General features: G+C 59.7%; 35 protein-coding genes and 2 tRNA genes. 26 read left to right on the top strand and 11 right to left on the bottom strand.

Going from position 1 to position 43,257, the window contains the following annotated elements; translation table 11 throughout:
• Positions 1-149: 149 nt before the first annotated feature.
• Positions 150-1,682: an AhpA/YtjB family protein gene (locus VD17_RS29000; protein ID WP_046056840.1), complete on the bottom strand. Its 1,533-nt coding sequence runs from the start codon at positions 1,680-1,682 to the stop codon at positions 150-152.
• Between the two features lie 135 nt (positions 1,683-1,817).
• Between VD17_RS29000 and serB the strand changes: the two genes are divergently transcribed.
• Entirely contained in the window at positions 1,818-3,032 is a 1,215-nt protein-coding gene (serB, locus tag VD17_RS29005; RefSeq protein WP_008153333.1) for a phosphoserine phosphatase SerB, read from the top strand.
• 141 nt (positions 3,033-3,173) lie between these two features.
• Here the strand turns inward: serB and VD17_RS29010 are convergent, their stop codons facing one another.
• On the bottom strand, positions 3,174-4,952 hold the full coding sequence (locus VD17_RS29010) for a molecular chaperone (RefSeq protein WP_046056841.1): 1,779 nt from the start codon (positions 4,950-4,952) through the stop codon (positions 3,174-3,176).
• Between the two features lie 177 nt (positions 4,953-5,129).
• On the opposite strand from VD17_RS29010, the gene VD17_RS29015 reads away from it, so the two are divergent.
• The gene (locus VD17_RS29015) at positions 5,130-5,531 is read left to right on the top strand and encodes a lectin OAA family protein (protein WP_046056863.1); all 402 of its coding nucleotides are present in this window, start codon (positions 5,130-5,132) and stop codon (positions 5,529-5,531) included.
• A gap of 55 nt (positions 5,532-5,586) precedes the next feature.
• On the opposite strand, the gene asd is transcribed toward VD17_RS29015, so the two are convergent.
• Genes asd through VD17_RS29030 form a run of 3 tightly spaced genes read right to left on the bottom strand, consistent with a single transcriptional unit; the run spans position 5,587 to position 8,862 of the window.
• Positions 5,587-6,447 (bottom strand): archaetidylserine decarboxylase, encoded by an 861-nt coding sequence (gene asd / locus VD17_RS29020; protein ID WP_046056842.1) that lies wholly within the window; start codon positions 6,445-6,447, stop codon positions 5,587-5,589.
• 18 nt (positions 6,448-6,465) lie between these two features.
• Entirely contained in the window at positions 6,466-7,281 is an 816-nt protein-coding gene (gene rhdA, locus VD17_RS29025) for a thiosulfate sulfurtransferase (RefSeq protein ID WP_046056843.1), read from the bottom strand.
• A gap of 42 nt (positions 7,282-7,323) precedes the next feature.
• Positions 7,324-8,862, bottom strand: coding sequence for an HDOD domain-containing protein (locus VD17_RS29030; RefSeq protein ID WP_046056844.1), 1,539 nt, complete (start codon positions 8,860-8,862; stop codon positions 7,324-7,326).
• 166 nt (positions 8,863-9,028) lie between these two features.
• Between VD17_RS29030 and motA the strand changes: the two genes are divergently transcribed.
• Positions 9,029-9,880, top strand: a complete 852-nt coding sequence (gene motA / locus VD17_RS29035) for a flagellar motor stator protein MotA (RefSeq protein ID WP_046056845.1) — start codon at positions 9,029-9,031, stop codon at positions 9,878-9,880.
• A gap of 162 nt (positions 9,881-10,042) precedes the next feature.
• Positions 10,043-11,086: a flagellar motor protein MotB gene (gene motB / locus VD17_RS29040; RefSeq protein ID WP_046056846.1), complete on the top strand. Its 1,044-nt coding sequence runs from the start codon at positions 10,043-10,045 to the stop codon at positions 11,084-11,086.
• Between the two features lie 54 nt (positions 11,087-11,140).
• On the opposite strand, the gene rsgA is transcribed toward motB, so the two are convergent.
• Positions 11,141-12,172 carry a small ribosomal subunit biogenesis GTPase RsgA gene (gene rsgA / locus VD17_RS29045; RefSeq protein ID WP_046056847.1) on the bottom strand — a complete coding sequence of 344 codons (1,032 nt, stop codon included), beginning with the start codon at positions 12,170-12,172 and terminating at the stop codon, positions 11,141-11,143.
• Positions 12,173-12,279: 107 nt separating this feature from the next.
• On the opposite strand from rsgA, the gene orn reads away from it, so the two are divergent.
• Together orn and VD17_RS29055 are read left to right on the top strand one after the other, a co-directional pair.
• Complete coding sequence (gene orn, locus VD17_RS29050; RefSeq protein ID WP_046056848.1) at positions 12,280-12,822, top strand: oligoribonuclease; 543 nt, start codon at positions 12,280-12,282, stop codon at positions 12,820-12,822.
• Between the two features lie 207 nt (positions 12,823-13,029).
• The gene (locus VD17_RS29055; protein WP_008153267.1) at positions 13,030-13,641 is read left to right on the top strand and encodes a trimeric intracellular cation channel family protein; all 612 of its coding nucleotides are present in this window, start codon (positions 13,030-13,032) and stop codon (positions 13,639-13,641) included.
• Between the two features lie 88 nt (positions 13,642-13,729).
• Here the strand turns inward: VD17_RS29055 and queG are convergent, their stop codons facing one another.
• A complete protein-coding gene (gene queG, locus VD17_RS29060; RefSeq protein ID WP_046056849.1) occupies positions 13,730-14,794 on the bottom strand; it encodes a tRNA epoxyqueuosine(34) reductase QueG in 1,065 nt (354 codons plus the stop codon).
• 63 nt (positions 14,795-14,857) lie between these two features.
• Here queG and VD17_RS29065 point away from each other — a divergent pair, with 63 nt between their 5' ends.
• From VD17_RS29065 to VD17_RS29120, 12 genes are all read left to right on the top strand, one after another.
• On the top strand, positions 14,858-16,357 hold the full coding sequence (locus tag VD17_RS29065) for a bifunctional ADP-dependent NAD(P)H-hydrate dehydratase/NAD(P)H-hydrate epimerase (RefSeq protein ID WP_046056850.1): 1,500 nt from the start codon (positions 14,858-14,860) through the stop codon (positions 16,355-16,357).
• Positions 16,345-16,815 carry a tRNA (adenosine(37)-N6)-threonylcarbamoyltransferase complex ATPase subunit type 1 TsaE gene (tsaE, locus tag VD17_RS29070; protein WP_046045717.1) on the top strand — a complete coding sequence of 157 codons (471 nt, stop codon included), beginning with the start codon at positions 16,345-16,347 and terminating at the stop codon, positions 16,813-16,815. The genes VD17_RS29065 and tsaE overlap by 13 nt, the downstream gene beginning before the upstream one ends.
• Positions 16,816-18,243 (top strand): N-acetylmuramoyl-L-alanine amidase, encoded by a 1,428-nt coding sequence (locus VD17_RS29075; RefSeq protein WP_046056851.1) that lies wholly within the window; start codon positions 16,816-16,818, stop codon positions 18,241-18,243.
• Positions 18,240-20,150: a DNA mismatch repair endonuclease MutL gene (mutL, locus tag VD17_RS29080; protein ID WP_046056852.1), complete on the top strand. Its 1,911-nt coding sequence runs from the start codon at positions 18,240-18,242 to the stop codon at positions 20,148-20,150. Before VD17_RS29075 ends, mutL begins: the two co-directional genes overlap by 4 nt.
• Positions 20,150-21,121 (top strand): tRNA (adenosine(37)-N6)-dimethylallyltransferase MiaA, encoded by a 972-nt coding sequence (miaA, locus tag VD17_RS29085; RefSeq protein ID WP_046056853.1) that lies wholly within the window; start codon positions 20,150-20,152, stop codon positions 21,119-21,121. Before mutL ends, miaA begins: the two co-directional genes overlap by 1 nt.
• Before the next feature lie 94 nt (positions 21,122-21,215).
• A complete protein-coding gene (gene hfq, locus VD17_RS29090) occupies positions 21,216-21,476 on the top strand; it encodes an RNA chaperone Hfq (protein ID WP_007902656.1) in 261 nt (86 codons plus the stop codon).
• Positions 21,477-21,488: 12 nt separating this feature from the next.
• Positions 21,489-22,790 carry a ribosome rescue GTPase HflX gene (hflX, locus tag VD17_RS29095; protein ID WP_046056854.1) on the top strand — a complete coding sequence of 434 codons (1,302 nt, stop codon included), beginning with the start codon at positions 21,489-21,491 and terminating at the stop codon, positions 22,788-22,790.
• Between the two features lie 96 nt (positions 22,791-22,886).
• Positions 22,887-24,056 (top strand): FtsH protease activity modulator HflK, encoded by a 1,170-nt coding sequence (gene hflK, locus VD17_RS29100; protein WP_046056855.1) that lies wholly within the window; start codon positions 22,887-22,889, stop codon positions 24,054-24,056.
• On the top strand, positions 24,056-24,925 hold the full coding sequence (hflC, locus tag VD17_RS29105; RefSeq protein WP_008156983.1) for a protease modulator HflC: 870 nt from the start codon (positions 24,056-24,058) through the stop codon (positions 24,923-24,925). Before hflK ends, hflC begins: the two co-directional genes overlap by 1 nt.
• Before the next feature lie 318 nt (positions 24,926-25,243).
• Positions 25,244-26,431, top strand: coding sequence for an ATP phosphoribosyltransferase regulatory subunit (locus VD17_RS29110; protein WP_007939588.1), 1,188 nt, complete (start codon positions 25,244-25,246; stop codon positions 26,429-26,431).
• A gap of 54 nt (positions 26,432-26,485) precedes the next feature.
• Positions 26,486-27,775, top strand: a complete 1,290-nt coding sequence (locus tag VD17_RS29115) for an adenylosuccinate synthase (RefSeq protein WP_046056856.1) — start codon at positions 26,486-26,488, stop codon at positions 27,773-27,775.
• Positions 27,776-27,925: 150 nt separating this feature from the next.
• Positions 27,926-29,860 carry a methyl-accepting chemotaxis protein gene (locus VD17_RS29120; RefSeq protein WP_046056857.1) on the top strand — a complete coding sequence of 645 codons (1,935 nt, stop codon included), beginning with the start codon at positions 27,926-27,928 and terminating at the stop codon, positions 29,858-29,860.
• Positions 29,861-29,979: 119 nt separating this feature from the next.
• Here VD17_RS29120 and VD17_RS29125 read toward each other — a convergent pair whose 3' ends face one another.
• From VD17_RS29125 to VD17_RS29140, 4 genes are all read right to left on the bottom strand, one after another.
• Positions 29,980-31,545: an ABC transporter permease gene (locus VD17_RS29125; RefSeq protein ID WP_046056858.1), complete on the bottom strand. Its 1,566-nt coding sequence runs from the start codon at positions 31,543-31,545 to the stop codon at positions 29,980-29,982.
• Positions 31,545-32,555, bottom strand: a complete 1,011-nt coding sequence (locus tag VD17_RS29130) for an iron ABC transporter substrate-binding protein (RefSeq protein WP_046056859.1) — start codon at positions 32,553-32,555, stop codon at positions 31,545-31,547. Before VD17_RS29130 ends, VD17_RS29125 begins: the two co-directional genes overlap by 1 nt.
• 283 nt (positions 32,556-32,838) lie before the next feature.
• Positions 32,839-32,925, bottom strand: a tRNA-Leu gene (locus tag VD17_RS29135).
• A 166-nt stretch (positions 32,926-33,091) separates the two neighbouring features.
• Positions 33,092-33,178 (bottom strand) — tRNA-Leu (locus tag VD17_RS29140).
• Positions 33,179-33,404: 226 nt separating this feature from the next.
• Here VD17_RS29140 and rnr point away from each other — a divergent pair.
• The 8 genes from rnr to VD17_RS29180 all read left to right on the top strand — a co-directional run bounded on the left by rnr (position 33,405) and on the right by VD17_RS29180 (position 43,203).
• Positions 33,405-36,035, top strand: a complete 2,631-nt coding sequence (gene rnr / locus VD17_RS29145; RefSeq protein WP_046056860.1) for a ribonuclease R — start codon at positions 33,405-33,407, stop codon at positions 36,033-36,035.
• Positions 36,032-36,799: a 23S rRNA (guanosine(2251)-2'-O)-methyltransferase RlmB gene (gene rlmB, locus VD17_RS29150; protein WP_027921975.1), complete on the top strand. Its 768-nt coding sequence runs from the start codon at positions 36,032-36,034 to the stop codon at positions 36,797-36,799. Before rnr ends, rlmB begins: the two co-directional genes overlap by 4 nt.
• A 314-nt stretch (positions 36,800-37,113) precedes the next feature.
• Positions 37,114-37,536 carry a 30S ribosomal protein S6 gene (rpsF, locus tag VD17_RS29155; RefSeq protein ID WP_003217491.1) on the top strand — a complete coding sequence of 141 codons (423 nt, stop codon included), beginning with the start codon at positions 37,114-37,116 and terminating at the stop codon, positions 37,534-37,536.
• 28 nt (positions 37,537-37,564) lie between these two features.
• A complete protein-coding gene (gene rpsR, locus VD17_RS29160; RefSeq protein ID WP_002551829.1) occupies positions 37,565-37,795 on the top strand; it encodes a 30S ribosomal protein S18 in 231 nt (76 codons plus the stop codon).
• A gap of 36 nt (positions 37,796-37,831) precedes the next feature.
• Positions 37,832-38,725, top strand: coding sequence for a hypothetical protein (locus VD17_RS29165; RefSeq protein WP_046056861.1), 894 nt, complete (start codon positions 37,832-37,834; stop codon positions 38,723-38,725).
• Between the two features lie 19 nt (positions 38,726-38,744).
• Positions 38,745-39,191, top strand: coding sequence for a 50S ribosomal protein L9 (gene rplI, locus VD17_RS29170; protein WP_033055552.1), 447 nt, complete (start codon positions 38,745-38,747; stop codon positions 39,189-39,191).
• 120 nt (positions 39,192-39,311) lie between these two features.
• Positions 39,312-40,706, top strand: coding sequence for a replicative DNA helicase (dnaB, locus tag VD17_RS29175; protein WP_046056862.1), 1,395 nt, complete (start codon positions 39,312-39,314; stop codon positions 40,704-40,706).
• 193 nt (positions 40,707-40,899) lie between these two features.
• Positions 40,900-43,203, top strand: coding sequence for a YgiQ family radical SAM protein (locus VD17_RS29180; RefSeq protein ID WP_033055554.1), 2,304 nt, complete (start codon positions 40,900-40,902; stop codon positions 43,201-43,203).
• Positions 43,204-43,257: the final 54 nt, after the last annotated feature.

Raw genomic sequence — 43,257 nt, forward strand, 5'->3', positions numbered from 1 at the left:
GGCCGTCCCCTATGCCGATTTCTGCAGTTCAGAGATCTCTGCTGTCTGTCCTGGCCTCATCGCGAGCTTGCTCGCGATGAGGCCAGAGCAGGCAACAAAAAGCCCGCAGACGAGTGATCATCTGCGGGCTCGGTTGTAGCTTCTAAGATTTACGCCCGGCGCTCATGCATCCGCGCCAGTTGCCGCTCGAGCATCGACGGATAAGGCTCCATCAGTCGCTCTACGCAACAAGCGCCTTCCGGGCTTGCGATCGGTCGGATTCGCGCACGCTGGCGGATCAACGCGTCGTCACCGATCTTGCGCTCCACCAGCAACAGGTTGCGGCTGTGTTGCGACAGGGCCAGCGCATCCTGAGCGGTTTCGGTCAGCAGCAGATCAATCTGGCTGAGGCCGAACAGCTCGTCACCCAGTGTCAGGCCCAACTGCAATTGCAGGGTGATGCCGCTGTCAGCGACTTCGATCTGCAACTGATGGCCCAGAGCTCGCAACAATTCACCGCAGCAGATGGCGTTGGTCAGGTAGTCGTCGCCGCTGTCTTCGGTGTGGAACAGCATCAGCGTGCTGCCATCGTTCAGGGTGTGCAGCTCGCTCTGGTAGAGCGAGGCGGCCTGATCGAGGCAGTCGCGATAGCGTTTGAGCAGTTCTTCCAGACGTGTGCGGGGCAGACGACGCAGTTGATCCTGAGCGCCCAGTTGCACGGCCAGCACCGCGCTGTGCTGCGGCACGTTCGATGGTTGCGGTTTGGCTACCGGTTTCGGCGCGGTCGACGCTGATTCATCAATCAGGTCGGCAAATGCATCGTCGTCATCATCGTCTTCAACGGTGCTGACACTGCGCCGTGGCGCAGGTTTGAGGCCAGCCACAGGCTTGGATTCATCGAAACTCGGGTCACGCAAATTGCGCACTTCGAAGGTTGGCTCGTTATCGTCCGCGTCTTCGTAGTCGCTTTCGTCGTATTCAGGCTCGGGAGCGGGTTCCGGCTCGGCGGGCTCCGGCGCGAAGTCGGCGTGCAGCTGGCGAGCCAGGTCGCCGATCTCATCCTGACGCTCGGTGGCCGGGGTGTACTCGTCGATATGGCGCAGCCACACCCGCAATTGCAGCAACGGCGTGGAGATGTGCCGACCCAGGCGCAGGCTCAAGGCCAGGGACAGCGCCAGCAGAATCGCGCTCAAAATGCCCATGCTTTGCAGGCTGATGGTCATCGGCTGCTGGAACTGATCCATGTCCAGGCTGATGCGCAGTTGCCCGGCAGTCACATCCTGGAAAGTGATCTTGCTCTGGTACATGCCTTGGGCTTCGCCGAGCAGGCTATGCTTGGGGCGCTGACCGGCTTCGGCGAGGATGCGATTATCCACGCTGTAGATGGCAGCGTGAGCCACCAGCTTGTTTTTGGTCAGGTTGTTGAGCAGCACGTTGAGGCTGAGGATGTCGTTGGACACCAACAGCTCCGTGGCGGACGTGGCAGTCTGGGTGGTCAGGCTTTCGCCCAGGGCATCCGCCTGCTCGTGCATGGCCTGCTTGAACTGCAAACCCATCACACAGGCATAGATCACCAGGGCCAGAGCGACCAGGATCACGTTATGGCTGGCGATGCGCAATGCAATCGGTACACGGCGGTGGCGCAGTGCACGGAAGATCAGCAGAAAGAAGTTATCGGTTTTTACTGGCGTGGGCCGGTTCACTTGAGCTCGGCTCTTTTGTCCGTGAAGTTGACGCGCAGTATAGCGACAGGCCCTAGACCGTCAAAGCGCTCACGGTGCCCGATGGTCACTGAAAGTGGGTAGAATGCGGTTTTTTTCCACCTGCGGGGGTGCGCCTTGCGCGAAATCGTCCTGATAAACATCACGGGAGTCGACCGTCCGGGTCTGACTGCGGCCATTACCGGCGTTCTGGCCCAGGGTGGTGTGAACATTCTTGACATTGGTCAGGCGGTGATCCACGACACCTTGTCGTTCGGCATCCTGGTTGAAATTCCTGACACCGAGCAAGGCAAGTCGGTGCTCAAGGACATCCTGTTCACGGCGTACAAGCTCGATCAGCAGGTGCGTTTCACGCCGGTGTCCGAAGAGGATTACCAGCAGTGGGTTGGCAATCAGGGCAAGAAACGCCACATCGTGACCCTGCTGACCCGCAAAGTGACCGCCGGGCAATTGCAGGCCGTGAGTTCGATCACCGCCAAGTATGGCTTGAACATCGACCACATCGATCGTCTGTCCGGGCGCATGCCGCTGGACACCCCGGCCGATCAGGGCAAGGGCTGCATCGAGTTTTCCGTTCGTGGTGAAGCGGCTGATCCGCAAGCGCTACGGGCCGAATTCCTCAGCGTCGCGCAGGAACTGAACGTCGACATCGCCTTCCAGGAAGATTCTCTGTTCCGTCGTAACCGTCGTCTGGCGGTGTTCGACATGGACTCGACGCTGATCGAAGCCGAAGTGATCGACGAACTGGCCAAGGCTGCCGGTGTGGGCGATCAGGTGTCTGCGATCACCGAGCGGGCGATGGCCGGCGAATTGGACTTCCGCGCCAGCTTCAAGGAGCGCCTGGCCTTGTTGAAAGGGCTGGATGTCAGCGTACTGGATTCCATCGGCGCCTCCCTGCGCCTGACCGAAGGTGCCGAAACCCTGTTCGCCGAACTCAAGCGTCTGGGCTACAAAACCGCGATCCTGTCGGGCGGCTTTACCTACTTCGCCAAGCAATTGCAGGCCAAGTTAGGTATCGACTATGTGTTTGCCAATGAACTGGAAGTGGTCGACGGCAAGGTCACCGGCGTGGCGGTCGAGCCGATTGTTGATGCGCAACGCAAGGCGGACTTGCTGAAGGAGCTGGCGCACAAGGAAGGTTTGCGTCTGGAGCAGACCATTGCGGTCGGCGACGGCGCCAACGATTTGCCAATGCTGGCGATTGCCGGGTTGGGCGTGGCGTTCCGTGCCAAGCCGCTGGTGAAGCAGTCGGCGAAGCAGGCGATTTCCACCCTTGGGCTGGATGGCGTGCTGTATCTGCTGGGCTTCCGGGATCGCGACGGGCAGCTCTGAGTTCTTTATTGCCTGATCTGGCGCCATCGCGAGCAAGCTCGCTCCCACATTGGATCTCTGGTGTTCACAAATGGTGTGTTCACAGCAGATCAAGTGTGGGAGCGAGCTTGCTCGCGATGGGCGCGCTGCGGTTTCACAGACTCACAACGACTTCCACAACAAATTAAAATCCTCCTCAACGCCGCTCACCGCGGCGTTGTCGTTTCTGGCGGTCTCCAGTGGACGGTAGGCGAACTGATTAAAGCTGTTGGTGCTCGCCACCCGCCGCTCCAGCCCGACCCGGCGTTCCTCGCCGTGGGTATTGATCATGACTTTGTTGCCCTCGTGAAAGGGCAGGCGCGGTGCGATTAGAGTGGCCGGCACGTCGATGGCGCTGATTTGCGGCAGCAACAGACCGCGAAGGTATTGGCTGTGGTCATCACGGGTGCGTACCAATTGCAGGCCGCAAGGTTCGGCGAAGGGTGCAACCTGTTCGACGCCCATTTGCGTGCCACCGCCGCGCACCTGGCGGATCCAGCGCACCACCGCGATGCTCCAACCCTGACCGGCAGAGTCCTCGATACCGATCATCTCACCCGCCTGTAATTCGGCAGGCACTGCGCCAGGCCAGGCCAGGCAGTAACCGCCGGGGCTGTGATTGACCACTGACAGGACATGGGTCGGAAAGTGCTGATTGCGGTCGGATGCTTCGTGGCTGTCGTCATTCTGAAGGTGCGGGTATTCGATCTCTTCGTAGGGCAATAGAGCGTCTGGATTGCCTTGGGGGGCGGCGTCGAAGGCCTGGTGCCATTGGTCCTTTTCCCGGCCGGTCACTGACGTTACCGAAAATTGTGCAGGCTGGGCGCCGTGGTTTTTCAGGATGTCGCTGAATGAGCGTTGCCCACCCAGATAAAAGTGCAGCGCGCTCATGCCTATGCACAGGGTCAACGTGCCTTGGCCGACGGTGCGCTGGAAACCGCGCTCGGCCGTCTGGCCCCAGGCGGCATGAAGGTGTTGCAACGTATCCAGGTTTAACCCTGCCGGCACGGGCAGTGGCGATGAACTGTCGGTTTTTTGCAAATGAGCTTCAATTGCCTCGACCAACCCCTGCGGATCAATCCCCAATAAGCTCTCTTGCTGCTCGGCCCGGAACTTGGTGCGGTAACGCGGTCCAGTGTCGAGGTCTGGCGAGACGGCAAACAGCCCGGAGGCTGGTTTGCCGGGTTGCAGCTTGATCCAGTGGCTCCAGGGCTCCAGCACCTCGGCCACCCGGGCAATCTGGTTCTGGCGCAGTTGGTTGCAGCGTGAGGCGCCCAACAGCAGGGCGACCACGTAAGTCTGTTCGATGCTCAGGTTTTGCCTCTGGTTGGCCAGCTCATCGCGCAGGCTCGTGTGCTGGAGCCGGTGCGCGCAGGCGATCCGGTAGAGCTGATGCAGCTCCAGCCACAGGCCTTCCGGCACCGGACAATACAGTTCGGTAGAGCGAATCAGCGGCCCGTTCAGGCAATGGATCGCCCGTTGCAGTGCCTGGGCCAGCAGTGGCGCACGGTCTTTGCTGAAGCGTGGCGTGATGCGCACGACAATCTGTTTATAGCCAATGGCCAAATGACTCTGCAGCGCCTGACAGAGGTTGGCGATCTTGCGCGAACGCTCGTCGAGGACAATCGACTGATGAAGGAAGTGCCGCTCAAGGTGTTTGCAGACGTAATACACCTCGGGGCGCAGCAGTTCGAGCAATTGCAGGCGATTGTCGCTGGGCGTGAGCAGCTGGTTGAGTTCGCTCAAGCCTTGATAGAGCTGGCGAGCGGTTTCGCCGATATTGGCTTTGGGCAGGTTGGCGATCCAGCGCTTGAGATCACGCGGGGTGGGGTCACAGAACGACAGGCGCAACAGCGTCGGGATCGGGGCGCGAAGCAACAGGTGGGGACTGGTCTCATTCATGCCGTGGAAAAACTCCAACCGGGAAATGGGCAGTGAATGACCTCACTGTAACAGCTATGGGTTTCTACCGTTTGTCTGTCAGTCGAGTGCCCTCCGGGCGTACTACTAATCTGACAGTCGTACGGCCTGCTGCCTACGCAGGGCAGGTCTCTTTGTAACTTCAAGGAGATGAAGTTTATGTCTAGATATGTAGTGGCAAATCAATGGGGCGGTAGTTCGGCACCCTGGCATCCGGGCGGAGACTGGACGCTAGGCGCGCGGGACAACCAGAAAGTTGTCGCGATCGATATCAAATCGGGCGATGGCGGGAAGAGTTTCACCGGCACCATGACGTATGCGGGTGAAGGTCCCATTGGCTTCAAGGCTCAGCGCACGGGCCAGAACCAGTACAACGTTGAAAATCAGTGGGGCGGCAACGATGCCCCCTGGCATCCGGGTGGCAAATGGGTCATCGGAGGTCGGGATAATCAGAACGTTGTGGCGTTGAGCGTGACCTCCAGTGATGGAGGGAAAAACCTCAGTGGCACCAATACCTACGCCAACGAAGGGCCGATCGGCTTTCGTGGACAGATAGAGTAACGGCACCACCGAAATGTCCGACCCCGCGAAGACGTTCGCGGGTTCGGATCAGTGATCAGGCTTTTGCCAGGCCCATGCCCTGGCCCATCTGCACCGGCGAACCGGCCGCCAGCTCTTCAGCCCACTTCACTTGATCAGGCCCGAACAGCACGACAGCGGTCGAACCCAGCTTGAAGCGACCCAGTTCTGCACCTTTCTCCAAATGGATCGGCGCACGGGCAGCTTCGTCGTAGCGGAAGGTTTTCAGCTCGCGTTTCGGCGGCGTGACCAACCCGGCCCAGACGGTTTCGATCGACGCAACGATCATCGCGCCCACCAACACCACGGCCATCGGCCCGCGCTCGGTGTCGAAAATGCACGCCACACGCTCGTTGCGGGCGAACAATTCAGGAACGTTTTCGGCGGTGGTCTGGTTGACCGAGAAGATCCGGCCCGGGATATAGACCATCTCGCGCAGGGTGCCGGCCAACGGCATGTGCACGCGGTGGTAGTCCTTCGGCGACAGATAAATAGTCGCGAAATCACCGCCCATGAACGGCGCTGCGTTGGCAGCGTCGCCGCCCAGCAATTCCAGCACGCTGAAGCTGTGACCCTTGGCCTGGAACACGCGACCGTGTTCGATCGGGCCAAGTTGGCTGACCGCGCCGTCGGCCGGGCTGAGGATTGCGCCTGGGGTCTGGTCCAGCGGGCGAGCGCCGTCCTTCAAGGCGCGAGTGAAGAACGCATTGAAGTGCTCATAGGCAGTCAGGTCTTCGACCAGAGCCTGCGACATGTCCACCTGATAACGCTTGGCGAACCAGGCGGTGAAGGCGTTCTTGAACCAGCGCACGCGACATTCGGCAATGCAGCCGGCCAGTCGCGACAGCAGGTGATGGGGCAGCAGGTATTGGCTGAGGATAAACAAACGCTTATTCATTAACTGTCCTTAAAAACCTTAAATCTCTACGGGCGTATCGGGGTGGTTGCCCCATTCGCCCCAGGAACCGGCGTAGCCTTTGACCCGCGGATAACCGAGGGATTTGGCCACCAGATAGGTGAAGCCAGATCGATGGTGAGTCTGGCAGTGGGTAATTACTTCTTTGTCTTTGCTGATCCCGAGTTTTTCCAGGATCTGCGGCATGTCGGTGCGGATACGCAGGTTGCGCGCCGGATCCATGCCCGCGGTCCATTCGAAATTGACCGCGCCGGGAATGTGCCCGGCCTTGGCCGCCAGGACTTTCTCGCCGGAGTACTCCAGCGGCCCGCGTGCGTCCCAGATCGCCAGGTCGGCGGCACCGAGACGGCTTTGCAGGTACTCGCGGGTGGCGGTGGGTTCGTCGTGCAAGGTCAACGCAACCGGGCCGCCGACCGCTGCCGGGATCTGGATCGACATGGGCAAGCCTTCTGCCAGCCAGGCTTTCAGGCCGCCGTCGACATAGTGGTACTTGCTGTGGCCGATGACATCCAGCAGCCAGATAAAGCGCCCGGCCCAACCGCCGCCTTCGTCGTCATAGACCACGTAGACCGCATCGGGGTTGTGTCCCAGCTCGCCGAACAACGCTTCGAGCGCCGCTTGCGGCGGCATCAGTCCCGGCGCAGGCGCGTGACCGAGCTGGGTGCGTTTCGGATCGACAAAACGCGCACCGGGGATATGCCCTTCGGCATAGCGGGCGCTGCTGGTCAGGTCCACCAGAATCAGTTCGCGGGCGTCGAGACGAGGGAGCAAGTCGCTCGGCTCGATCACCAGCGGCAAGCCAGAGAAGTCAGACATGTGAGGTCTCCAGAACACAAAGGGGAGGATTGTAGCGCAGCGTCATTGGCCGCGGTGGCTAAAGCTGTGCAGTGCCTTTTCGATGCACTGCGCAGTTTTGCCGAAGGCTTGCACAGTGATTTCAGAGAACGGCCCACCGCCCTGATCCGCCACCACAATCATGATCACCCGACCATTATTGACCAGTGAACGCAGCAGCAAGTGTTCGCCGCCAAATTGTGAGCGCAGGCTGGCCGGTAACAGGGCGGAAAATTGTGCGTTGTTGGACGGCGTCAGGCGTACCTGAGCCTGCTGCGAGAGCAGGCGTTGCAGCACGGTGCTCTGGCTGACAACGAAGTTCAGGCCGGCCACTTCTTTTGGCAGCCCGGCCGTCTGGTGCACCCGCAGATTGGCGTGAGTGCGGTCGGCCATCAGGATCATCACCCGACGCATGCCGCATGCGACCAACGCGTCCCGGGCAGAGGTGGTCAAGTGCATGGCATTGGTGAAGCGGCTGGGCTCGACCAGCAACTCGGCACACTGTCTGCGCCATTTCGCCAGGTCTTCGGCCGTCGGTGCCGGGGCTGGCAGCAATCCAGCGTGAACGCGGTTCATACCCCACGGCCAGATCAGTGCAACGGCCGGGTGCCAGAGGTCCGGCATAGCGTGATGGCGGGCGCTGTTGGCGGCCTGTTGGTGCAACTGCTGTTGCACTTCGTCCATCGGCATTTGCAGGTAAAGACTGGTCAAGTACTGCCAGCGTTCACTGTGCGGACTGTCCCAGGCCTGTTGCGCCGACAGCGCCAGACCGTTGGCCAGCAGCACCGTATTGGCCGGTTGATTGAGCCAGCGGCGCAGGGTCGGATCGTCGTCGAGGCGGTTCTGCTGGCGCAATGGATGATCGCTGTCGCGCGCGATGCGCAGCACTTTCACCAGCTCACGTTGCTCGTTGAGCAGCAGCCGATAACCTTGCTGCACCCAGATCGGCAGGCGCCAGATGTCCGCGAGCGCCAGGCAGATTTCCAGCAGGCGCGCGCCGAACAACTGCTTTTCGACTTTGCGCGCCGACTCGCCTTTGTGGATGACCCGCAGCTCCCACTCTTCGAGCAACTGCGGATGGGTCAACGCCATCGGCCAGAGCGGCGAGAGAAACAGCAGGCTGCCCCAGTGGATGTCCTGCCACAGCCGCGCCAGGCGACTGGCGAAAAAACCGTTGGCCTGCTGGGTCGCGTGCTGGCTGATCAGCTGCAACTGACGCAGGGCGATCGGGATCTCCGATTGCGGCTGGACAGGCAACCGGGCGAGCAGTTCTTCGGTGCGCTTCAAACCGAGGCGATTGATCGCCATCTCAAGGTTCTCCGCAGGCTCGGTCATGCTGCCGTGGGTGTGGCGATTGGCTTCGCGAATCACGCTCAAGGCCAGCGCGGGGCTGTCCTGTATCAGTTCGGCGATATCGCGCAGGGAACTGCGACTGTTGACGATGGCCTTGCAGACGCGGTCATGACTGGCTTGCGGAACTGGCAGGCGCACCCCATCGAGAAGCTTGATCCAGCCTTCGAGAGTGGTCGGTTTTGGAGTTGGAACGTTCGTTTCGTTAGCCATGGTTGGACGCGATCATCGTCTGCATTACCTATGCCCGGAGCGGGCCAAATTGGCTTTTCGCCTGAACTGGCTATAGTCTGGCGCAGTTTTGCCGATAAGTAGAAGAAGAGATTTTTTAACTTCCGAATATGACCTTGAACCCGACTCAGTAAGTGCTCTCCTACCTATGGCTAAATTAATCGGCATCATCGTCGTATTCGCGAGCGTGCTCGGCGGATACGTGCTTTCCCACGGCAAAATTGCCGCCCTGATTCAGCCCTTCGAGGTGATGATTATCGGTGGTGCTGCACTCGGTGCATTTCTGCAGGCCAACCCCGGTTACATGACCATGCATGTGCTCAAGAAATCCTTGGGCATGTTCACTTCGCGTTTCAACCACACGTTCTATCTGGAAGTGCTGGGCCTGATCTACGAGATCCTCAACAAGAGCCGCCGCGAAGGCATGATGGCCATCGAAGGCGACATCGAAGACGCCGCAGCAAGCCCGATTTTCGCCAAGTACCCGACTGTGCTCAAAGACGAACGCATGACCGCGTTCATCTGCGATTACCTGCGCATCATGTCCTCCGGCAACATGGCTCCCCATGAGCTTGAAGGCCTGTTCGACATGGAGCTTTACAGCCTCAAGGAAGACCTCGAACACCCGTCCCACGCGGTGAACGGTATTGCCGACGCCATGCCCGGTTTCGGTATCGTCGCGGCGGTACTCGGTATCGTGGTGACCATGGCTTCCCTGGGTGAAGGCGATCAGAAGTCCATCGGCCTGCACGTCGGTGCGGCACTCGTCGGTACCTTCTTCGGTATTCTCGCGGCGTACGGTTTCTTCGGTCCGCTGGCCCATTCCCTGGCCCACGATGCCAAGGAAGAACTGAACGTCTACGAAGCCATCAAGGCCTCGCTGGTCGCTTCCGCTTCCGGCATGCCGCCATCGCTGGCGGTAGAGTTCGGTCGCAAGGTTCTGTACCCGGCGCACCGTCCTAGCTTCGCTGAGCTGGAACAAGCGGTTCGCGGTCGATAGTGCTCTGTTTCACAAATACGTTCCTTTTTTGGCGAGTGACTGTTGTTGCCAGACAAGGCGCCGCGACGAGTCATAGCTCGCTATGGCGAGGAGCGGCAACGCCGTATGGCGACAACAGGCACCGTCAAAAAGGAACAGTATTTGTGAGACAGAGCACTCTGTATGGAAAATAACCAGCCGATAATCATCAAGCGCGTCAAGCGCATCGCCGGCGGGCATCACGGGGGCGCCTGGAAAATCGCCTTCGCGGACTTCGCGACGGCGATGATGGCGTTCTTCCTGGTGCTGTGGCTGCTGTCCACCGCAACACCTGAACAGAAGATCGCCATCGCCGGTTACTTCAAGGACCCGGTCGGCTTTTCCGAAAGCGGCACGCCGTACATCATTGACCTGGGCGGCTCGCCGACCCTGGCGCCGGAGAACACCCTCAACCCCGAGGTGAAATCCCAGCCGCAGCCGGACAAAGTGACCGTCGACGCCGAGCAGGTTGAAGGCATGGCCGAGCAGGTCGAGAAGGAGCGTCTCGAGCTGTTGCTGCAAGAACTGCAGACCAAGGTCGAAGAGAACCCGCAGCTGAAGAAATTCAAAGACCAGATCAGTTTCGAAATCACGCCGGACGGTTTGCGCATCCAGATCGTGGACGCCGAAAACCGGCCGATGTTCGACTCCGGCAGTGCACGTCTGAAGCCGTACTTCGAAGACATCCTGCTGGCCATGGCTGACACCATCAAAGCGGTGCCGAACAAGATCAGCATCAGCGGCCACACCGATGCCAAGCCGTACACGGGCACGGGTGATTTTGGTAACTGGGAGCTCTCGGCCAACCGTGCCAACGCGGCACGTCGTGCGCTGATCGCTGGCAGCTATCCGGATGCACAGGTGGCGCGCGTCGTCGGTTATGCCTCGTCGGCGTTGTTCGATCGCGAGCACCCGTTCAATCCGATCAATCGCCGTATCGACATCGTGGTGCTGACCAAGAAAGCCCAGCGTGCCATCGAAGGTTCGCAAGGTACGGAGCCGGCTCCAGAACCAACGCCGACGCAAGGGGAGGGTGGTCCAGGCGAAGTGCCCGTCGATCCGAACGCTTTACCGGCGGATAAAGAACCGTTGCCGGCACATGAGCTTCGGGAGCGCTTGAACCTCTTCGACAACCCGGCGCCGAAACCGGGTGAGCCAGCCAAGCCGGCTGAACCACCCAAGCAGTGACCCATAAAAAAGCCGCGAGATGATCGCGGCTTTTTTGTCTCTGCGGGAGGCTACTTAATAGCTGGTTTCCGGCAGGCTGGCGATGATCGAGCGGTAGCTGTTCATCCGTTGTTGCTGCACGCGGCCTTCTTCCAGGGCCTTGAGCAGGGCGCAACCCGGCTCGCGGTCGTGCTTGCAGTCGCGGAAGCGGCAGGTGCCGATCAAGTCGTTGAACTCGATGAAGCCGGCTTCGACGTCGGCACGGCTGACGTGGCCCAGGCCGAATTCGCGGATACCCGGGGAGTCGATCAACTCACCGCCACCGGGGAAGTGGAACAACCGCGCGGTAGTGGTGGTGTGAGTGCCCTGGCCGGACAACTCGGACAGCGGGCCGACACGGGCTTCGACTTCAGGCAACAGGCTGTTGACCAACGAAGACTTGCCGACGCCGGACTGACCGACGAACACGCTGATGCGCCCGTCCAGTTGTTTTTGAAGTTGCTCCATGCCGTTGCCGTGGTGCGCCGAGACTTCCAGCACCGGGTAACCCAGCGTGCGGTAAACCGCCAGCAAGGCATTCAACGCCGGGGCGTTCTGCTCGTCGATCAGGTCGAACTTGTTGAGCAACAGCAACGGACGAATCCCTGCGTGCTCAGCGGCGACCAGGTAGCGGTCGATCAAGTTGGCGTGAGGCTCGGGCAGCGGCGCGAAGACGATGACGATCATGTCGACGTTAGCCGCGACAGGCTTGAGCTGACCACGACTGTCCGGGCGGCAGAGTTCGGTTTTGCGCGGCAGTTGCGCCACGATCACGCCGATACCCTGGTTGCCGGCACGCCAGACCACCTGATCGCCGGTCACCAGCGCCGGCAGGTTGGCGCGCAAGTGACAGCGGAACACCTGGCCAGCCAGATCGCCATCAAGGGCTTCGACTTCGACCTGCACACCGAAGTGCGCGATCACCAGGCCGGTCTGTTCCGGGCCCAGATCGCCACCCTCAAGTGCCTCGACAGCCGAGGACTCGCGTTTGGCGGCGCGGGCAGCGCGTTCGCCCTGAATCTTTTCGATGCGCCAGTTTTGACGACGATTGAGTTGGCGTTTGGCCATGGGTGTTCCGTATGAAGAATGCAGCGATTAGGTAAAACGGCCGCGAGTTTAGCACGCCCGGCCAGTTGCCTAGGCTAAACTGCGCAGCATTGCCTAGGAGCCGACACATGCAAAACCCGCAGAATCTGATCTGGATCGACCTGGAAATGACCGGTCTGAACCCTGATACCGACGTCATCATCGAGATGGCCACCATCGTCACCGACAGTGACCTGAACACCTTGGCCGAAGGTCCGGTGATCGCCATCCATCACAGCGACGAAATTCTCGCCGGCATGGACGAGTGGAATACCCGTCAACACGGCGGCTCGGGCCTGACCCAGCGGGTGCGCGACAGCCGCATCAGCATGGCCGAAGCCGAAGCCCAGACCATCGCCTTCCTGGAACAATGGGTGCCGAAGGGCAAGTCGCCGATCTGTGGCAACAGCATCTGCCAGGATCGCCGCTTCCTTTATACCCACATGAAATCCCTGGAAAGCTTCTTCCACTACCGCAACCTCGACGTCTCGACCCTTAAAGAGTTGGCCGCGCGCTGGGCGCCGGACGTGCGCGACAGCTTCAAAAAGGGCAGCACTCACCTGGCCCTTGATGACATCCGCGAATCGATCGCCGAGCTGCAGCACTACCGCAAGCATTTCATCAAGTTCTGATCCACCGGAGTCTGTACCGGCCCCATCGTCGGATCGCCGCCCGGACCAAGCTCGCTCCCACAGGGATCTCGCAATCCTGTGGGAGCGAGCTTGCTCGCGATGGGGCCAGTACAGTCACCCGTGATGATTGGCTGGATTCTCGGGCGCCCTCTTTTGGGGCTTCGGTGAAGTGAGTAGACTGCGCGCCTTCCTGCAAGGACCGCCGCTATGTTGCTGATGCTTTACCTGATCGCCATTACCGCCGAAGCCATGACCGGTGCCCTGTCTGCCGGTCGTCGCGGGATGGACTGGTTTGGCGTGGTGCTGATTGCCTGCGTCACGGCTTTGGGTGGGGGTTCGGTGCGTGACGTGCTGCTCGGTCACTACCCGTTGACGTGGGTCAAGCACCCGGAATACCTGGTGCTAACCTCGGTGGCGGCGATGTTCACGGTGTTCGCTGCACGCTGGATGCGCCACCTGCGCTCGCTGTTTCTGGTGCTTGACGCCGTGGGCCTGGTGGCGTTCACCCTGATCGGCTGCATGACCGCGCTGGAAATGGGCCACGGCATGCTCGTGGCGTCCGTCAGCGGTGTGATCACCGGGGTGTTCGGCGGCATCCTGCGCGACATCTTCTGCAACGACATCCCGCTGATCTTCCGCCGCGAACTCTACGCCAGCGTCTCGTTCGCTGCAGCGTGGTGCTACATGCTCTGCATCTACCTGCAATTACCCGGTGAACAGGCGATTTTGATCACCCTGTTCGGCGGCTTCCTGCTGCGATTGCTGGCAATCCGTTTTCACTGGGAAATGCCGAAGTTCGTTTATAACGACGAAGCCTGACATCGCACGGTCCCTGTAGGAGCTGCCGCAGGCTGCGATCTTTTGATTTTGATTTTTAAGATCAAAAGATCGCAGCCTTCGGCAGCTCCTACGCCAGACCGTGTTGTTTCAGGGCCCATTCCACGTGTTCGCGGACCAGTTCTGAAGGGTGTTCGCGCCGAGCCTTCAACGCTTCCAGCACCGGAATGCTTGATGGCGCGTTCCCCAGGCCTACCGCCAGGTTTCTCAACCAGCGCTCATAACCCGCTCGGCGTAACGGCGAACCTTCGGTGCTGCTGAGAAACTTCTCCTCATCCCACATGAACAGCTCTGCCAACTCTGCGTTGTCCAGATTGTGCCGTGGCTTGAAGTCGCTTTCGCCGGACGGACGGGCGAAGCGGTTCCACGGGCAGACGATCTGGCAGTCATCGCAACCGAACACCCGATTGCCGATCAATGGCCGCAAATCTTCCGGGATCGCACTTTTCAGTTCGATGGTCAGGTAGGAAATGCAGCGTCGGGCGTCGAGTACATAAGGGCCGACGAAGGCGTTGGTCGGGCAGATGTCGAGGCATGCCGTGCAGCGGCCGCAATGTTCGGTGCTGTGTGGCGGGTCAACCGGCAGCGGCAGGTCGACAAACAGTTCGCTGAGAAAGAAGTAACTGCCGGCTTTGCGATTCAAGACCAGGGTATTTTTACCGATCCATCCAAGACCGGCCTGTTCGGCGATGGCTTTTTCCAGCACCGGCGCGCTGTCGACGAAGGCGCGGAAACCAAACGGGCCGATTTCGGCCTGAATTTTATCGGCCAGTTGTTGCACGCGTTTGCGGATCAATTTGTGGTAATCGCGGCCCAAGGCATAACGCGAGACGTAGGCTTTTTCCGGTTGTGCCAGACGTTTGGCCATTTCGGTGTCGCCCGGCAGGTAGTCCATGCGTAGGGAAACGACCCGAAGCGTGCCGGGCACCAGCTCTTCCGGGTGTGAGCGTTTACTGCCGTGGGCGCCCATGTACTCCATTTCGCCGTGGTAGCCGGCCGCGAGCCAGCGTTCCAGGTGCTGCTCATGCTCGGCCAGGTCGAGGCCGCTGATGCCGACTTGCTGAAAGCCCAGCTCGCGGCCCCAATCCTTGATGGATTGGGCGAGGGCGGGCAGGTCTGTAGTAATTGCGGGCATGAGGCGAGAGAAACCGGAGCTGAGGTGCGTATAATTCTGCCAGACATCGGAGCCCGAAGACGCATGCCGCACACTAAAGATGATTTACCCGACGCGCTGTATAGCGCCGCGCAAGTGCGAGCACTCGATGCGGGCCTGATTGCGGCCGGCACACCGGGCTTCGAATTGATGCAGCGCGCGGCGCGTGCGGCCTGGCGCGCGTTGGTCCGTCATTGGCCGACTGCGAACGAATTGAGTGTCGTGGCCGGCCACGGCAATAACGCCGGCGACGGTTATCTGGTGGCTGTACTGGCTCGACGTGCGGGCTGGCATGTGCGGGTGCTGGCGGCCGGTGATCCCCAGCGTTTACAGGGTGACGCGGCATTGGCCCATACCGAGGCCGTGTCCGAAGGTGTCGCGGTTCAAGCCTGGAGCGCACAGTCAGAGTTGCGCGGTATCGTGCTGGATGCCTTGCTCGGCACCGGCCTGACGGGAGAAGTGCGAGAGCCCTACGCGGGCGTCATCGCAGCGATCAATGCCAGTGGGCTGCCGGTAGCGGCAGTGGATATCCCTTCGGGGCTGTGCGCTGATACCGGCCGAATACTCGGCGCTGCGGTGCAGGCTGACCTGACGGTGACGTTCATCGGCCTGAAACTGGGTCTGTTCGCCGGCGATGCTGCAGACGTGGTCGGCGAGTTGGTGTTCAACGATCTGCAAGCTTCCCCCGAGTCGTTTAACGGAGTCGCCATCAGTGCACGTCGCCTGACGGCCAGTTCCTTGCCGCGTCTGGCGAGCCGGGCTCCAACTTCCCATAAGGGCAAATTCGGCCATGTATTGCTGATCGGCGGTGATCGCGGCTTTGGTGGCGCCATCCTGCTGAGCGCGCAAAGTGCCCTGCGCAGCGGTGCGGGCATGGTGTCCGTGGCGACGCGCAGTGAACATGTTCCGGCCGCGCTGGCGAGAATTCCCGAAGCCATGGTGTTGGGGACTTCGTCGGCCAATCAACTGATGGAACTGCTGCAAAAGGTTTCCGTGCTGGTTGTCGGCCCAGGCTTGGGTCAGGCTTCCTGGGGGCGCAGCCTTTTGTCGGCGGCTGCCAACGCGCAGCTGCCTCAAGTCTGGGACGCCGACGCATTGAATCTGCTGGCCACAGAGCACGTGAGCTTGCCCAAGGATTGTGTGATCACGCCGCATCCGGGCGAAGCGGCGCGCTTGTTGGGGATGAGCACTGCCGAAGTGCAGGCTGACCGTCCCGCTGCCGCTCACGCATTGAGCAAAAAATATACAGCTGTCGTGGTGCTGAAAGGCGCCGGCAGCCTGATCGCCAGCCCCGATGGGCGCCTGGCGTTGTGTCATCAGGGCCATCCGGCCATGGCCACCGCCGGTTTGGGTGATGTGCTGGCCGGTCTGGTCGGCGCGTTGCTGGCGCAAGGCATGGAGGCGTTCGACGCTGCCTGCCTGGCCGTCTGGCTGCACGCCAATGCTGGCGCGCAAGAAGGTAAATCGGGCCGTGGGCTGGCGGCCAGTGATCTGATTCCAGCCATTCGTCAGTTGTTGGAGGAGCAAGCACCGTGTCTGAAGTAACCCTGTACCTGGCTGATGAAGAGGCGATGACCGCATTTGGCGCACGTATCGCACAAACCACTGAAGGGCACGGTCTGATTTTTCTCGAGGGAGATCTGGGCGCGGGGAAAACTACGCTGTCCCGGGGCATCATCCGTGGCTTGGGGCATGTGGGCGCGGTAAAAAGTCCGACCTTCACCCTGGTTGAACCCTACGAGATTGGCGACATCCGGGCCTTCCATTTCGACCTCTATCGCTTGGTCGACCCTGAAGAACTGGAGTACCTCGGTATCCGCGACTACTTCGAAGACGACGCGTTGTGCCTGATCGAGTGGCCAGAAAAGGGTGCAGGCTTTTTGCCAAAGCCTGACCTGACCATTACCATTAGCCCGCAAGATGGCGGGCGTTCGCTGAAAATTTTGTCCCAGGGCTCGCGTGGCGAGTCGTGGTGTGCCGCTTTGGCATTGGAAACCAATTAAATGATGGGGTTAGGTATGCGCTTTCGCGCGATGGTAGCTGCCGTAGGATTGTTGTTTTTGGCGGTGACCGTCGACGCTGTGGCCGAGACAAAGGTCAACAGCGTTCGCCTGTGGCGGGCTCCGGACAACACACGACTGGTGTTCGATCTGAGTGGACCTGTCCAGCACAGTGTCTTTACCCTGACCGCCCCGGATCGGCTGGTCATCGACATCAACGGCGCGACTCTGGGGGCGCCACTGAACGTCAACAGCTCGAACACTCCAATCACCGCCATGCGCTCGGCTCAACGTACGCCGACCGACCTGCGGGTGGTCATCGACCTGAAAAAAGCCGTGACGCCGAAAAGTTTTACCCTGGCGCCAAACGCCCAGTACGGCAATCGCCTGGTGGTCGACTTGTTCGATAACGCTGCCGATGCCGCGCCAATACCAGCGCCGACCAACGTCGCGACGGTCGCCCCGGTACCGGTCACTCCGGTGGAGCCTGCGGTGAAGCTGCCGCCAGCCCCGGCCGGCAAGCGCGACATTGTTGTAGTCATCGATGCCGGTCACGGTGGCGAAGACCCGGGTGCCTCGGGCTCTCGCGGTCAGCGTGAAAAAGACGTGGTGCTGGCCATCGCCCGCGAACTGCAGCGTCAGGTCAACGGCATGAAAGGCTTCCGCGCCGAACTGACCCGCACCGGCGACTACTTCATTCCATTGCGCGGTCGTACTGAAATCGCCCGCAAGAAGGGTGCCGACCTGTTCGTTTCGATCCACGCCGACGCCGCACCTTCGGCCGCAGCTTTCGGTGCCTCGGTGTTTGCCCTGTCTGATCGTGGCGCTACCTCGGAAACGGCCCGTTGGCTGGCCGACAGTGAAAACCGTTCCGACTTGATCGGTGGTGCTGGCAGCGTCAGCCTCGACGACAAGGACCGCATGCTGGCCGGTGTGCTGCTCGACCTGTCGATGACCGCTTCCTTGACTTCGAGCCTGGACGTTGGCCAAAAGGTCTTGAGCAACATCAGCCGGGTCACGCCGTTGCACAAACAACGGGTGGAGCAGGCCGGGTTCATGGTGCTGAAATCGCCGGACATTCCGTCGATCCTGGTGGAAACCGGCTTCATCTCCAACGCCAACGAAGCGTCCAAGCTTGCCGCAGCGAACCACCAGCAGGCGCTGGCACGCTCGATCAGCGCCGGTGTTCGCCAGTTCTTCCAGCAGAATCCGCCACCGGGCACCTACATCGCCTGGCTGCGTGATTCCGGCAAAATCGCTCAAGGTCCACGTGATCATCGGGTTAGCCCGGGCGAGACGTTGGCAATGATTGCCGTGCGTTATCAGGTGTCCCCGGCCACCCTGCGCAGCGCCAACAACCTGCAGAGTGACGAGCTGAAAATCGGTCAGACCCTGACCATTCCCGGCACTGAACTGGCGGCCAAAGAATGAACCAGGTGCTGACCAACACGGCTCGGATCGAGCTGCTCAGCCCACGACTGGCGAACCAGATTGCCGCCGGTGAGGTGGTTGAGCGCCCGGCTTCGGTGATCAAGGAGTTGCTGGAAAACAGCCTCGACTCCGGCGCCAGGCGCATTGATGTCGATGTGGAGCAGGGTGGCGTCAAGCTACTGCGGGTGCGCGACGATGGCAGCGGCATTTCTGCCGATGACTTGCCGCTGGCCCTGGCGCGTCACGCCACCAGCAAAATCCGCAATCTTGAGGACCTCGAGCAGGTCATGAGTCTGGGCTTTCGTGGTGAAGCACTTGCCTCGATCAGCTCCGTGGCGCGTCTGACCCTGACGTCTCGCACCCGTGATGCTGATCAGGCCTGGCAGGTCGAAACCGAAGGCCGGGACATGGCGCCTCGCGTGCAGCCGGCGGCCCATCCGGTGGGCACTTCGGTGGAAGTGCGTGACCTGTTCTTCAACACCCCGGCGCGACGCAAGTTTCTCAAAACCGAAAAAACCGAATTCGATCACCTGCAAGAAGTGATCAAGCGTTTGGCGTTGGCGCGCTTCGACGTGGCATTCCATCTGCGCCACAACGGCAAGACCATCCTCAGCCTGCATGAAGCCCATGACGACGCGGCCCGTGCCCGGCGTGTGGCGGCGATTTGCGGTTCGGGTTTCCTCGAGCAGGCTCTGCCGATCGAGATCGAGCGCAATGGCCTGCATTTGTGGGGCTGGGTCGGCTTGCCGACGTTCAACCGCAGCCAGGCAGACTTGCAGTATTTCTTTGTTAACGGCCGTGCCGTACGCGACAAACTGGTGGCCCACGCGGTGCGCCAGGCCTATCGCGACGTGCTGTTCAACGGCCGGCACCCGACGTTCGTGCTGTTTTTCGAAGTCGATCCGGCGGGCGTCGACGTCAACGTGCACCCGACCAAGCACGAAGTGCGCTTCCGTGACGGGCGCATGGTCCACGATTTCCTCTATGGCACCCTGCACCGCGCCTTGGGCGATGTGCGACCGGATGATCATCTGGCGGCGCCGGTGGCGACCGCCATCGTTCGACCCACCGGCATTGATGCTGGCGAGTTCGGTCCACAGGGCGAAATGCGTCTGGCGGCCAATGCCTTGCTGGAACAGCCTCAGGCCCAGCCATCGTTCAATACGCCGGCAGGCTCGGGCGCGGGTGCCGGTTATCAATATCAGTACTCGCCGCGGCCTCAATCGGGTGTGCCGGTTGCTGAGGCCCAGGCAGCTTATCGCGAATTCTTTGCGCCGTTGCCCGAAGCCAATGCGGTCGCACTGCCGGCCGGGCAGGATGATATTCCGCCGCTGGGTTATGCACTGGCGCAGCTCAAAGGTATCTATATTCTTTCGGAAAACGCCCAGGGCCTGGTGCTGGTGGACATGCATGCCGCTCACGAGCGGATCATGTACGAACGGCTGAAAATCGCCATGGCCAGCGAAGGCCTGAGTGGCCAGCCGCTGCTGGTGCCGGAGTCTTTGGCTGTGAGCGAGCGCGAAGGCGATTGCGCCGAAGAAAACGTTGCGTGGTTCCAGCGTCTGGGCTTTGAACTGCAGCGTCTTGGTCCTGAAACACTGGCCATTCGGCAGATTCCAGCCTTGCTCAAGCAAGCTGAAGCCAATCGATTGGTCAGTGACGTACTGGCGGATCTGATGGAATATGGCACCAGCGACCGGATTCAGGCGCACCTGAACGAGCTGCTCGGAACCATGGCCTGCCATGGCGCGATTCGGGCGAATCGGCGCCTGGCCCTGCCGGAAATGAACGGTCTGCTGCGGGACATGGAAAACACCGAACGCAGCGGTCAATGCAACCATGGCCGACCGACCTGGACCCAGCTGGGCCTGGACGATCTGGACAAACTGTTCTTGCGCGGTCGTTGATGAACCAGCTCCCTCCTGCGATTTTCCTGATGGGACCGACCGCCGCCGGCAAGACCGACCTGGCCATCGAACTCACCAAAGTCTTGCCTTGCGAGCTGATCAGCGTCGATTCGGCGCTGGTCTACCGTGGCATGGACATCGGCACCGCCAAGCCTTCAAAAGAACTTCTGGCTGAATTTCCACACCGGTTGATCGATATTCTCGACCCGGCAGAGAGCTATTCGGCCGCCGATTTCCGTCGTGATGCCCTCCAGGCCATGGCCGAGATCACCGCGCGGGGCAAAATTCCGCTGCTGGTGGGCGGCACAATGCTCTATTACAAGGCTTTGGTTGAAGGTCTGGCAGACATGCCGGCGGCAGATCCAGACGTCCGCGCACAGATCGAAGAAGAAGCTGCACGCCTTGGCTGGCAAGCCCTGCACGATCAACTGGCGGTCATCGATCCGGAATCCGCCGCCCGCATTCATCCGAACGATCCACAGCGACTCAGTCGAGCGCTGGAAGTTTATCGCGTCAGTGGTCAGAGCATGACTGCACTAAGGCTGCAACAATCTGCGCAAAGTACTGAAGCAGCCGCCTCGGGACTGCAACAATTGCCCTATACTGTCGCGAACTTGGCCATTGCTCCGGCAAATCGTCAGGTATTGCACGAGCGAATTAAACAAAGATTCACGAATATGTTGGAACAGGGATTCATTGACGAGGTCGTAGCCCTGCGTAAACGGAGTGACCTGCATGCCGGGTTGCCGTCTATACGTGCAGTAGGCTACCGACAAGTCTGGGACTACCTGGATGGCAAGCTGACGCAAGCCGAGATGCAGGAGCGTGGAATCATTGCCACGCGCCAATTGGCAAAGCGCCAGTTCACCTGGCTGCGCAGTTGGGCTGATTTACACTGGTTGGACAGCCTCGATTGCGACAATCTGCCGCGCGCCTTGAAATACCTTGGGACCATCTCCATATTGAGCTGAGTCCTTGCATTTGCCGTCTATCCTTGGGGGTGTGACGGCCACAAGCCATTTGTTTACCTATTTTTTATATTGAATCCTTAAAGGAGTGCGGCACATGTCAAAAGGGCATTCGCTACAAGACCCTTACTTGAATACTTTACGTAAAGAGAAAGTGGGGGTTTCCATCTACCTGGTCAACGGGATCAAGCTGCAAGGCACGATCGAGTCTTTCGACCAGTTCGTTATCCTGCTGAAAAACACCGTCAGCCAGATGGTTTACAAACACGCTATCTCTACAGTGGTGCCGGTTCGTCCAATTCGTCTGCCTAGCGCAACCGAATCCGAAGCAGGTGACGCTGAGCCAGGTAACGCCTGATAGGAGTCTCCTTTGTTCTTTGAGCGCCACGGTGGTGGTGAGCGAGTGATCCTCGTTCACTTGGATGGACAGGACCCTGAGGCGCGCGAAGATCCGCAGGAGTTTCAGGAATTGGCTAATTCGGCCGGCGCCGAGACCGTTGCGTTTTTTAACGTGCCGCGTCATCGGCCAACCGCCAAATTCCTGATCGGTAGCGGCAAGGTCGAGGAACTACGCGACCTGGTCCATGCCGAAAAGGCAGATCTGGTGATCTTCAATCACATCCTCACGCCCAGTCAGGAACGTAACCTCGAACGTGTTTTCGAGTGTCGCGTGATCGATCGCACGGGTCTGATTCTCGATATTTTCGCCCAGCGCGCCCGTACCCATGAAGGCAAGCTCCAGGTAGAACTGGCCCAGCTTGACCACATGAGCACCCGGCTGGTTCGTGGCTGGACTCACCTTGAGCGTCAAGGTGGCGGTATCGGCATGCGTGGCCCGGGTGAAACCCAACTGGAAACCGACCGCCGCTTGCTGCGGGTTCGCCTGCGACAGATCAAAGGCCGGTTGGAAAAAGTGCGGAGCCAGCGCGAACAGTCGCGACGTGGCCGTACGCGTGCGGATATCCCTACCGTGTCTTTGGTGGGGTATACCAACGCCGGTAAATCCACGCTCTTCAATAACGTGACGAAATCCGACGTGTACGCGGCTGACCAGTTGTTTGCCACGCTGGACCCGACCTTGCGCCGTCTGGAACTGGACGACCTGGGTCCGATTGTCCTGGCTGACACTGTGGGTTTCATTCGCCACTTGCCCCACAAGCTGGTCGAAGCATTTCGGTCTACCCTCGAAGAGTCGAGCAACTCCGACCTGCTGTTGCACGTGATCGATGCGGCCGAACCGGATCGCATGTTGCAGATCGAGCAGGTGATGGTGGTGTTGGGCGAGATCGGTGCCCAGGACTTGCCGATCCTCGAGGTCTATAACAAACTCGATTTGCTTGAAGGCGTTGAGCCACAAATCCAGCGCGACGAAAACGGCAAGCCTCAACGGGTCTGGCTATCGGCGCGTGATGGCAGTGGTCTGGAATTGCTTGAGCAAGCCATTGCCGAGTTGCTGGGCAGTGAGTTGTTTATCGGTACCTTGCGCTTGCCGCAACGATTCGCTCGACTGCGTGCGCAGTTCTTCGAACTTGGAGCGGTGCAGAAAGAAGAACACGACGAAGAAGGTGTCAGCTTGCTGGCCGTTCGATTGCCCCGTTCGGAGCTCAATCGGCTGGTCAGCCGTGAAGGCGTTGTGCCGACAGAGTTCATCGAGCAACACACTTTGCAATAAAAGCCTGGAAAAGCGGTTGTGCCGCGGTGACGGGCATTCTGTAGCATTGGTCGGCGCGCCGTGGGTGCGTCTTTGCTTTATCAGATGGAGAGCGCTATGGCTTGGAATGAGCCGGGTGGCAACTCGAATAATCAGGATCCTTGGGGTGGCAAGCGCCGCAATAACGGCGACCGCAAGGGACCACCGGATCTCGACGAGGCCTTCCGAAAGCTGCAGGAAAGCCTGAACGGGTTGTTCGGTGGTGGTAAGAAACGCGGTGATGACGGTGGCGGTTCGGGCAGGAGTAGCGGCTTCGGCGGTCTGCTCGGCATCGGCCTGGTCGTGTTGGCGGCCGTATGGCTGTACAGCGCGGTCTATGTGGTTGACGAGCAGGAGCAAGCCGTAGTGCTGCGCTTCGGCAAGTACTACGAAACCGTTGGCCCGGGCCTGAACATCTATTTCCCGCCGATCGATCGCAAGTACCTGGAAAACGTCACGCGTGAGCGTGCCTATACCAAGCAGGGTCAAATGCTGACTGAAGACGAGAACATCGTCGAAGTGCCGCTGACCGTGCAGTACAAGATCAGCAATCTGCAGGACTTCGTGCTGAGCGTTGATCAGCCGGAAATCAGCCTGCAGCACGCGACCGAAAGTGCCTTGCGCCACGTGGTGGGTTCCACCGCGATGGATCAGGTGCTGACCGAAGGTCGTGAATTGATGGCCAGCGAAATCAAGGAGCGTCTGCAACGCTTCATGGATACCTATCGCACCGGCATCACCGTCACCCAGGTCAACGTACAGAGCGCAGCCGCACCGCGTGAAGTGCAGGAAGCCTTTGATGACGTGATCCGCGCCCGTGAAGACGAGCAGCGTTCGCGTAACCAGGCTGAAACCTACGCCAACGGCGTCGTGCCGGAAGCCCGTGGTCAGGCCCAGCGCATCATCGAAGATGCCAATGGTTACCGTGACGAAACCGTCTCGCGCGCCAAGGGTGAGGCTGATCGCTTCACCAAGCTGGTGAGCGAGTATCGCAAGGCACCTGAAGTGACCCGTCAGCGTCTGTACCTGGACACCATGCAGGAAGTCTTCAGCAATACCAGCAAGGTTCTCGTGACCGGCAACAAGAATGGCCAGAGCAATCTGCTGTACTTGCCGCTGGACAAGATGGTCGAAAGTGGTCGCAACACCAGCACTCCGGTGACTGGCGCGGCAGCCACCAGCAATGAAGCGAATGTGCGTGCAGCCGATCTGCAGCAACAGCAAGCACGCACCAGGGAGAGTCGCTGATGAGCAATAAATCGCTGATCGCCCTTATTGTCGGCGTCGTCGTGGCGATCGCTGCCTGGAACTGTTTCTACATCGTGGCTCAAACCGAGCGTGCGGTGCTGCTGCAGTTCGGTCGTGTGGTCCAGACAGATGTTCAGCCGGGCCTGCATGTGAAAGTGCCTTACGTTAACCAGGTGCGTAAATTCGACGCACGCCTGATGACGCTGGATGCACCGACACAACGCTTCCTGACGCTGGAAAAGAAAGCCGTCATGGTTGACGCCTACGCCAAGTGGCGCGTGAAAGATGCCGAGCGCTTCTACACCGCGACTTCCGGCCTCAAGCAGATTGCTGACGAGCGTCTTTCCCGTCGTCTGGAGTCGGGCCTGCGTGACCAGTTCGGTAAGCGCACGCTGCATGAAGTGGTGTCCGGTGAGCGCGATGCGCTGATGACTGATATCACGGCTTCGCTGAACAAGATGGCGGAAAAAGAGCTGGGCATCGAAGTTGTCGATGTTCGGGTCAAGGCCATCGATCTGCCGAAAGAAGTGAACCGCAGCGTGTTCGAGCGCATGAGTTCCGAGCGTGAGCGTGAAGCTCGCGAGCACCGCGCCAAGGGTAACGAACTGTCGGAAGGCATTCGTGCCGACGCTGATCGCCAGCGCCGCGTGTTGCTGGCTGAAGCCTATCGTGAATCTGAAGAGGTTCGCGGTGATGGTGACGCCCAGGCCGCTGCGATCTACTCCAAGGCCTACGGCCAGGATCAGGAGTTCTACGGTTTCTACCGTAGCCTGCGTGCCTACCGTGAAAGCTTCGCGAACAAATCCGACGTCATGGTCCTGGACCCAAGCAGCGACTTCTTCCGTTACCTGGAAAAAGCCAAGCCTTGATACGACGTTGACCTGAATCATCCCCCGCCTGACGGCTAACACCTCGGGCGGGGTGATCCTTTGGGAAAACGTGTGTATGATGCGGCAGCCGGGAAATTCCCGGCTTTTTTGCGTCTGCACGTTTGATTGCTGTTTTTTATGCAGGCGTCCGAGTTGAATGACTCGACAGGTTTTTCGAGGAAAGTGGTTGGCGAAGCCGATTTCAGGCTTTTCGCCACGTTGTCCATGCGCGTGGTTTGTGCGCATGAACCGATCATTTTCTGCTTCACTCAAGGCTCGCCCAAAGGCTTGTCGCCCGGATCATAGGGGAATGGCGTAATGGCAACGGTAGACCGCTGGCTGCTGCCAGATGGCATCGAAGAAGTACTGCCACCAGAAGCGGCGCGCATTGAAGTCGCGCGTCGTCAGGTGTTGGATCTGTTCCAGAGCTGGGGTTACGAGTTTGTCGTGACTCCCCATATCGAGTACCTGGAATCCCTGCTGACCGGCGCGGGCCAGGATCTCGATCTGCGTACCTTCAAGGTCATCGACCCGCAATCGGGCCGGCAGATGGGTTTCCGTGCCGACATCACGCCGCAAGTGGCGCGCATCGATGCGCACACCTTGCGTCGCGAAGGCCCGAGCCGTCTGTGCTATGCCGGTAGTGTGCTGCACGCTCAGCCGCGCGCCTTGTCGTCCTCGCGCAGCCCGATCCAGTTGGGTGCCGAGTTGTACGGCGATGCCAGCCCGAGCAGCGACGTGGAAGTCATCAGCCTGATGTTGGCTATGCTGCAACTGGCCGATGTGCCGGATGTACACATGGACCTCGGTCATGTCGGTATCTACCGCGGGCTGGCTCGCGCCGCCGGTTTGTCCGGTGAAGTTGAACAACAGTTGTTCGATGCATTGCAACGTAAGGCCATCGACGAGGTCATTACCTTGACCGAAGGCTTGCCTGCCGATCTGTCGGGCATGTTGCGGGCGCTGGTCGACCTGTGTGGCGGCCGTGAAGTATTGAGCGCTGCCCGCGAGCGTCTGGCGAATGCGCCGGCGCCGGTACTGGCCGCTCTGGACGACTTGCTGGCGATTGCCGAGCGTCTGTCCACGCGTTTCCCTGAGTTGCCGTTGTATTTCGACCTGGGCGAGTTGCGCGGCTACCACTACCACACGGGTGTGGTGTTTGCGGTGTTCGTGCCGGGTGTTGGCCAGTCCATTGCTCAGGGCGGTCGTTACGACGACATCGGTGCCGACTTCGGTCGCGCCCGTCCGGCAACCGGCTTCTCTACCGATTTGAAAACCCTGGTGACCCTGGGGCGTGCTGAGATCGAGTTACCGTCTGGCGGTATCTGGATGCCTGACAGTACGGATGCGGCACTCTGGCAGCAGGTTTGCCAGTTGCGCAGTGAGGGTCAGCGTGTCGTTCAGGCTTTGCCTGGGCAACCTTTGGCCGCCGCCCGTGAAGCGGACTGCGACCGGCAATTGATTCAGCAGAACGGGCTTTGGCAAGTATCGCCACTGGCTTCTTGAGTTTTCCTGCCGGCCACGGCCGGCACCAAGTTTGCGCGAATGAGGACAAGTGTTATGGGTAAGAATGTCGTAGTCCTGGGCACCCAATGGGGTGATGAGGGCAAAGGCAAGATCGTTGATCTGCTGACCGAACATGCTGCCGCCGTAGTGCGCTACCAGGGTGGCCACAACGCTGGTCACACCTTGGTGATCGATGGCGAAAAAACCGTCTTGCACCTGATCCCGTCGGGCGTGCTGCGCGAAGGCGTGCAGTGCCTGATCGGCAACGGCGTGGTGGTTGCGCCCGACGCCCTGCTGCGGGAAATCGTCAAGCTGGAAGAGAAAGGTGTACCGGTGCGTGAGCGCCTGCGTATCAGCCCGTCCTGCCCGCTGATCCTGTCCTTTCACGTTGCGCTGGACCAGGCCCGTGAAAAGGCCCGTGGCGAGCTGAAGATCGGTACAACCGGTCGCGGCATCGGCCCGGCCTACGAAGACAAGGTTGCGCGCCGTGGTCTGCGTGTTGGCGACCTGCTCAACATGCCGCGCTTTGAAGATAAGTTGCGTGAACTGGTGGACTACCACAACTTCATGCTGGTGGGTTACTACAAAGAGCCGGCCATCGAGTTCGAAAAGACCCTGGCTGAGTGCAAAGAATACGCTGAGCTGCTCAAGCCGCTGATGCTGGACGTCACGGCCGAGCTGCACGACCTGCGTCGCGCGGGCAAAGACATCATGTTTGAAGGCGCCCAAGGTTCGTTGCTGGACATCGACCACGGTACTTACCCGTACGTGACCAGCTCCAACACCACCGCTGGCGGCGTGGCTACCGGTTCGGGTGTTGGCCCGATGTTCCTGGACTACATCCTGGGCATCACCAAGGCTTACACCACGCGTGTAGGTTCGGGTCCATTCCCGACTGAATTGTTCGACGAAGTCGGTGCGCACTTGGCCAAACAAGGTCACGAGTTCGGCGCGACTACCGGCCGTGCCCGTCGTTGTGGCTGGTTTGACGCTGTTATCCTGCGTCGCGCTATTGATGTGAACAGCATCTCGGGCATCTGCCTGACCAAGCTGGACGTACTCGACGGTCTGGAAACCATCAACATCTGCGTCGGCTACAAAGATGCCGCAGGTAACGATGTTGCCCCGACTGACGCTGACAGCTACGTGGGTCTGCAGCCGGTGTACGAAGAAGTGTCGGGCTGGACCGAGTCGACCGTGGGTGCCAAGACACTGGAAGAGCTGCCAGTCAATGCTCGTGCCTACATCAAACGCGTCGAAGAGCTGATCGGCGCGCCGATCGACATTATTTCGACGGGCCCGGACCGCAACGAAACCATCGTTCTACGTCACCCGTTCGCTTAATAAGTCGTTGATGTAAAACACAAAGGCCCCTTAATTGGGGCCTTTGTCGTTTCTGTCTGTCGGACGGCACGACCCTTGCTGTGAACTTCATTAAGCGCATCGCTTCTAGCGTGCCATCAATTTAATGGCGTTAAAGCAGAGGGATTCTAAGTGTCGGCCGTTCTCTCACTGTTACAAAGCCGTCTATTACGGCCTGTGTTCGTTACCCTTGGTATCGCACTGTTGGTGCAGGTGCTGGTGGCTGTCGCCCTGACTCGGAGCACAGTGACTGCACTGGAAGCCGATCTGGGCGTGCGCCTGGGTGCCGACAGTCAAAAACTTTCCGGTGAGTTGGAGCAGGCAGGGCGTGAAGTCACGTCGAGCCTCGACAGCCTCTCCGCCAGCACTCGTCAACGCCTTACGGCCGGTTTGTCCTCGCGATTGAAGGACGAGCAGGCACAACTGCGTGCGACGCTGGAGAAGGATCTGAAGGACTCCGCCAATGATATGGCGCAGCTTCTGGCTTCGGTCGCACCCCGCGCCATGTGGGACAGCGACGTTCCAACCCTGTCCGAATTCGCCCGCCGGGCTCAGCGCAATCCCAACGTGTTGTTCGTGGTCTACGACGACGCCACGGGGCAGCATCTGACGCGCTACCTCAACCGCGAGAACCCGATCAACAAGGCGCTGCTTGAGAAGGGTCAGGGCGAGCGCGCCCTGGACAAGGTGCTGGATGCGGCGAAGAACGATCCGTCGGTCTTTTACCTCGAAGCCTCGATCAATCCTAACGGCGTGGAAATCGGCAAGGTCTTGATGGGCGTCTCGACCGCCTCGGTGGAAACCGATCTGGCGGCGCTGGACAAACGTTTCTCGGCGCTGATCGCCAGCAGTGATCAATTGGTGGGCGACAGCCTCAAGGGCGCCGCAGCTGATAGCGCAGCTGCGATGCGCGCGCGCTTGCAGTCGGCGCAATCCACGGCCTCTGAAATGAAAGCCAACACCACCAGTACTGTTCAGGAAGCGGCGGGCACTTTGCGCTGGCGCATCGGCATGGGGCTCGCGCTGGTCGGTTGCGGTGTGCTGCTGTTGCTCGCGGTGGTGCTGGGTCGTCGAGTGGTCAATCGCCTGAAATTGCTGATTGCGGCCATGGATGATTTGGCGGCGGGCGAGGGCGATCTGACCAAGCGTGTGCAGATCAACAGCAAGGACGAAATCGGCGATATGGCCTCGGCGGTCAATCGCTTTGTGGATAAGTTGCAGCCGATCGTGCGCGAAGCGGGCGATGTGGCTCAGCGCACTGGCGTGGAAATCGGCGCCATGACCTTGCGCAATGCCGGAGCCGATGCAGCGGCGGGCATGCAGCGTGATGAAGTGGCGGAGAGCCTGCGTGCGTTGTCGCAAATGGCGGATGACGCTCAGTCTGAAAGCCACGCCATGCAGGCGGCCTTGCAGCAAGTGGTGGATATTCGTTCGGCCACGGATGAAAACACGCGGACCTCGGCGAAAGTCGGCAGTCTGATCGAGGCGTTGGCCGGGCAGGTCGATACCGGGGCGAAAGTCATCGAGCGGCTGGCGCAGCAGAGTGAGCAGATTGAAGTGGTGCTGACTGTGATTCACGGGATCGCCGAGCAAACCAACCTGCTAGCGCTGAACGCGGCGATCGAAGCGGCGCGTGCGGGCGAGACCGGTCGCGGGTTTGCCGTGGTGGCCGATGAAGTGCGGGCGCTGGCGAGCAAGACGCAAAGCTCCACTGGCGACATTCAGGCGCACATCGTTGCCTTGCAACAAGGTGCGCGTGAGGCGGTGGCCGCGATCGGTCAGGCCGGGCGTCAGGCCAGCGAAGGTTTGCTGGTGTTGCGTGACAGTGCGCGGTTGCAGCAGTCGGTGCAGACGTCGGTCGAGCAAGTGCATGCGGCGATAGGTCTGGCAACGCAGGCAGCGGCGCATCAGGCGCAAGGCGCACAAGCGGTGCGCGGTCGGGTTGAGACCATTCATGCGCAGGCTGAGAAAGCGGCTCAAGCGGTGGTGGAAACCACCGCCAGCGGCAAGGTGCTGGATGGGCTGGCGGCGCAGTTGAAGGCGAGTCTGGGGCAGTTCCGGGCTTGATGTGTTGTCTGCGCTTCCGCTATCGCGAGCAAGCTCGCTCCCACATTGGATTTGAGGTGTTCACAAATTTTGTGTCCCCCACAATCACTGTGGGAGCGAGCTTGCTCGTGATAGCGGTCTCAGCGGCTCAAGTACATCCGGGTAGTAAGCAGATAAACCGGCAACCCCGACACCAGAATCAACAACGCCGCATAAGGCGCCGCCGCCGCAAACTCCACATTGGCGGTATGCGCCCACACTTCAGTAGCCAGCGTATTAAGCCCGGTAGGGCTTAACAGCAACGTCGCCGTCAGTTCCTTCATCGCATCCAGAAACACCAGCGCAAACGCTGCGCCGAGTGCAGGAAAAATGATTGGCAGCGTCACTCGACAAAACGCACTGAAAGACGATGCACCCAGCGTGCGTGCAGCTTCTTCCAGTTGCGGCGCGGCCTTGTTCAGCGCCGTGCGAATCGGTGCCTGCGCCAGCGGCAGAAACAACAGCGCATAAGCAATCAGCAACAGCGCAGAAGTCTGATACAGCGCCGGCACATAGTGCAGGGCGAAATACACCAGCGTCAGCGCGATCACCAGTCCTGGCAGCGCATGCAGCAGATACGGCAAGCGTTCGGCCCAGATCGCCAATTGGCCCTTATGGCGCACCACCAGCAATCCCACCGGCACTGCCAGCACCAGGCACAACGCGGCGCCGCCCAGCGACAACGCCAGGGAGGAGAGCAGCGCCTCGCTGATTGCTGCCACCGGGAAAGCTGCCGACGAACCCACTGCCAGCCAGTACGCCAGCATTCCGAGCGGAATACCGCTGCCGATGATCGCCAGCGCCAGGCAATACAGTTGTCCGGCAGCAGCCCAAGGCCCCAGCCGAACCTGTTCCGCATGCCGGGCTGCGCCCTGACCGGTACGCACGTGTCGGCCCTTGCCGCGTACACGCAATTCCAGCCACAGCAGTATCAGGCACAGCGCCAGCAACACCGCGGAAAGCATCGCAGCATTCGCGTTACTGAATTCCAGTTCGAACTGTTGATAGATCGCGGTGGTAAAGGTTTGCAGTCCAATGATCGACAGCGCACCGAATTCCACCAGCATGTGCAGCGCGATCAGCAGCGAACCGGCAAGCAGTGACGGCCAGAGCAGCGGCAGAGTGATTCTGAAAAATACGCCCCAGCGATTCTGCCCCAGTGTGCGGGCGGATTCTTCGAGGGAGGGATCGAGATTGCGCAGGGTCGCCGCGACCGGCAGAAAGATCAGTGGATACTTGGACAGGGTCATCACCAGGATCGCCCCGCCCAAGCCTTCGAAATGAGCGCTCAGCGAGACCCAGGTAAAGCTGCTGACAAATGCCGGTACCGCGAACGGCAGGCACAGAATCACGCCCCACAAGCGCCGCCCCGGCAAGTTGCTACGCTCAAGCAGCCAGGCCAGCGACAGGCCGATCACGCCACAGGCGAGCGTCACACCGACCATCAGCGCCAAGGTGTTGCGCAGCAGGCCAAATACATAAGGCCGCCACAACAAATGCAGCGCCTGGGCCCAGCCGGCCTGCCAGGTCTTGAGCCCTACATACGCTATCGGCAACAGGCTGAGTACCACCAACAGCAAAACCGGCAGCAGCAGCCAGATCGATGGCCGCTTGCGCCGTGGCACGTAACCCCCGCTCAAGGCGGGGGCGGATAACGATGCGCTCATCAGTTCAAGCCAACGTCACGTTCCAGGTCCAGGGCTTCCTCGGCATTGCCGAGGTCGGCGGGCGTGACCTTCGGTGCCTCAAGTTCGCTAAACGGCTTGAGCCCGCGATCCGATTCCATGCCTTTGTGCAGAGGGTACTCGGCGGTGGTCTGGGTGATCACGCGCTGACCTTCTTCGCTGGCCATGTAGGCAAGGAATTGCTGGGCTTCTTTTGGATGTTTGCTGGATTTCAGTACGGCCGCACTGGAAACAGTGATCAGCCCGCCGACGTCGCCGCCGGTGAAATAATGCAATTTCGAATCGAGCAGGCCTTTTTCACGCTGCAAGGCGAACCAGTAATAGTTGTTCACCAGCACGGTAGCGACTTCGCCGTTTTCCACCGCCTTCAGTGCAACCATGTTGTTGCTGTAGGTCTTGCCGAAAGCACGCAAACCGGTCAGCCATTCTTCAGCCGCGTCCATGCCGTGCATTTTGATGATGGCCACGGCCTGTTCCTGAAACGCGCCGCTGGTAGGCACGAAGCCGACCTTGCCTTGCCATTTCGGATCGGAGAACTCCATGACCGACTTGGGTAAGTCTTTTTCGTCAATCAGTTTCGGGTTGAAGGCGACCACGCGGACTCGCGCGGTTACACCGATCCAGGTGCCATTGCCGGCGACGTAGTCTTTTGGCAGAACGGCCAGGGTGGCGGCATCGGTCTGTGCGAGCAGGCCTTGTTCGCCGAGTTTGTTCAATGGTGGCGATTCTTCGGTGTAGATCACGTCGGCAGGGGAGCGATCACCTTCTTCAACGACCTGGCTGGCGAGCTGGTTGCTGCTGCCTTTACGCACATTGACGTGAATCCCGGTCTTGGCTTCGAAGGCTTTGGCGATGGCGTCGCCGACTTCTTTGTGTTGACCATTATAGAGTGTCAGGGAAACCGGTTCGGCGGCTTGGGTGAGGGGAGTGGCGAGTGTCAGGCCGAGCAGGGTTATGGTCAGGCCGCGGCGCAGGGTATTTCGAAACATCATTCGCAAGGTTCCTCACTGTCGCATTGCAAAAACTTGAAACAATGATAAACGATATTGTTTCTCAAGTGCGCCTTGCAGGGCTGGCGGGGGTTTGGTAGGAGCTGCCGAAGGCTGCGATCTTTTGATCTTGATTGTTGGCGGAGCTGAAAATGCTGAAGATCAAAAGATCGCAGCCTTCGGCAGCTCCTACAGAGGTTGTGCTGGCATATTTTAAATGTCAGAAACGCAAAAACCCGCTTTCGCGGGTTTTTGTGAAATTTCAGATCGACTCTGAAATTTGAATTGGTGCCCAGAAGAAGACTCGAACTTCCACGACCTTGCGGTCACCAGCACCTGAAGCTGGCGTGTCTACCAATTTCACCATCTGGGCATAATCTTCAGCGTTGCCGCTGTTGATGTGGCGCACTATACGGAGAGCTTTTTGATCTGTAAACCCCTGATTTAGTTTTAATAAATCAGAGGCTTAGAATGCAAAAAACCCGCTTTCGCGGGTTTTTGTGTGAGCCTTGAAATTGAACTAATCTCAAGCTCGAAATTGGTGCCCAGAAGAAGACTCGAACTTCCACGACCTTGCGGTCACCAGCACCTGAAGCTGGCGTGTCTACCAATTTCACCATCTGGGCAGTATCGGCAGCGCTAGTGCGTCGTCGATGGCGCGCACTATACGGAGCGTCTTTTTAACTGTAAACCCCCGGTATTAAAAAAACCTGAAAAATATTACCAGTGGTATTCAAATCAGCTTTGCGATGTCGATAAAGGGCTTTAGATGGGCTGTCACAGCCTGAAATTTCCCGTTTCATTACGCCTATGCCAAACTAACCCGCATATAGACAAGGTGAAAACTCTCTAATGGCCGATTGGCAGTCCCTCGATCCCGAGGCCGCTCGTGAAGCGGAAAAATATGACAACCCTATTCCTAGCCGCGAACTGATCCTTCAGCACCTTGCTGATCGGGGTTCGCCTGCTAACCGCGAGCAACTGGTCGAAGAGTTTGGTCTGACCACAGAAGACCAGATCGAAGCCCTGCGCCGCCGCCTGCGCGCCATGGAGCGCGACGCTCAACTCATCTATACCCGTCGCGGCACCTATGCGCCGGTGGACAAGCTCGACCTGATCCTGGGTCGCATCAGCGGTCACCGTGACGGCTTCGGCTTCCTGGTCCCGGACGACGGCAGTGACGACCTGTTCATGAGCCCGGCGCAAATGCGTCTGGTGTTCGATGGCGATCGTGCCTTGGCCCGTGTTTCCGGCCTTGACCGTCGCGGTCGCCGCGAAGGCATGATCGTCGAAGTGGTCTCCCGTGCCCATGAGACCATCGTTGGCCGTTACTTCGAAGAGGGCGGTATTGGTTTTGTCGTTGCGGACAATCCGAAGATCCAGCAAGAAGTGCTGGTCACGCCGGGCCGCAACGCCAACGCCCAGATCGGTCAGTTCGTCGAAGTGAAGATCACTCACTGGCCGACGCCACGCTTCCAGCCGCAAGGCGACGTGGTCGAAGTCGTGGGCAACTACATGGCGCCGGGCATGGAAATCGACGTTGCCCTGCGCACCTACGATATTCCTCACGTCTGGCCTGAGGCTGTGCTGAAAGAAGCCGCCAAGCTCAAGCCGGAAGTCGAAGAGAAAGACAAAGAGAAGCGAATCGACCTGCGTCATCTGCCGTTCGTCACCATCGACGGCGAAGATGCGCGCGACTTCGATGATGCGGTCTACTGCGAAGCCAAGCCGGGCAAGCTGCGCCTGTTCTCCGGCGGCTGGAAGTTGTACGTGGCGATCGCCGACGTTTCCAGCTACGTGAAAATCGGTTCGGCGCTGGACAACGAATCCCAGGTGCGCGGCAACTCGGTGTACTTCCCCGAGCGCGTTGTGCCGATGCTGCCTGAGCAGTTGTCCAACGGCCTGTGCTCGCTGAACCCGCATGTCGATCGCCTGGCCATGGTTTGCGAGATGACCATCTCCAAATCCGGCGAGATGACCGACTACTGCTTCTACGAAGCGGTGATTCACTCCCACGCTCGCCTGACCTACAACAAAGTCAGCGCGATGCTGGAAACGCCGAAACTCACCGAGGCGCGTCAGCTCCGTGGCGAGTACAACGACGTTTTGCCGCACCTCAAGCAGCTCTACGCACTGTACAAAGTGCTGTTGGCCGCTCGTCACGTGCGTGGCGCGATCGATTTCGAAACACAGGAAACCCGGATCATCTTCGGGACCGAGCGCAAGATTGCCGAAATCCGTCCAACTGTTCGTAACGACGCCCACAAGCTGATCGAGGAATGCATGCTGGCGGCCAACGTGGCCACCGCCGAATTCCTGAAAAAGCACGAAATCCCGGCGCTGTACCGCGTCCACGATGGCCCGCCACCGGAGCGTCTGGAAAAGCTGCGCGCCTTTCTTGGCGAACTCGGCCTGTCCCTGCACAAAGGCAAGGACGGCCCGTCGCCGAAGGACTACCAGGCATTGCTGGCGAGCATCAAGGACCGTCCGGATTTCCACCTGATCCAGACCGTTATGCTGCGTTCGTTGAGCCAAGCGGTGTATAGCGCCGATAACCAGGGCCACTTCGGCCTGAATTACGAAGCCTATACCCACTTCACCTCACCGATCCGCCGCTACCCGGACTTGCTCACGCATCGGGCGATTCGCAGCGTCATCCATTCGAAAATGGACACCCCGCACGTTCGCCGTGCTGGCGCGATGACCATTCCGAAAGCGCGCATCTATCCGTACGACGAGGCGATTCTGGAGCAGCTCGGCGAGCAGTGCTCGATGAGCGAGCGCCGTGCCGACGAAGCGACCCGCGACGTTGTGAACTGGCTCAAGTGCGAGTTCATGAAAGACCGTGTGGGCGAGTCGTTCCCGGGTGTGATCACTGCCGTGACCGGTTTTGGTCTGTTCGTCGAGCTGACCGATATCTACGTCGAAGGCCTGGTGCACGTCACCGCGCTGCCGGGCGATTACTACCACTTCGATCCTGTGCACCACCGCCTGGCCGGTGAACGTACCGGTCGCAGCTTCCGTCTTGGCGATACCGTTGAAGTGCGCGTCATGCGCGTCGACCTCGACGAGCGCAAGATCGACTTCGAGATGGCTGAAAAAACCATCAGCGCGCCGATTGGCCGCAAGAAGCGCGGGACTGAAGCCGCTGCACCCGCTACCAAAACGGCTGCAGAGCCAGCCCCGGCGAAAACCGGTCGTCGTCCTGCCAAGGAAAAAGCCGTAGAAGCCTATCGCCCGAGCGATGCCGCGGCGAAAAATGCCGAATTGCGCAAAAGTCGTGAGATGAAGCAGGCGTTGCTGTCTGAAGCGAAAAGCGGCGGTAAAGCGGCGTCTGGGGGAAAGACCGGACGGTCGGCGCCTGACAAGGCTCCCGGCGGCAAGCCAGCCAAACCGAGCAAACACCGTAAAGGCCCGCCAAAAGCGGGTTCTGCTCCAGCCGCCAAAAGCGGCGGGGCGCGTAAACCGAAGGCCAAGTCATGAGTCAGTTGGAAAAGATCTACGGCGTGCACGCTGTAGAAGCGTTGCTGCGTCACCACCCAAAACGCGTCAAGCAGATCTGGCTGGCCGAAGGCCGCAGTGATCCGCGCGTGCAGACCCTGATCCAGTTGGCTGCGGAAAATCGCGTAGCCGTTGGCAACGCCGAGCGCCGTGAGCTCGATGCCTGGGTCGAAGGCGTGCACCAGGGCGTGGTGGCGGACGTGAGTCCGAGCCAGGTCTGGGGCGAGGCGATGCTCGACGAATTGCTCGATCGCACCGAAGGCGCGCCGCTGTTGCTGGTGCTCGACGGCGTGACCGACCCGCACAACCTCGGCGCTTGCCTGCGTTCGGCCGATGCGGCCGGCGCACTGGCGGTGATCGTGCCGAAGGACAAGTCAGCCACGCTGACCCCAACGGTACGAAAAGTCGCTTGTGGCGCGGCGGAAGTGATTCCGTTGGTCGCCGTCACCAACCTGGCGCGCACCCTGGAAAAACTCAAGCAGCGCGGCTTGTGGGTTGTCGGTACGGCGGGCGAGGCTGAGCAGAGTCTGTATCAGCAAGACATGACTGGCCCGACCATCCTGATCATGGGTGCTGAAGGCAGCGGCATGCGTCGCCTGACTCGCGATCTTTGCGATTATCTGGTGCACCTGCCGATGACCGGTAGCGTCAGCAGCCTCAACGTGTCTGTTGCGACTGGCGTTTGCCTGTTCGAGGCTCAGCGTCAGCGCAGCGTCAAAGCCGCCGGAACCGCCAAAAAGTCTTAAGCCAGTTGTGATCCCTGTGGGAGCGAGCTTGCTCGCGATAGCGGAGTAACATTCAGCATCAATGTTGAATGTCGCGCCCTCATCGCGAGCAAGCTCGCTCCCACAGTGGTTTGTGGTGAGGCGAAAATAGTGGGTTGAACGAACTGTTCAAATAATCACCAATTGCCTTGCACCTCTTCTGTCCCTTCTCTACAATTGCGCCCCTTGCTATGACGGCAGGCACGCATGTGTCTATCGCAAGCAAGTCCATAAGTGTCATTCACTCCTTGTCTGACCGCTTTTGAGCGGCAGGCTACAACCCGTAAGGAGCATTCATGCGTCATTACGAAATCATCTTTTTGGTCCACCCGGATCAAAGCGAGCAAGTCGGCGGCATGGTAGAGCGTTACACCAAGCTGATCGAAGAAGACGGCGGCAAAATCCACCGTCTGGAAGATTGGGGCCGTCGTCAACTGGCCTACGCAATCAACAATGTTCACAAGGCTCACTACGTGATGCTGAACGTTGAGTGCACTGGCAAGGCCCTGGCCGAGCTGGAAGACAACTTCCGCTACAACGATGCAGTGATCCGTAACCTGGTCATCCGTCGCGAAGAAGCCGTTACCGGCCAATCCGAGATGCTCAAGGCTGAAGAAAACCGCAGTGAGCGCCGTGAGCGTCGCGACCGTCCTGAGCACGAAGGCGCTGAAAGCGCTGATAGTGATGACAGCGACAACAGCGATAACGCTGACGAGTAATCCACGGACCTTTTGAGGAGCCTATTACATGGCACGTTTCTTCCGTCGTCGTAAATTCTGCCGCTTCACCGCTGAAGACGTGAAAGAGATCGATTACAAAGATCTCAACACTCTGAAAGCTTATGTATCCGAGACCGGCAAAATCGTTCCAAGCCGCATCACCGGTACCAAAGCACGTTATCAGCGTCAGCTGGCCACCGCTATCAAGCGCGCCCGCTTCCTGGCCCTGCTGGCCTACACCGACAGCCACGGCCGCTGAGACCGGGCAGTCGACACGTAGCAAAGGATTGAAAGCATGCGTGCCATAGCTGAGTTCATCATGCGCGGCCGTATGCAGGCCACTCTCGTAGTGGCCGGATGCGCAATATTGCCGTTGTTGTATTGGTTGGGTGCTGCCGCTGGTTGCCTTGTGCTCCTGCGGCGCGGATTGAAGGACGCCCTGGGCGTTCTTGCTCTGGGACTGCTGCCGGCGTTGTTCTGGTGGCTTTACTCCGATGACCCACGGGCACTTCTGGTGCTGCTGGGGTCTTGGAGCCTTGCGTTGGTTTTGCGCGCAAGCGAATCCTGGAACCGCGTGCTGCTGGTCAGCATAGCGATGGGAGTGGTGTTTTCAGTGGTGCTGGGGACGGCTTTTGGTCCCCAAATCGAGATGCTGGCGCAGGCTTTGATAAAAGTCATGCCGTCGCTACTCGGTGATGTCTACCAGAAGTTGTCGGTAGACGAGCAAGCGCATTTTGCGTCCCTGATCGCACCGGTCCTGACCGGCCTGATTGCGGCCTTGTTGCAAATCGTCAGTGTGCTGAGCCTGCTTGTCGGGCGCTACTGGCAGGCGTTGTTGTACAACCCGGGTGGTTTTGGTCGCGAGTTTCGCGCCATCCGATTCCCGCTGGGGCTGGCGATGTTACTGCTGGCGTTCATGCTTCTGGGACCGAACATCGGTCCGCAGATGGCCATGTTGACGCCGTTGTGCAGTGTACCGCTGGTGTTCGCCGGGCTGGCCCTGATTCACGGGCTGGTGGCGCAAAAGCGACTGGCCAGGTTCTGGCTGGTGGGGTTGTACGTCACGCTGTTGCTGTTCATGCAGCTGATCTATCCGTTGCTGGTGGTCTTGGCCATCGTCGACAGCCTGATTGATTTTCGCGGTCGTTCGACGCCGAAAGACGTCGATAGCGCGAACGGTGAAGGTTAAAAGTTAAGAGGATTTTCACATGCAACTGATCCTTCTGGAAAAAGTCACCAACCTGGGCAACCTGGGTGACAAAGTGAACGTTAAGGCTGGTTACGGTCGTAACTACCTGCTGCCTTACGGCAAAGCTACCGCTGCGACCGCTGCCAACCTGGCTGCGTTCGAAGAGCGTCGCGCTGAGCTGGAAAAAGCCGCAGCAGATCGTAAAATTTCGGCTGAAAGCCGCGCTGCCCAACTGGCTGAGCTGGAAGTGACTATCACTGCCACCGCTGGCGACGAAGGCAAGCTGTTCGGTTCGATCGGTACTCACGACATCGCTGATGCACTGACCGCCTCTGGCGTTGAAGTTGCAAAAAGCGAAGTTCGTCTGCCGAACGGCACTATCCGCAACGTAGGCGAATTCGACGTAGCCGTGCACCTGCACGCCGAAGTTGAAGCCACCGTACGCGTTGTCGTGGTAGCAGCTTAAGCAGCACTTGTCGGCTGGTACCCTCGGGTGCTTGCCGGTAACATCGGGCACGATCCTGTTTACAGGTCGTGCCCTTTGTCTTTCTGTAATCCCTGCTTTTCATAAAATTACCAAGTGGCCATGAACGATATCTCCGCACCCGAGCAATACGATCTGCAAACCGCTGCCCTGAAGGTGCCGCCGCATTCCATCGAGGCCGAACAGGCCGTGCTCGGTGGTTTGATGCTGGACAACAACGCCTGGGAACGCGTGTTGGATCAGGTCTCGGACGGCGATTTCTATCGACATGACCACCGTTTGATCTTCCGCGCGATCGCCAAGCTCGCCGACCAGAACTCGCCGATCGACGTCGTGACCCTTGCCGAGCAATTGGACAAGGAAGGTCAGACCTCGCAAGTCGGCGGCCTCGGATACCTTGGCGAACTGGCAAAAAACACGCCGTCCGTCGCCAACATCAAGGCTTATGCCCAGATTGTCCGAGCGCGGGCGACCTTGCGCCAACTGATCGGCATCGCCTCCGAGATTGCTGACAGCGCCTTCAACCCGGAAGGCCGCTCGGCTGAAGAGATTCTCGACGAAGCCGAACGGCAGATTTTCCAGATCGCCGAGGCCCGGCCAAAAACCGGCGGCCCGGTGAGCGTGAATGACCTGTTGACCAAGGCCATCGACCGCATCGACACCTTGTTCAACACTGACAACGCCATTACCGGCCTGTCCACCGGTTATACCGATCTCGACGGTATGACCAGCGGCCTGCAACCGTCTGACCTGATCATCGTCGCCGGCCGTCCATCCATGGGTAAAACCACCTTTGCGATGAACCTGGTGGAAAACGCCGTGCTGCGCAGCGACAAATGCGTATTGGTTTACTCGCTGGAGATGCCAGGCGAATCGCTGATCATGCGTATGTTGTCGTCCCTCGGCCGGATCGATCAGACCAAGGTTCGTGCCGGTCGCCTGGAAGACGACGATTGGCCGCGCCTGACATCGGCGGTCAACTTGCTCAACGATCGCAAGCTGTTCATTGACGATACGGCCGGTATCAGTCCGTCGGAAATGCGTGCACGGACCCGGCGTCTGGTGCGTGAACACGGCGATATCGCCCTGATCATGATCGACTATCTGCAATTGATGCAGATCCCGGGTTCTGGCGGTGACAACCGGACCAACGAGATTTCCGAGATCTCCCGTTCCTTGAAAGCCCTGGCCAAGGAATTCAACTGCCCGGTGGTGGCGCTGTCACAGCTCAACCGCTCCCTGGAGCAACGTCCCAACAAGCGCCCGATCAACTCCGACTTGCGGGAATCCGGAGCGATCGAGCAGGATGCCGACGTCATCATGTTCGTGTACCGGGACGAGGTGTATCACCCGGAAACCGAACACAAAGGCATCGCCGAGATCATCATCGGCAAGCAGCGGAACGGCCCGATCGGCACGTCAAGACTGGCGTTCATCGGCAAGTACACCCGTTTCGAAAACCTGGCGCCGGGCAGCTACAACTTCGACGACGAGTAACAACCTGTGAGAGCGAGCTTGCTCGCGATAGCGGTGTGTCAGTCGACATTGATATTGACTGATCCACCGCTATTGCGAGCAAGCTCGCTCCCGCATGGGTTGCGCGCAATTTCCGACCATAGCCGTCGGAATTGGTTATTTTTTGTGCTATATTCCGCCCCCGCGATTTTTCATCTCAACACCGGTCATCGTCATGCAAACAGCCAAGCCGTTATTTGACTATCCCAAGTACTGGGCCGAATGCTTCGGCCCAGCGCCATTCCTGCCGATGAGCAGGGAGGAGATGGATCAGCTTGGCTGGGATTCATGCGACATCATCATCGTCACCGGTGATGCGTACGTTGACCATCCATCGTTCGGCATGGCAATCATCGGCCGGCTGCTGGAGTCTCAAGGCTTCCGCGTCGGGATCATTGCCCAGCCGAACTGGCAGTCCAAAGACGACTTCATGAAGCTCGGCGAGCCGAACCTGTTCTTCGGCGTCGCGGCCGGCAACATGGACTCGATGATCAACCGCTACACCGCCGACAAAAAAATCCGTTCCGATGACGCCTACACCCCCGGTGGCCTAGCGGGCAAACGTCCGGACCGCGCGAGCCTGGTTTACAGCCAGCGTTGCAAGGAAGCCTACAAGAACGTGCCGATCGTTCTCGGTGGCATCGAAGCTTCCCTGCGCCGCATCGCCCACTACGATTACTGGCAGGACCGGGTACGCAACTCGATCCTGATCGACGCCTGCGCCGACATCCTGCTCTACGGCAACGCCGAGCGTGCGATCGTCGAAGTCGCCCAGCGTCTGTCCTACGGTCACAAGATCGAAGACATCACCGACGTGCGCGGCACCGCGTTCATCCGTCGCGACACGCCGAAAGACTGGTACGAAGTCGATTCCACGCGCATCGACCGTCCGGGCAAGATCGACAAGATCATCAACCCGTACGTCAACACCCAGGACACCCAGGCTTGCGCTATCGAGCAGGAAAAGGGTCCGGTTGAAGATCCGAGCGAAGCCAAGGTCGTGCAGATCCTGGCCAGTCCGAAGATGACTCGCGACAAGACCGTGATTCGTCTGCCTTCGGTTGAGAAAGTCCGCGGTGACGCGGTTCTTTATGCTCACGCCAACCGCGTGCTTCACCTGGAAACCAACCCGGGCAACGCCCGTGCGCTGGTACAGAAGCACGGCGAAGTCGACGTCTGGTTCAACCCGCCTCCAATTCCGATGACCACCGAAGAAATGGACTACGTGTTCGGCATGCCCTATGCGCGCATTCCGCACCCGGCGTACGGCAAGGAAAAGATCCCTGCCTACGACATGATCCGCTTCTCGGTGAACATCATGCGTGGCTGCTTCGGCGGCTGCACCTTCTGCTCGATCACCGAGCACGAAGGCCGGATCATCCAGAACCGTTCCGAAGAGTCGATCATTCGCGAAATCGAAGAGATCCGCGACAAGGTCCCAGGCTTCACCGGCGTCATTTCCGACCTCGGCGGTCCGACCGCGAACATGTACCGCATCGCCTGCAAGACCCCGGAAATCGAATCCGCGTGCCGCAAGCCTTCGTGCGTGTTCCCGGGCATTTGCCCGAACCTGAACACCGATCACTCGTCGCTGATTCAGCTGTACCGCAGCGCCCGTGCCTTACCGGGTGTGAAGAAGATCCTGATCGCTTCCGGTCTGCGCTACGACCTCGCGGTCGAGTCGCCGGAATACGTCAAAGAGCTGGTGACCCACCACGTCGGTGGTTACCTGAAGATCGCCCCGGAACACACCGAGGAAGGTCCGCTCAATCAGATGATGAAACCGGGCATCGGCAGCTATGACAAGTTCAAGCGCATGTTCGAGAAGTACTCCAAGGAAGCCGGGAAAGAGCAGTACCTGATTCCGTACTTCATCGCCGCCCACCCGGGCACCACCGACGAAGACATGATGAACCTGGCCCTGTGGCTCAAGGGCAACGGCTTCCGTGCCGACCAGGTGCAAGCGTTCTACCCGTCGCCGATGGCCACTGCCACCGCGATGTACCACTCGGGCAAGAACCCGCTGCGTAAGGTCACTTACAAAAGCGACGCAGTGACCATCGTCAAGAGCGAAGAGCAGCGTCGTCTGCACAAGGCGTTCTTGCGTTATCACGACCCGAAAGGCTGGCCGATGCTGCGTGAGGCGCTGACCCGCATGGGCCGCGCCGATCTGATCGGGCCGGGCAAGAACCAGTTGATCCCGCTGCATCAGCCAGCGACCGACAGCTACCAGAGCGCCCGTCGCAAGAACTCGACACCGGCCGGCAGCCATAAAGTGGCCGGGGAAAAGACCACCAAGATCCTGACCCAGCATACGGGCTTGCCACCGCGCGCCAGTGATGGTGGCAACCCGTGGGACAAACGTGAACAGGCCAAGGCAGCGGCGTTCGCCCGCAACCAGCAGGCGGCCAAGGATCGCAAGGACGCGGCCAAAGGCAAGGGGCCCAAGCCTGCACGTAAGCCGGTTGTGCCGCGCTAAACGGTGACCGCTGATAACAGAACGCCAACCTTCGGCAGACTGTGTGAAAACACA

The sequence above is a fragment of the Pseudomonas fluorescens genome (assembly GCF_000968015.1).
Taxonomy (GTDB): Bacteria; Pseudomonadota; Gammaproteobacteria; order Pseudomonadales; family Pseudomonadaceae; genus Aquipseudomonas; species Aquipseudomonas fluorescens_W.

Excerpts from the sequence above, each read along its gene's own strand:
- VD17_RS29125 (WP_046056858.1), bottom strand. The coding sequence starts at position 31,545 with ATGAGCGCATCGTTATCCGCCCCCGCCTTGAGCGGGGGTTACGTGCCA.
- rnr (WP_046056860.1), top strand. The coding sequence starts at position 33,405 with ATGGCCGATTGGCAGTCCCTCGATCCCGAGGCCGCTCGTGAAGCGGAA.
- VD17_RS29165 (WP_046056861.1), top strand. The coding sequence starts at position 37,832 with ATGCGTGCCATAGCTGAGTTCATCATGCGCGGCCGTATGCAGGCCACT.
- VD17_RS29015 (WP_046056863.1), top strand. The coding sequence starts at position 5,130 with ATGTCTAGATATGTAGTGGCAAATCAATGGGGCGGTAGTTCGGCACCC.
- VD17_RS29110 (WP_007939588.1), top strand. The coding sequence starts at position 25,244 with ATGGCAACGGTAGACCGCTGGCTGCTGCCAGATGGCATCGAAGAAGTA.
- VD17_RS29075 (WP_046056851.1), top strand. The coding sequence starts at position 16,816 with ATGATGGGGTTAGGTATGCGCTTTCGCGCGATGGTAGCTGCCGTAGGA.
- motB (WP_046056846.1), top strand. The coding sequence starts at position 10,043 with ATGGAAAATAACCAGCCGATAATCATCAAGCGCGTCAAGCGCATCGCC.
- rplI (WP_033055552.1), top strand. The coding sequence starts at position 38,745 with ATGCAACTGATCCTTCTGGAAAAAGTCACCAACCTGGGCAACCTGGGT.
- VD17_RS29115 (WP_046056856.1), top strand. The coding sequence starts at position 26,486 with ATGGGTAAGAATGTCGTAGTCCTGGGCACCCAATGGGGTGATGAGGGC.
- miaA (WP_046056853.1), top strand. The coding sequence starts at position 20,150 with ATGAACCAGCTCCCTCCTGCGATTTTCCTGATGGGACCGACCGCCGCC.
- VD17_RS29130 (WP_046056859.1), bottom strand. The coding sequence starts at position 32,555 with ATGATGTTTCGAAATACCCTGCGCCGCGGCCTGACCATAACCCTGCTC.
- rlmB (WP_027921975.1), top strand. The coding sequence starts at position 36,032 with ATGAGTCAGTTGGAAAAGATCTACGGCGTGCACGCTGTAGAAGCGTTG.
- rhdA (WP_046056843.1), bottom strand. The coding sequence starts at position 7,281 with ATGTCTGACTTCTCTGGCTTGCCGCTGGTGATCGAGCCGAGCGACTTG.
- hflC (WP_008156983.1), top strand. The coding sequence starts at position 24,056 with ATGAGCAATAAATCGCTGATCGCCCTTATTGTCGGCGTCGTCGTGGCG.
- hflK (WP_046056855.1), top strand. The coding sequence starts at position 22,887 with ATGGCTTGGAATGAGCCGGGTGGCAACTCGAATAATCAGGATCCTTGG.
- orn (WP_046056848.1), top strand. The coding sequence starts at position 12,280 with ATGCAAAACCCGCAGAATCTGATCTGGATCGACCTGGAAATGACCGGT.
- VD17_RS29055 (WP_008153267.1), top strand. The coding sequence starts at position 13,030 with ATGTTGCTGATGCTTTACCTGATCGCCATTACCGCCGAAGCCATGACC.
- motA (WP_046056845.1), top strand. The coding sequence starts at position 9,029 with ATGGCTAAATTAATCGGCATCATCGTCGTATTCGCGAGCGTGCTCGGC.
- VD17_RS29065 (WP_046056850.1), top strand. The coding sequence starts at position 14,858 with ATGCCGCACACTAAAGATGATTTACCCGACGCGCTGTATAGCGCCGCG.
- rsgA (WP_046056847.1), bottom strand. The coding sequence starts at position 12,172 with ATGGCCAAACGCCAACTCAATCGTCGTCAAAACTGGCGCATCGAAAAG.
- hfq (WP_007902656.1), top strand. The coding sequence starts at position 21,216 with ATGTCAAAAGGGCATTCGCTACAAGACCCTTACTTGAATACTTTACGT.
- asd (WP_046056842.1), bottom strand. The coding sequence starts at position 6,447 with ATGAATAAGCGTTTGTTTATCCTCAGCCAATACCTGCTGCCCCATCAC.
- VD17_RS29180 (WP_033055554.1), top strand. The coding sequence starts at position 40,900 with ATGCAAACAGCCAAGCCGTTATTTGACTATCCCAAGTACTGGGCCGAA.
- VD17_RS29030 (WP_046056844.1), bottom strand. The coding sequence starts at position 8,862 with ATGGCTAACGAAACGAACGTTCCAACTCCAAAACCGACCACTCTCGAA.
- mutL (WP_046056852.1), top strand. The coding sequence starts at position 18,240 with ATGAACCAGGTGCTGACCAACACGGCTCGGATCGAGCTGCTCAGCCCA.
- rpsR (WP_002551829.1), top strand. The coding sequence starts at position 37,565 with ATGGCACGTTTCTTCCGTCGTCGTAAATTCTGCCGCTTCACCGCTGAA.
- dnaB (WP_046056862.1), top strand. The coding sequence starts at position 39,312 with ATGAACGATATCTCCGCACCCGAGCAATACGATCTGCAAACCGCTGCC.
- rpsF (WP_003217491.1), top strand. The coding sequence starts at position 37,114 with ATGCGTCATTACGAAATCATCTTTTTGGTCCACCCGGATCAAAGCGAG.
- queG (WP_046056849.1), bottom strand. The coding sequence starts at position 14,794 with ATGCCCGCAATTACTACAGACCTGCCCGCCCTCGCCCAATCCATCAAG.
- VD17_RS29010 (WP_046056841.1), bottom strand. The coding sequence starts at position 4,952 with ATGAATGAGACCAGTCCCCACCTGTTGCTTCGCGCCCCGATCCCGACG.